General features: G+C 70.4%; 52 protein-coding genes (2 of these 52 running past the window's edge). 35 read left to right on the forward strand and 17 right to left on the reverse strand.

Going from position 1 to position 56783, the window contains the following annotated elements; genetic code table 11:
• Positions 1 to 483 carry the 5' portion of an IclR family transcriptional regulator gene (locus ACQP2T_RS11350; RefSeq protein WP_225291990.1) on the reverse strand. It extends 234 nt beyond the left edge of the window, so the window shows 483 of its 717 coding nt (coding positions 1-483); the start codon lies at positions 481 to 483; the stop codon falls past the left edge of the window.
• A gap of 97 nt (positions 484 to 580) precedes the next feature.
• Between ACQP2T_RS11350 and leuC the strand changes: the two genes are divergently transcribed.
• From leuC to ACQP2T_RS11370, 4 genes are all read left to right on the forward strand, one after another.
• Positions 581 to 1969, forward strand: coding sequence for a 3-isopropylmalate dehydratase large subunit (leuC, locus tag ACQP2T_RS11355; protein WP_433516108.1), 1389 nt, complete (start codon positions 581 to 583; stop codon positions 1967 to 1969).
• A gap of 10 nt (positions 1970 to 1979) precedes the next feature.
• Positions 1980 to 2567 carry a 3-isopropylmalate dehydratase small subunit gene (gene leuD, locus ACQP2T_RS11360; RefSeq protein WP_433516109.1) on the forward strand — a complete coding sequence of 196 codons (588 nt, stop codon included), beginning with the start codon at positions 1980 to 1982 and terminating at the stop codon, positions 2565 to 2567.
• Positions 2546 to 2785 (forward strand): hypothetical protein, encoded by a 240-nt coding sequence (locus tag ACQP2T_RS11365; RefSeq protein WP_358539578.1) that lies wholly within the window; start codon positions 2546 to 2548, stop codon positions 2783 to 2785. The genes leuD and ACQP2T_RS11365 overlap by 22 nt, the downstream gene beginning before the upstream one ends.
• Positions 2786 to 2883: 98 nt before the next feature.
• Positions 2884 to 3183, forward strand: a complete 300-nt coding sequence (locus ACQP2T_RS11370; RefSeq protein WP_357643719.1) for an HU family DNA-binding protein — start codon at positions 2884 to 2886, stop codon at positions 3181 to 3183.
• A gap of 83 nt (positions 3184 to 3266) precedes the next feature.
• Here ACQP2T_RS11370 and ACQP2T_RS11375 read toward each other — a convergent pair whose 3' ends face one another.
• Together ACQP2T_RS11375 and cofC are read right to left on the reverse strand one after the other, a co-directional pair.
• Positions 3267 to 3467 carry a hypothetical protein gene (locus ACQP2T_RS11375; RefSeq protein ID WP_357643721.1) on the reverse strand — a complete coding sequence of 67 codons (201 nt, stop codon included), beginning with the start codon at positions 3465 to 3467 and terminating at the stop codon, positions 3267 to 3269.
• A 75-nt stretch (positions 3468 to 3542) separates the two neighbouring features.
• Entirely contained in the window at positions 3543 to 4178 is a 636-nt protein-coding gene (gene cofC / locus ACQP2T_RS11380) for a 2-phospho-L-lactate guanylyltransferase (protein WP_433516110.1), read from the reverse strand.
• A gap of 74 nt (positions 4179 to 4252) precedes the next feature.
• On the opposite strand from cofC, the gene ACQP2T_RS11385 reads away from it, so the two are divergent.
• The 3 genes from ACQP2T_RS11385 (at position 4253) to ACQP2T_RS11395 (ending at position 7176) form a co-directional block, all read left to right on the forward strand.
• A complete protein-coding gene (locus tag ACQP2T_RS11385) occupies positions 4253 to 4963 on the forward strand; it encodes a lysophospholipid acyltransferase family protein (RefSeq protein ID WP_433516111.1) in 711 nt (236 codons plus the stop codon).
• Between the two features lie 4 nt (positions 4964 to 4967).
• A complete protein-coding gene (locus ACQP2T_RS11390; protein WP_433516112.1) occupies positions 4968 to 5978 on the forward strand; it encodes an NAD(P)H-dependent glycerol-3-phosphate dehydrogenase in 1011 nt (336 codons plus the stop codon).
• Positions 5979 to 6081: 103 nt separating this feature from the next.
• Complete coding sequence (locus ACQP2T_RS11395) at positions 6082 to 7176, forward strand: D-alanine--D-alanine ligase family protein (RefSeq protein WP_433516113.1); 1095 nt, start codon at positions 6082 to 6084, stop codon at positions 7174 to 7176.
• Between the two features lie 20 nt (positions 7177 to 7196).
• Here ACQP2T_RS11395 and ACQP2T_RS11400 read toward each other — a convergent pair whose 3' ends face one another.
• Both ACQP2T_RS11400 and ACQP2T_RS11405 read right to left on the reverse strand, forming a co-directional pair.
• Positions 7197 to 7637: a DUF3515 domain-containing protein gene (locus ACQP2T_RS11400; protein WP_433516114.1), complete on the reverse strand. Its 441-nt coding sequence runs from the start codon at positions 7635 to 7637 to the stop codon at positions 7197 to 7199.
• Positions 7638 to 7651: 14 nt separating this feature from the next.
• Entirely contained in the window at positions 7652 to 7885 is a 234-nt protein-coding gene (locus ACQP2T_RS11405; protein ID WP_225291979.1) for an Lrp/AsnC family transcriptional regulator, read from the reverse strand.
• A 68-nt stretch (positions 7886 to 7953) separates the two neighbouring features.
• Here ACQP2T_RS11405 and ACQP2T_RS11410 point away from each other — a divergent pair, with 68 nt between their 5' ends.
• The 3 genes from ACQP2T_RS11410 to thiD all read left to right on the forward strand — a co-directional run bounded on the left by ACQP2T_RS11410 (position 7954) and on the right by thiD (position 12174).
• Positions 7954 to 9009 (forward strand): thiamine-phosphate kinase, encoded by a 1056-nt coding sequence (locus ACQP2T_RS11410; RefSeq protein WP_433519756.1) that lies wholly within the window; start codon positions 7954 to 7956, stop codon positions 9007 to 9009.
• A gap of 127 nt (positions 9010 to 9136) precedes the next feature.
• The gene (locus ACQP2T_RS11415) at positions 9137 to 11041 is read left to right on the forward strand and encodes a hypothetical protein (RefSeq protein WP_433516115.1); all 1905 of its coding nucleotides are present in this window, start codon (positions 9137 to 9139) and stop codon (positions 11039 to 11041) included.
• A gap of 329 nt (positions 11042 to 11370) precedes the next feature.
• Positions 11371 to 12174, forward strand: coding sequence for a bifunctional hydroxymethylpyrimidine kinase/phosphomethylpyrimidine kinase (thiD, locus tag ACQP2T_RS11420; protein ID WP_433516116.1), 804 nt, complete (start codon positions 11371 to 11373; stop codon positions 12172 to 12174).
• A gap of 359 nt (positions 12175 to 12533) precedes the next feature.
• Here the strand turns inward: thiD and rpmB are convergent, their stop codons facing one another.
• Positions 12534 to 12719 carry a 50S ribosomal protein L28 gene (gene rpmB / locus ACQP2T_RS11425; protein ID WP_049556934.1) on the reverse strand — a complete coding sequence of 62 codons (186 nt, stop codon included), beginning with the start codon at positions 12717 to 12719 and terminating at the stop codon, positions 12534 to 12536.
• Positions 12720 to 12920: 201 nt separating this feature from the next.
• Between rpmB and ACQP2T_RS11430 the strand changes: the two genes are divergently transcribed.
• The 12 genes from ACQP2T_RS11430 to ftsY all read left to right on the forward strand — a co-directional run bounded on the left by ACQP2T_RS11430 (position 12921) and on the right by ftsY (position 27171).
• Positions 12921 to 14588: a DAK2 domain-containing protein gene (locus tag ACQP2T_RS11430; RefSeq protein WP_433516117.1), complete on the forward strand. Its 1668-nt coding sequence runs from the start codon at positions 12921 to 12923 to the stop codon at positions 14586 to 14588.
• A gap of 34 nt (positions 14589 to 14622) precedes the next feature.
• Positions 14623 to 16800: an ATP-dependent DNA helicase RecG gene (gene recG / locus ACQP2T_RS11435; RefSeq protein WP_433516118.1), complete on the forward strand. Its 2178-nt coding sequence runs from the start codon at positions 14623 to 14625 to the stop codon at positions 16798 to 16800.
• A 467-nt stretch (positions 16801 to 17267) separates the two neighbouring features.
• Positions 17268 to 17834, forward strand: a complete 567-nt coding sequence (gene rsmD, locus ACQP2T_RS11440; RefSeq protein WP_433516119.1) for a 16S rRNA (guanine(966)-N(2))-methyltransferase RsmD — start codon at positions 17268 to 17270, stop codon at positions 17832 to 17834.
• Positions 17835 to 17849: 15 nt separating this feature from the next.
• Entirely contained in the window at positions 17850 to 18326 is a 477-nt protein-coding gene (coaD, locus tag ACQP2T_RS11445) for a pantetheine-phosphate adenylyltransferase (RefSeq protein WP_433516120.1), read from the forward strand.
• Positions 18327 to 18500: 174 nt separating this feature from the next.
• The gene (locus ACQP2T_RS11450; RefSeq protein WP_433516121.1) at positions 18501 to 18947 is read left to right on the forward strand and encodes a YceD family protein; all 447 of its coding nucleotides are present in this window, start codon (positions 18501 to 18503) and stop codon (positions 18945 to 18947) included.
• Position 18948: 1 nt separating this feature from the next.
• Entirely contained in the window at positions 18949 to 19128 is a 180-nt protein-coding gene (gene rpmF / locus ACQP2T_RS11455) for a 50S ribosomal protein L32 (RefSeq protein WP_033409409.1), read from the forward strand.
• Positions 19129 to 19367: 239 nt separating this feature from the next.
• The gene (rnc, locus tag ACQP2T_RS11460; RefSeq protein ID WP_357950763.1) at positions 19368 to 20087 is read left to right on the forward strand and encodes a ribonuclease III; all 720 of its coding nucleotides are present in this window, start codon (positions 19368 to 19370) and stop codon (positions 20085 to 20087) included.
• Entirely contained in the window at positions 20088 to 20933 is an 846-nt protein-coding gene (gene mutM, locus ACQP2T_RS11465) for a bifunctional DNA-formamidopyrimidine glycosylase/DNA-(apurinic or apyrimidinic site) lyase (protein WP_433516122.1), read from the forward strand.
• Between the two features lie 76 nt (positions 20934 to 21009).
• On the forward strand, positions 21010 to 21279 hold the full coding sequence (locus ACQP2T_RS11470; RefSeq protein WP_363996912.1) for an acylphosphatase: 270 nt from the start codon (positions 21010 to 21012) through the stop codon (positions 21277 to 21279).
• A gap of 191 nt (positions 21280 to 21470) precedes the next feature.
• The gene (locus tag ACQP2T_RS11475; RefSeq protein ID WP_090938435.1) at positions 21471 to 21665 is read left to right on the forward strand and encodes a hypothetical protein; all 195 of its coding nucleotides are present in this window, start codon (positions 21471 to 21473) and stop codon (positions 21663 to 21665) included.
• Positions 21666 to 21848: 183 nt separating this feature from the next.
• Positions 21849 to 25643, forward strand: a complete 3795-nt coding sequence (locus ACQP2T_RS11480; RefSeq protein WP_433519757.1) for an AAA family ATPase — start codon at positions 21849 to 21851, stop codon at positions 25641 to 25643.
• Positions 25644 to 25983: 340 nt separating this feature from the next.
• On the forward strand, positions 25984 to 27171 hold the full coding sequence (gene ftsY, locus ACQP2T_RS11485) for a signal recognition particle-docking protein FtsY (protein WP_433516123.1): 1188 nt from the start codon (positions 25984 to 25986) through the stop codon (positions 27169 to 27171).
• Positions 27172 to 27346: 175 nt separating this feature from the next.
• Here the strand turns inward: ftsY and ACQP2T_RS11490 are convergent, their stop codons facing one another.
• From ACQP2T_RS11490 to ACQP2T_RS11500, 3 genes are read right to left on the reverse strand one after another with little or no spacing between them, the layout of a single operon-like run.
• Positions 27347 to 28129, reverse strand: a complete 783-nt coding sequence (locus tag ACQP2T_RS11490) for an ABC transporter ATP-binding protein (protein ID WP_357950460.1) — start codon at positions 28127 to 28129, stop codon at positions 27347 to 27349.
• Positions 28126 to 29172 carry a FecCD family ABC transporter permease gene (locus ACQP2T_RS11495; protein ID WP_433516124.1) on the reverse strand — a complete coding sequence of 349 codons (1047 nt, stop codon included), beginning with the start codon at positions 29170 to 29172 and terminating at the stop codon, positions 28126 to 28128. Before ACQP2T_RS11495 ends, ACQP2T_RS11490 begins: the two co-directional genes overlap by 4 nt.
• Positions 29169 to 30203 carry a FecCD family ABC transporter permease gene (locus ACQP2T_RS11500; RefSeq protein ID WP_433516125.1) on the reverse strand — a complete coding sequence of 345 codons (1035 nt, stop codon included), beginning with the start codon at positions 30201 to 30203 and terminating at the stop codon, positions 29169 to 29171. The genes ACQP2T_RS11495 and ACQP2T_RS11500 overlap by 4 nt, the downstream gene beginning before the upstream one ends.
• A 103-nt stretch (positions 30204 to 30306) precedes the next feature.
• On the opposite strand from ACQP2T_RS11500, the gene ACQP2T_RS11505 reads away from it, so the two are divergent.
• Entirely contained in the window at positions 30307 to 31272 is a 966-nt protein-coding gene (locus ACQP2T_RS11505) for an ABC transporter substrate-binding protein (protein ID WP_433516126.1), read from the forward strand.
• Positions 31273 to 31326: 54 nt separating this feature from the next.
• Here the strand turns inward: ACQP2T_RS11505 and ACQP2T_RS11510 are convergent, their stop codons facing one another.
• Positions 31327 to 32403 carry a PLP-dependent cysteine synthase family protein gene (locus ACQP2T_RS11510; RefSeq protein WP_433516127.1) on the reverse strand — a complete coding sequence of 359 codons (1077 nt, stop codon included), beginning with the start codon at positions 32401 to 32403 and terminating at the stop codon, positions 31327 to 31329.
• A gap of 243 nt (positions 32404 to 32646) precedes the next feature.
• On the opposite strand from ACQP2T_RS11510, the gene ACQP2T_RS11515 reads away from it, so the two are divergent.
• A complete protein-coding gene (locus ACQP2T_RS11515; protein ID WP_225291958.1) occupies positions 32647 to 33231 on the forward strand; it encodes a sigma-70 family RNA polymerase sigma factor in 585 nt (194 codons plus the stop codon).
• A gap of 23 nt (positions 33232 to 33254) precedes the next feature.
• Here ACQP2T_RS11515 and ACQP2T_RS11520 read toward each other — a convergent pair whose 3' ends face one another.
• A complete protein-coding gene (locus ACQP2T_RS11520) occupies positions 33255 to 34199 on the reverse strand; it encodes an anti-sigma factor RsbA family regulatory protein (RefSeq protein ID WP_433516128.1) in 945 nt (314 codons plus the stop codon).
• Between the two features lie 189 nt (positions 34200 to 34388).
• Entirely contained in the window at positions 34389 to 35222 is an 834-nt protein-coding gene (locus ACQP2T_RS11525; protein WP_433516129.1) for an EamA family transporter, read from the reverse strand.
• 89 nt (positions 35223 to 35311) lie between these two features.
• On the opposite strand from ACQP2T_RS11525, the gene ACQP2T_RS11530 reads away from it, so the two are divergent.
• The 5 genes from ACQP2T_RS11530 to ACQP2T_RS11550 all read left to right on the forward strand — a co-directional run bounded on the left by ACQP2T_RS11530 (position 35312) and on the right by ACQP2T_RS11550 (position 39524).
• Positions 35312 to 35887 (forward strand): helix-turn-helix domain-containing protein, encoded by a 576-nt coding sequence (locus ACQP2T_RS11530; protein ID WP_433516130.1) that lies wholly within the window; start codon positions 35312 to 35314, stop codon positions 35885 to 35887.
• Between the two features lie 190 nt (positions 35888 to 36077).
• Positions 36078 to 36383: a hypothetical protein gene (locus ACQP2T_RS11535; protein WP_433516131.1), complete on the forward strand. Its 306-nt coding sequence runs from the start codon at positions 36078 to 36080 to the stop codon at positions 36381 to 36383.
• 22 nt (positions 36384 to 36405) lie between these two features.
• A complete protein-coding gene (locus ACQP2T_RS11540) occupies positions 36406 to 37239 on the forward strand; it encodes a polysaccharide deacetylase family protein (protein ID WP_433516132.1) in 834 nt (277 codons plus the stop codon).
• A gap of 48 nt (positions 37240 to 37287) precedes the next feature.
• Complete coding sequence (locus ACQP2T_RS11545) at positions 37288 to 37938, forward strand: DUF2461 domain-containing protein (RefSeq protein WP_433516133.1); 651 nt, start codon at positions 37288 to 37290, stop codon at positions 37936 to 37938.
• Positions 37939 to 37958: 20 nt separating this feature from the next.
• Positions 37959 to 39524, forward strand: coding sequence for a DUF2079 domain-containing protein (locus ACQP2T_RS11550; protein WP_433516134.1), 1566 nt, complete (start codon positions 37959 to 37961; stop codon positions 39522 to 39524).
• On the opposite strand, the gene ACQP2T_RS11555 is transcribed toward ACQP2T_RS11550, so the two are convergent.
• The 3 genes from ACQP2T_RS11555 to ACQP2T_RS11565 form a co-directional block, all read right to left on the reverse strand.
• Positions 39487 to 42024 carry a hypothetical protein gene (locus ACQP2T_RS11555; protein ID WP_433516135.1) on the reverse strand — a complete coding sequence of 846 codons (2538 nt, stop codon included), beginning with the start codon at positions 42022 to 42024 and terminating at the stop codon, positions 39487 to 39489. The genes ACQP2T_RS11550 and ACQP2T_RS11555 overlap by 38 nt on opposite strands.
• Before the next feature lie 116 nt (positions 42025 to 42140).
• Complete coding sequence (gene typA, locus ACQP2T_RS11560; RefSeq protein ID WP_433516136.1) at positions 42141 to 43991, reverse strand: translational GTPase TypA; 1851 nt, start codon at positions 43989 to 43991, stop codon at positions 42141 to 42143.
• A gap of 58 nt (positions 43992 to 44049) precedes the next feature.
• Positions 44050 to 44622 carry a TetR/AcrR family transcriptional regulator gene (locus ACQP2T_RS11565; RefSeq protein WP_433516137.1) on the reverse strand — a complete coding sequence of 191 codons (573 nt, stop codon included), beginning with the start codon at positions 44620 to 44622 and terminating at the stop codon, positions 44050 to 44052.
• 100 nt (positions 44623 to 44722) lie between these two features.
• Here ACQP2T_RS11565 and ACQP2T_RS11570 point away from each other — a divergent pair, with 100 nt between their 5' ends.
• From ACQP2T_RS11570 to ACQP2T_RS11590, 5 genes are read left to right on the forward strand one after another with little or no spacing between them, the layout of a single operon-like run.
• The gene (locus tag ACQP2T_RS11570; protein ID WP_433516138.1) at positions 44723 to 45466 is read left to right on the forward strand and encodes an AMP-binding protein; all 744 of its coding nucleotides are present in this window, start codon (positions 44723 to 44725) and stop codon (positions 45464 to 45466) included.
• A gap of 53 nt (positions 45467 to 45519) precedes the next feature.
• A complete protein-coding gene (locus ACQP2T_RS11575) occupies positions 45520 to 47952 on the forward strand; it encodes an ATP-binding protein (RefSeq protein ID WP_433516139.1) in 2433 nt (810 codons plus the stop codon).
• A 56-nt stretch (positions 47953 to 48008) separates the two neighbouring features.
• On the forward strand, positions 48009 to 48440 hold the full coding sequence (locus tag ACQP2T_RS11580; protein ID WP_433516140.1) for an AMP-binding protein: 432 nt from the start codon (positions 48009 to 48011) through the stop codon (positions 48438 to 48440).
• A gap of 28 nt (positions 48441 to 48468) precedes the next feature.
• Positions 48469 to 50952 carry an ATP-binding protein gene (locus tag ACQP2T_RS11585; RefSeq protein ID WP_433516141.1) on the forward strand — a complete coding sequence of 828 codons (2484 nt, stop codon included), beginning with the start codon at positions 48469 to 48471 and terminating at the stop codon, positions 50950 to 50952.
• Between the two features lie 57 nt (positions 50953 to 51009).
• Positions 51010 to 51762 carry an alpha/beta hydrolase gene (locus tag ACQP2T_RS11590; RefSeq protein WP_433516142.1) on the forward strand — a complete coding sequence of 251 codons (753 nt, stop codon included), beginning with the start codon at positions 51010 to 51012 and terminating at the stop codon, positions 51760 to 51762.
• Between the two features lie 194 nt (positions 51763 to 51956).
• Here ACQP2T_RS11590 and ACQP2T_RS11595 read toward each other — a convergent pair whose 3' ends face one another.
• Both ACQP2T_RS11595 and ACQP2T_RS11600 read right to left on the reverse strand, forming a co-directional pair.
• Entirely contained in the window at positions 51957 to 53390 is a 1434-nt protein-coding gene (locus ACQP2T_RS11595) for an aldehyde dehydrogenase (RefSeq protein WP_433516143.1), read from the reverse strand.
• Positions 53391 to 53521: 131 nt separating this feature from the next.
• Complete coding sequence (locus tag ACQP2T_RS11600) at positions 53522 to 56539, reverse strand: M14 family zinc carboxypeptidase (RefSeq protein ID WP_433516144.1); 3018 nt, start codon at positions 56537 to 56539, stop codon at positions 53522 to 53524.
• A 201-nt stretch (positions 56540 to 56740) separates the two neighbouring features.
• On the opposite strand from ACQP2T_RS11600, the gene ACQP2T_RS11605 reads away from it, so the two are divergent.
• Positions 56741 to 56783, forward strand: partial view of a coiled-coil domain-containing protein gene (locus ACQP2T_RS11605; RefSeq protein WP_433516145.1) — the beginning only. The gene runs 848 nt beyond the window's last position; the window shows 43 of its 891 coding nt (coding positions 1-43); the start codon lies at positions 56741 to 56743; the stop codon falls past the right edge of the window.

Below are 56783 nucleotides of genomic sequence, written 5' to 3' on the forward strand. Positions count from 1 at the left end.
GGTGAATTTCGCGCCGCGCAGCCCCCGGTGCAGGCGGTCGGGCTCCTCCCACGCCAGCAATATCTGGGCGGCGGAACCCGCCGTCATCGGCAAGGCCGAGCCCACGGGCACGGTGTCGCGCAACCCGCTGGACCGTTCGGCCGCGGCCACGCACACACGCTCGTCACCCTGGCGCCGGTAGAGCTGCGCGCTCTCGCCGGTGAGGTCGCGCAACTGCATCAGCACGGGCGCGGCCACCGCGAGCAACCGGTCCTCACCCGCCGCCGTGGACAACTCGGAAAGCCGTGGGCCGAGCACGAACCTGCCCTGTGTGTCACGGGTCACGATGCGGTGGTGCTCGAGTGCGACGGCGAGCCGGTGGGCCGTGGGGCGGGCCAGGCCGGTGGCCTGGACCAGCTGTGCCAGCGAAGCGGGACCCGCTTCGAGGGCATTGAGTACCAGAACGGCCTTGTCCAGTACGCCGACTCCGCTAGAGTTGTCCATACACCGATACTGACGTCTCGACATATGAGAAGGCAAGTCGGAGGACTCTCCCGCGAGGGAGCGCGATGGGGAGCATCGCATCAACCAGGAGGAGATCATGGCCCGCACATTGGCGGAGAAGGTCTGGGAGCAGCATGTCGTGCGCCGCGCCGACGGCGAACCCGACCTCCTCTACATCGACCTGCACCTCATCCACGAGGTGACCAGCCCGCAGGCGTTCGACGGTCTCCGTCTCGCCGGGCGGACCGTGCGCAGGCCTGAGCTCACCATCGCCACCGAAGACCACAACGTGCCGACCGTGCTCGGCCCGATCGCCGACCCGGTGTCCAAGACCCAGGTCGAGACGCTGCGCAAGAACGCCGCCGAGTTCGGCATCCGGCTGCATCCCATGGGTGACGCCGGTCAGGGCGTGGTGCACATCATCGGCCCGCAGTTCGGCCTGACCCAGCCGGGCATGACGATCGTCTGCGGTGACTCCCACACCTCCACGCACGGCGCGTTCGGCGGCATCGCGTTCGGCATCGGCACCTCCGAGGTCGAGCACGTGCTGGCCACCCAGACGCTACCGGCCTACCGGCCGAAGACGATGGCCATCGAGGTCTCGGGCGAGCTGCCCGTCGGCGTCACGGCCAAGGACCTGATCCTGGCCATCATCGCCAAGATCGGCACCGGCGGCGGCCAGGGCTACATCGTCGAATACCGTGGCGAGGCCGTACGCAAGCTCTCCATGGAGGGCCGCATGACGGTCTGCAACATGTCGATCGAGGCCGGTGCCCGCGCGGGCCTGATCGCGCCCGACGAGACCACCTTCGACTACCTCAAGGGCCGTCAGCACGCGCCGACCGGCGAGGCGTGGGACCAGGCCGTCGAATACTGGAAGTCGCTGCGCACCGACGACGACGCCGTGTTCGACAAGGTGGTCGAGATCGACGCCTCGACGCTCACCCCGTACGTCACCTGGGGCACTAACCCGGGCCAGGGCCTGCCGCTGGGCGCGTCCGTGCCCAGCCCCGAGGACTTCGCCGACCCGATCGCGCGTTCGGCGGCCGAGCGGGCGCTGGAGTACATGGGCCTCACGGCCGGCACGCCGCTGCGCGAGATCCAGGTCGACACGGTCTTCGTCGGCTCGTGCACCAACGGCCGCATCGAGGACCTGCGCTCCGCCGCCGAGATCCTGCGCGGCCGCCAGGTCACCACCCGCACGCTGATCGTGCCCGGCTCGATGCTGGTCAAGCTCCAGGCCGAGCAGGAGGGCCTGCACGAGGTGTTCAAGGCCGCCGGCGCCGAATGGCGCGAGGCGGGCTGCTCGATGTGCCTCGGCATGAACCCCGACACGCTCCAGCCGGGCGAGCGCAGCGCCTCCACCTCCAACCGCAACTTCGAGGGCCGCCAGGGCAAGGGTGGCCGCACCCATCTGGTGTCGCCGCAGGTCGCCGCCGCGACCGCCGTCACCGGCCGCCTGACCGCCCCCGCCGACCTCGCTTAGGAGACTTCCGATGGACGCCTTCACCACCCACACCGGTACGGCGGTGCCGCTGCGCCGCAGCAACGTCGACACCGACCAGATCATCCCGGCCGTCTGGCTCAAGCAGGTCAGCAGGACCGGGTTCGAGAAGGGCCTGTTCGCCGCCTGGCGCGAGGACCCGGCGTTCGTGCTCAACGACCCGGCCTACAACGGCGCCTCGGTCCTCGTCTCGGGCCCCGACTTCGGCACCGGCTCCTCGCGTGAGCACGCCGTGTGGGCTCTGCAGCAGTACGGCTTCCGCGCCGTGATCGCCGCCCGCTTCGGCGACATCTTCCGCAACAACTCCACCAAGATGGGCCTGCTCCCGGTCGTCCTGCCGGGCGACAAGGTCGAGGCACTCCAGGCGGCCGTCGAGGCCGACCCGGGGCTGGAGGTGACCGTCGACCTCGTGGAGCGCCAGGTCCGCTGGGCCGGGGAGAGCGTCGGCTTCGAGATCGACGACTACACCCGCTGGCGCCTCATGGAGGGCCTCGACGACATCGGACTGACCCTGCGTCATGCCGACGATGTGGCGACGTACGAGAATGGTCGGCAGCCATGGCTGCCGACGACCGTCTAGAAGACGACGAACTGGCGCGGCGGCTGCGCGAAGCGCACCGCCGCGTCCGCATGCTGCCCGCCGCCGAGAAGGAACGGCTGGGCCGCCGTTACGTCGCGATCTGCGATCTCGCCAAGCGGGATCCGGAAAGGGCGGCGGCCCGCCTCGAAGCGTTTCTCGCCACACTCGACAGCGATTTCGACACGCCACGCGCACCCGAAAACACGCTCGGTGATTGAGTTCCCCCGCGATCCCGCCTACTTTCGAGCGCGTAAGGGGTTTCTACCGAGAACTCATGAGCTGGAACCCCGAGCCGTAACTGGGGGAGCAGACCTTTATGAACAAGCGGGAACTCGTCGACGCCATCGCAGACCGGGTGGGCGACAGGAGGACGGCCACGGAGGCCGTGAACGCGATCATCGACGCCATCCAGAAGGCGGTCGCCAGCGGAGACAAGGTCTCGATCACCGGCTTCGGCGCGTTCGAGATGGTCCACAAGGGGGCCAGGAGCGCCCGTAACCCGTCTACGGGTGCCGAAATCGCGGTCGCGGAGAGCTGGGGGCCCAAGTTCCGTCCGGGTTCGGACTTCAAGGAACTCGTGAACGTCGGCGGCAAGAAGCTTTCGAAGAAGAAGTAGTCGGAAGAGCTGGCCGGGCGCCCGGTCCCCTGTCGGGGGGCCGGGCGTTTCCTTATCCCTGGGATTCCCGGATTCCCGGAGAATCAGGGGAGCGGAAAGGTCGACAGCGTTATGTAGGTGATCTCGTCACCCGTCATCGCGAGACGGACCCGCTGCCCCGAGCGCAGGAGCCGCAGCGGCCCCGCGTCGAAGGCGGGCGTGCCGAACTCCAGCACGGTCCCGTCGTCGAGGAAGACCGAGCCGGAACGCGTCACCGGATCGAAACTGCGTACCGTCGCCTGCATGCGGCCCAGCGTAAACGGTGCGTCCGCGCCCAGCGAGACCCCGGCGCCTCACGAAGACGGCCACGGCCCGGCGCGTCACGAAGGCGGCCACAGCTCGGCGACCACCGCGGCGGTGTGCCGTCCCAGTCCCAGGGCGATGGCGGCCCGCAGGTCGTCGGGGGTGTCCACGTCGCGCCTGACCGAGTCGATGTCCTCCGTACACAGCTCCTTGGCGCCGCCCGCCAGGTGCTTGGCCCGCGACTCCCCGCCGAAGCGCGGCGTGAACGGGCGGCCCGGCCGTACCCCGTAGAAGGTGGTGCCGACGTCGAGCGCGTCGGGCACGAAGGACTGGTCGAACTCGGCGGCGCGGGTCAGCGCGGTGGCCAGCTCCGCCGGGCGCAGGGCGGGCAGGTCCGCCTGGAGGGCGCCGATCCCGTCGCCGGGCGCGATGCGTACGGCGTGCGCCGCGCCCGTGCGCAGGGCGGTGTTCAGGCCGCGGTCGGGGTCGTGCACCACCTCGGCCCCCAGCGCGGTCAGCGGCCCGGCGGCGGCCGGGTCGGCGGTCACCACGATTACCCGGGCCACCAGCGGGCAGGAGAGCGCCGCCGCGACGGTGTCGCAGGCGACGGCGACGGCCAGCCGGGTGCGGTGCGGACCCGTGGCGGCCGCCAGTCGTGTCTTGGCCGCGACCAGCGTCTTCACCGGAATGACCAGTGACCAGCGGATGCTCATAGGCTTAAGCATCGCGCCTCGACATCCCATGCGGCCAACCGGGAGACTTGGGGCGCAGACCGTAGGAGGAGATCATGAGCCGCCCCACGCGCCCATCGCGTTTCTGGGAGACCCTGGCCGTAGTGATCGTGAAACCACTGTCATGGCTCCTGATCAAGAAGGACTGGCGCGGGGGCGAGCGCATTCCCCGCACAGGCGGCATCATCATCGCGACGAATCACCTCTCCTGGACCGACCCCGTGCTGCTGGCGCACTTCCTCTACAACAACGGGCGGTGGCCGGTCATCCTGGCCAAGGCCACGCTGTTCAGGGTGCCGTTCCTGGGCAACGCCGTCCGCTCCCTGTGCGCCATTCCCGTCGAGCGGGGCAGCGACGAGGCGGCCAAGTCGCTGCACGAGTCGGCGGCGCGGCTGAAGGACGGCGCCGCGATCCTCTTCTATCCCGAGGGCACCTGCACCCGGGATCCCGACCTGTGGCCGATGGTCGGCAAGACGGGCGCGGCCAGGCTGGCGCTGGAGAGCGGCGCGCCGGTGATCCCGGTGGCTCACTGGGGCGCGCACGAGCTGCTGCCCTATGGAGAGAAAAGGCCAAGATTGTTCCCGCGCAAGACGTTCCGCGTGATGGTGGGGCCGCCGGTCGACCTGTCGGCGTACACAGGGCAGGAGCCGCAGGCCGACGTGCTGCGCGCGGCCACCCACGACATCGTGATGGCGATCACCGAGCAGCTCGCCGCGCTGCGCGGGCAGCAGGCACCCGCGGCCCCCTACGACCCGGCCGGACGGTGATGGCATGACGAAGGTCGCGGTGTTCGGCACCGGATCGTGGGGCACCACGTTCGCGATGATCCTGGCCGAGGCGGGCAACCACACTGTGCTGTGGGGCCGCCGGCCGGAGCTGGTCGCGGGGATCGAGCGCGGTCACGCCAACCTCGACTACCTGCCCGGCGTGGCGCTGCCCCCGTCGCTGCGCGCGACGACGGACCCGGCCGAAGCGCTCGACGGCGCCGACTTCGTGGTGCTCGCCGTGCCGTCGCAGTCCCTGCGGCCCAACCTGGCCGCCTGGCGTGAGCACATCCCGCGTGACGCGGTCCTGGTCAGCCTGATGAAGGGCATCGAGCTCGGCACGACCAAGCGGATGAGCGAGGTCATCCGCGAGGTGGCGGGGGTGCACGAGGATCGGGTCGCCGTCGTCTCGGGCCCCAACCTGGCCAAGGAGATCGCCCAGCGCCAGCCCGCCGCCACGGTCGTGGCCTGCGTGGACGAGGGGGTCGCCGCGCGCCTGCAGGCGGTCTGCCACCTGCCGCCGTGGTTCCGCCCCTACACCAACACCGACGTGGTCGGCGTCGAGCTCGGCGGCGCGGTCAAGAACGTGATCGCGCTGGCCGTCGGCGTGGCCGCGGGCATGGGGATGGGCGACAACGTCGGCGCCATGCTGATGACCAGAGGACTGGCCGAGATCTCCCGGCTGGGCGCGGCGCTCGGGGCCGACCCGCACACGTTCGCCGGTCTGGCCGGGATGGGCGACCTGGTGGCGACCTGCACCTCGCCGCTGTCGCGCAACCGTACGTTCGGCGAGAACCTGGGCCGCGGCATGACACTCGCCGAGGTCATCGCCGCCACCAGGCAGACCGCCGAGGGCGTCAAGTCGTGCGAGTCCGTGCTGGAGCTGGCCAGGAAGCACGACGTGGAGATGCCGATCACCGAGGTCGTGGTCGGCGTGGTGCACGACGGCATGTCGCCGAGCGAGGCCGGAATGCTGCTCATGTCCCGCTCGCCCAAGCCCGAGCGTTACGGCGTATGACGACGTCACCCGCCTGCTTGACCGGCTGTCCAGGGCGCGTATGGCGACGTCACCCGCGCGCTTGACTCGCTGTGCGGCGTACGCGCCGGTAGATTCGGACCTCATGAGCAAGCCACGCGTCGCCGTCGTTTTCGGAGGTCGCAATTCCGAGCACGCCGTGTCCCTGATGGGAGCCGGCAGTGTCCTGGAGGCGATCGACAGGAGCAAGTACGAGGTGATCCCCATCGGGATCGCCCAGGACGGCAGGTGGGTGCTGGCCGCGTCGGACCAGCGGTTCGCCATCGAGTCCGGCGAGCTGCCCGCCGTCGACACCACGGGCGCGGCCCTGGCGTTGCCCTCCGGCGGCGCCTCGCTGGTGGCCTACGACCCGGGCAGCATTCCCGTCGAGCTGGGCGGCGTCGACGTGGTCTTCCCCGTCATGCACGGCCCGTTCGCCGAGGACGGCACGATCCAGGGCCTGCTGGAGATGGCCGGCGTGCGCTACGTCGGCTCCGGCGTACTGGCCAGCGCGGTGGGCATGGACAAGGCCCACATGAAGACGGTCATGGCCGCCGCCGGACTGCCGATCGGACGCCACGTGGTGGTGCGCGAGCGCGACTGGCGGCTCTACCGGGAGCGGGTGCTGAAGGAGGCCGAGGAGCTCGGCTGGCCGGTGTTCGTCAAGCCCGCCAGGGCCGGGTCGTCGCAGGGCATCTCCAAGGCGCACGACCGGGCCTCGCTGGAGCGGGCCGTCGAGGTCGCCCGAGAGCACGATCCCAAGGTGCTCATCGAGGCCGCCATCGAGGGGCGCGAGATCGAGTGCGCGGTGCTCGAGTCGCTCGGCGACGAGCCGGCGGTCGCCTCGATGCCGGGCGAGGTCAAGGTCCAGGGCGGTCAGGAGTTCTTCGACTTCGAGGCCAAGTACTACCCCGACCAGATGTCGCTCACCGTGCCCGCCGACCTCCCGGAGGCGGTGGCCGAGGAGCTGCGGGAGATGGCCGTGCGCGCGTTCGAGGCGCTCGACTGCGAGGGGCTGTCGCGGGTCGACTTCTTCTACACGCCCGAGGGGAAGCTGATCTTCAACGAGATCAACACCATGCCCGGGTTCACGTCGTTGTCGGTGGCGCCGCAACTGTGGGCCGCCTCGGGGCTGCCGTACCCGGCGCTGGTCGACCGGCTCATCCAGCTCGCCCTGCACCGTTCACCCGGGCTGCGCTGACTGACTACGGGGCTGACTTACTACGGGGCCGGCTTCTGGGAGGCCGCCGCCTGGCTGATCGGCCCCGAGAGGTCCGCGAGAACCGAGGGGGCGACGTGGGTGCCCGCGATCGTGACCTCGACATAGGCGGGGTCCTCGATCGCGGTGTACAGGGTCGGCTTGTCGGGGTCGGCGAACCAGCCCACGCCGTCGATCTCCTGCAACGTGTCGGTCGGGGACATCCGCGCCGGGCGCGGCACACCGCAGCGGAGCGCGATCTCCGCCTCCCCCCAGACCGTGACGTACGGGGACGCGGGCGTCGACTCACCGCGTGGGGCGCCGTCAAGCATCTTGGGCAGCCGCCGGGCCAGGCTCTCGCAGGCCGCCGCCGCCTCCCCCTGAGGCTTGGGCGGCTCCACGCGAACGGCGCCGCCACACCCCGCGAGGATCAGCAGGGCGAGCAGGACAGTGGTGCGGCGCATGAACTAGATTTACCTCAAATATGGACGATCGGGCACGTCAGAGTACGTGTGATGCCCTCCACGGCCTGAATCTGGGCGACCACCAGCTTGCCCAGTTCGTCGACGTTGTTGGCCTCCGCGCGCACGATCACGTCGTAGGGGCCGGTGACGTCCTCCGCCTGCGTGACTCCGGGGATGCCGGAAATCTCGCGGGCCACGCTCGCGGCCTTGCCGACCTCGGTCTGAATAAGGATGTAGGCCTGCACCATTACGTCCTCCCGGGCGATTCGATCACGCCGAAGGGCCACCGTACCCTGTGTGCGTCAGGAGGTGCGTCATCACAGTCGGAGATCTCGGCGAATTCGGAGCGGTGTCTCGTATTTCCGGGCGCTTGCCGCAAGGTGCGACGGTCCTACTCGGGCCGGGCGACGACGCCGCAATGGTAAGGGCGCCCGACGGGCGCGTCGTGGTGTCTACGGACCTGCTACTCGAGGGTAGGCACTTTCGCCGCGATTGGTCCAGCGGCTATGACGTGGGTCGCAAAGCCGCGGCTCAGAACCTTGCCGACGTGGCCGCGATGGGGGCCGTGCCGACGTCCATCGTGGTCGGCCTGGGGATGCCCGCGGATCTGCCGGTGGAGTGGCTCGACGCGCTCGCCGACGGGTTCCGTGACGAGTGCGCGATCGTCGGGGCGAGCGTCGTGGGCGGCGACATCGCGCGCGGCGACCTGGTCGTCATCGGAGTAACGGCGCTGGGCGATCTGGGCGGCCGAGCGCCGGTGACCCGGTCGGGCGCGCGCCCCGGTCAGGTGGTGGCGGTGGCCGGACGTCTTGGGTACGCCGCCGCGGGGCTGGCGCTGCTGGAATCCGGCTGGCCGCCCAGCGACCCTTCGGAGCCGAGCCATGCGGAGGCCAGTCGCGCGGAGGCGAGTCCTGCGGGGCCGAGTCGTGCGGAGGGGGGCCGTGCGGAGGGGATACCCCTCTCTCCGCAGCGAGAGGCGCTCTGGGAGGCTGTGGCCGCGCATCGGCGGCCGTGTCCGCCGTACTCCTCGGGGCCCCAAGCCGCGGAGCTGGGGGCGAGCGCGATGCTCGACGTGAGCGACGGGCTGCTTCAGGACCTTGGGCACATCGCGGCGGCCAGTGGCGTACGCGTCGAGCTGGACCCGGCCGCGTTCGTGGTGGGGGAGCCGGTGGCGGCGGTGGCCGAGCGGCTGGGGGCCGATCCGCTGGACTGGGTGCTGTCGGGCGGCGAGGATCACGCGCTCGCGGCGGTGTTCCCCGCCGGAGTGGCGCTGCCGCCTCCGTGGCGGATCGTGGGGGACGTAGCGGCAGGTCAGGGAGTTCACGTCCGAGGGCGTGAAATTGGTCACGCCGGATGGGATCACTTTGCGTGACAAGCCGCCGCGATTTGTGTAAGGTTTGGCGGATTTGGGGTGTGACTACCGGGATTACTGGGACAAAGCCGTAGTAAAGGTGTTATGAAGATTGGCGGCCACTGTAACCTGCAGAAAGGGCAGCCATATGGGCCGCCACGGCACAGGTGGATCCGACGACGAGGATGAATGGGGGAACGAGGGCTCCGACGATTCGCAGGAGGACCCCAGGTTCACCACCGACCCCGCCGCGAGGTGGGCCGCCGTCCCGGATCCGACCGCCAAGAGCGCCTTCTGGGGCCCGGACGAGCCAGGAGCCGAGCCACCCGGCTGGCCCTCGCCGCCCGACCAGGTGGAGGTGACGGGCCAGTGGGCGCCGATGCCGAAACGGGAAGGCGGACCGGCCCCGACCGGCCCTGCTCCCGGCGTACGGCCTGACCCGTTCGAGACGACGGGCGCGTTCGCGCCGCCGCCGCGGTCGAAGACCGCCGGCCGGCCCCCGGAGTCTCCCGCCGAGCCCCCGAGCATGTTCAGCCGCCCAGAAGGACCCACGGGCGGTTTCACCCGCCCGGAGGGACCCGCAGGGGGCTTCGCCCATCCGGAAGGGCCCTCAGGCGGCTTCACCCGCCCCGAAGGGCCCTCGGGCGGCTTCGCCCACCCGGAAGGACCCGCGGACGGTTTCACCCGGCCCGAAGGGGCTTCGGTCCTTCCCTTCATGCGTCCCGAAGGGTCGGCCACGCGGCCCCAGGGGCGTCCTGAGGGCTCTGGGGCGTTCCCAGAGGGGCCTTCCGAGACCACGGGGGCGTTCATCATGCCCCCCGAAGGCGGGTTCAACCAGCCGCAGCAGCCGCCGGTGGGCGGTGCCGGACAGTCCGACCGCCCTGAGGGGCCGTTCGAGACGACCGGCGCCTTCACGCGTCCGGAGTGGGACACCCCCGGCCGGCCATCGGGACCCGCCGGCGAGCCCGGCTCGAACGAGACACGTGACTTCAACGAGCCCTTCGGCGCCACCCAGGTCTTCGGTTCCACCGAGGTGTTCGGGCCGCCGTCGAACGAGCCGCCCACGCCGGGCGACGTCAAGGTGTACGGCGCGCCGACCATGGTCGACGCGCCCACGCCCGCCTGGGCGGACAGCGCCGACAACGGCTTCCTCGGCTCGGGCTGGTCGTCGGACGAGCCGATCGACGAGCCGGAGCCGCGCCGCCGCCGTGGCCGCAAGAAGCCGCCCGCCGACCCCGACGTGCTCGCCGCGCCTCCCGGTGGCGGGCGGGGCAAGGTGGCGCTGCTCTCCGTCGCCGCCGTGGCGGTCGTCCTCGGCGGTACCGTCGCCGGCGTCAAGATGATGAGCTCCTCGAACGATCCGGCCAAGTGCGCCGGCGCCACCTGCGCCGCCGTACAGGTGACCAACCAGCCGGGTGCGAAGCCCAGCGAGTCCCCGGCGGATGAGGAGCCCACGGAGGAGCCCTCCGAGGAGCCGACCAAGAAGGAGACCAAGGCCGCCGACACCCCGAAGCCGTCGGCCACGGCCAACGTGCACACGCCGCACCGTAGCGCCTCCCCGACACCGAAGCCGACCAAGACGAAGACGAAGGAACCGGTCAAACCCACGAAGGAACCGGTCGACCCGACCCCGACGGAGAGCCTCACGGAGGAGCCGACCGAAGAGGCTACGGTGATCAACGACCCCGGCACCCCGAGCGGCGCTATCACGGCGGCCCCCGGACCCACCGACCCGGCCCAGGCCGCGGGCGGTCAGTCGGTGAGCCTGAACTTCGACGTGACCAACCAAGGGCTGGTCGGCTACACCGCGCAGCTGGACGTCGTCAACTCCTCCCTGGCGGCGCTGCCGTCGCTCACGGTCTCCCTGCCGATCCGCGGCCGGGTGCTGGACGTGAAGGGCGCCGGGTGGACGCAGGATGGGGATCAGCTGATCATCGACCTGACCGAGTCGCTCGCCGAGGGCGGCACCGCCCAGCTGACGATCTCGGCCACGGGCCGGGGCGCCGCGCCGGCGAACTGCGGCCTGGTGGGCGGGGACTGCGCCGTCAACTAACCAGCCATGCCAGTGGGGGAGGGGGCTGTAAGTTAATCGGCCCTCCCACTAGGGACGGGCCGTAGCTGACCCGCCATCCCACCAGGGACGGGCCGTAGCTGACCCGCCATCCCACCAGGGACGGGCCGTAGCTGACCCGCCATCCCACCAGGGACAGGCTGCAGCTGACCCGCCATCCCATCGGGTACCGCCGTAGCTGACCGGCCCTCCCAGCGAGGACGGGTCGTCAGCTCCGGCCCTCCCAGCGGGGGAGAGGCCGTTTGCCAACCGGCCACCCAAGCACGGGATACGCCGTCAGCTAGCCGGCCATTCCGGCGGGGGATGGTTGGATGGGGGATATGACGGTTACGACCCCTCCATGCGTGCTGACCGTCGCCGGGTCCGATTCCGGCGGCGGGGCGGGTATTCAGGCCGACCTCAAGACCATGCTCGCCTTGGGCGTCCACGGCATGAGCGTCATCGCCGCGGTCACCGCGCAGAACTCGCTCGGCGTCCAGGGCTACTGGGAACTGCCGCCCGAGGCCGTACGGGCGCAGCTCGACTCGGTGCTCGGCGACATCGGCGCGCGGTCGGTCAAGACCGGCATGCTGGCCTCACCCGGACTGGTCGAGGTCGTGGCGGCGGCGCTGGGCGCGTACTCGGCGCCGGTGGTGGTCGATCCGGTCGGCGTGTCGAAGCACGGCGACCCGCTGCTCGCGCCCGATGCCGTCGAGACGGTCAAGACGCGGCTGCTGCCGGTCGCCACCGTCGTCACGCCCAACCTGTGGGAGGTCGAGCAGCTCACCTCGGTCAAGGTCGAGGACGAGGACGGCCTGCGCCGCGCGGCCGACGCCATCCTGGAGCTGGGTCCCGCCTGGGCCCTGATCAAGGGTGGTCACCTGCCCGGCGAGCCCGTGGACCTGCTCACGGACGGCACGAGCGAATATCGCTTCTCCGCGCCGCGCCTGGACAACCGGCACACGCACGGCACCGGCTGCACGCTCGCCTCGGCCATCGCCTCCCACCTCGCGCTGGGGGATGACGTGCCGACGGCGGTGGGCAAGGCGAAGGAGTACGTCACGGGCGCCATCGCCAAGGGCTTCCCGCTCGGCGACGGCATCGGCCCGGTCGACCACGCCTGGCGCTGGCGCTGACCCGAGCCACCCCGGGGGCGCTGAGTCACCCCGCTGTCGGGGCATTCCGGACGCTGAGGCCACCCCGGACGCCGGGGCCACACCCCGGACACCCGGCCACCCCCGATGTCGGGAGACCCCCGGACGCCCCCAGACGCCGAGCCCCCGGTTGTGGCCGGGGTCTTTGGGTGGGATGCCCCCTGAGGGGGTGCGGAAGTGGACGGTCCGTTGCGGTCGGGGTTCCTGCGGTGGAGTCGGGAGAACCCCTAAACGTCGAGTCACCCCTGATACCGGGGGCCCCGACGTCGAGTCATCCCGGACACGGCGAAAGCCCGCCGCTCGGTGCCGAGCAGGCGGGCTTTGGCGAAAGTCGGAACCGGCTAGCGGGTGACCTTGCCGGCCTTGATGCACGAGGTGCACACGTTGAGCTTCTTCGGCGTGCCGCCGATGACCGCGCGGACCGTCTGGATGTTGGGGTTCCAGCGACGGCGGGTGCGGCGGTGCGAGTGGGACACGTTGTTGCCGAAGGTCGGCCCCTTGCGGCAGACATCGCAGACGGAAGCCACGGTATCGCTCCTTAAAACAGTCGATGTAGCCCTGTCCGCGTGATGCTTTCCGGGCGAAGGGCATGCCGGGACAACCGGCCAGCCACACGAGGATATCCGATCCGCGCCACTGGGCGCGAACCACGAGCACTAGACGGGCTCAAATGCGGAGATATCCTCCTGCATTAACGGTAGCGCATGCGGGGAGGTCGGAGCGCGCAGATGGAGGTTCTCGACCCGCCCGCGGTACGCCGCTGGGCCCGCCTGGCCGCCGACGCTCTGGGCGGCGCCAGGGCGGAGATCGACGCGCTCAACGTGTTCCCGGTCGCGGACGGCGATACCGGCACCAACCTGCACCTGACCGTGCTCTCCGCGGCCGAGGCCGTCGAGGCGCTGCCCGACGACGTGGACGCCGCGGTGATGTGGCAGACCCTCTCCTACGGCGCGCTGATCGGCGCCAGGGGCAACTCGGGGGTCATCGTCAGCCAGGCCCTGCGCGGGCTCGCGGAGGTGCTGAAGGACGGCGCCGACTTACGCGCCGGGCTGCTGCGGGCCGCCACCTTGGCCAGGGAGGCCGTGGCCAGGCCGGTCGAGGGCACCGTGCTGAGCGTGCTGGAGGCGGCGGCGCAGGCCGTACAGGAGATGCCCGTACAGGAAGCGCCCAGCCGGCAGGAGGTGCGCGCCCACGAGGTGCCCGGCCAGGAGGTGCGCGCCCACGAGGTGCCCGGCCAGGAGGTGCGCGCCCCTGAGGTGCCGGGCCAGGAGGTGACGGGTGATCTCGCGGCGGTCGCGCGGCGGGCGGCCGGTGCGGCGCGGGCGGCGCTGCGGCGTACGCCCGAGCAGCTGGACGTGCTGGCGCGCAGCGGCGTCGTGGACGCCGGCGGCGCCGGGCTGGCGATCATCCTGGAGTCGCTCGAACGGGTGATCACCGGCTCCCACAGCGACCGCTACGACGTGCCCGCGCCGACCTCGCGGATCTCGCCGATGAGCGAGGTGGGGGCCGGCTATGAGGTGATGTACCTGCTCGACGCGGACGACGCCGCGGTGGCCAAGCTGCGCGAGGAGCTCGACGCGATGGGCGACTCGCTCGTCGTGGTCGGCGGCGAGGGCCTGTGGAACGTCCACGTACATGTCGGCGAGGCGGGCCCCGCGGTCGAGGCGGCGCTGCGCGCGGGCCGGCCGTACCGGATCAGGATCACCTACCTGGCCGAGCGCACGCACACGGCCGGTGCGGGCCGGGGCGTGGTGGCGGTCGCGGCGGGCGACGGGATCGCGGCGCTGTTCGAGGAGTGCGGCGCCGTGGTGGTACGCCGCGCCCCCGGCACGCGGCCCACGCTGCCCGCGATGCTGGCCGCCATCCGGGAGGCGGGCGGCGAGGTGGCGGTGCTGCCGAACGACGAGGGCGCCGGGGCGGTGGCCACCGCGGCGGCCGAGATCGCCCGCGAGGACGGCGTCGTGGTCAGTGTGCTGCCCACCAGGGCCACCGTGCAGGGCCTGGCCGCGCTGGCCGTGCACGATCCGCTGCGCCGCTTCGACGACGACGTGGTGGCCATGACCGACGCGGCCGGGCACACGCGCCACGGGCACCTGGTGGTGGCCGACCGCGAGGCGGTGACGAGCGCGGGCGTGTGCCGTCCCGGCGACGTGCTCGGGCTGATCGACGGCGACGTGTCGGTGATCGGCGGCACGCTGGAGGAGGTGGCCACGCTCGTCGTGGACCGGATGGTGGCGGGCGGCGGCGAACTGGTCACCCTGGTCACGGGGGCCGACGCGCCGGTACGCCTGGCCGCGCACGTCGAAGCCCACCTCAGGGTCATCAGGCCCGACGTGGACCTGGTCGTCTACGACGGAGAGCAGGGCGGTTATCCACTGCTCATCGGTGTCGAATGATTCCTGTCGGCCGCAGGCGGTAGAACATAGTCCCGTGAGCCGTTTCGACGAGCCCCTGACGAAAGCGCTCGACCCCAAGACCGCCAAGCTGCTGCACAGCGTGCTCGGCCTGGAGACGGTCGGCGACCTGCTGCGCCACTACCCGCGCCGCTACGCCGAGCGCGGGGAGCTGACCTCGCTCGACGCGCTGGAGGTCGACGAGCACGTCACCGTGGTGGGCGAGGTCACGAGGCTGATGCGCAAGCCCATGCGCAACCGCGGCGGCACCTGGCTGGAGGTCGAGGTCGTCGACGGCGGGCGCAACAAGATCTACCTGTCGTTCTTCGGTAAGGGCTCCCACGTGGCCGAGTCGCGGCTCAAGCCGGGGCGGCGGGGGATGTTCGCCGGGAAGGTGGGCATGTTCGGGTCCAGGACGACGCCGCGGTGGCAGCTGTCGCACCCGGAGTTCGAGCTGTTCGAGGAGGGCGAGGCGAGCGCCGAGGACTTCGCGGCGGCGCCGGTCCCGATCTATCCGGCGGGCAAGGATCTGACGCCGTGGGCGATCAGGCGGGCGATCGGCGTGGTGCTCGACACGCTCGGGCCCCTCGACGATCCGCTGCCCGCCGAGCTGCGGGACCGGCGCGGGCTGGAGGGGCTGGGCGAGGCGCTGGTGTCCATCCATCGGCCGAAGGACTTCGCCGACATGCGGCGGGCGCGTGAGCGGCTGAAGTTCGACGAGGCGTTCGTCCTGCAGGCCGTGCTGCTGCAGCGCAGGCAGGCGGCGACCGCGTGGCCGGCCAGGTCCCGGCCCCGGCGGGCCGACGGCCTGCTGGCCGACTTCGACGGGCGGCTGCCGTTCTCGCTCACCGAGGGGCAGGCGCTCGTCGGCGAGGAGATCGCGGCCGACCTGGCGCTGGAGCATCCCATGCACCGGCTGCTGCAGGGCGAGGTGGGCGCGGGCAAGACCGTGGTGGCGCTGCGCGCGATGCTGCAGGTGGTCGACGCGGGTGGCCAGGCGGTGTTGCTGGCGCCCACCGAGGTGCTGGCCCAGCAGCACCACCGCTCGATCAGCGGCATGCTGGGCGACCTCGCGCAGGGCGGCATGTTCGGCGGCACGGCCGTCACCCTGCTCACCGGCTCCATGAACGCCGCCGGGCGCAGGTCCGCGCTGCTCGACGCCGCCTCCGGCACCGCGGGCATCGTCGTGGGCACGCACGCCCTGCTCCAGGAGCACGTCCAGTTCGCCGACCTGGGGCTGGTCGTGGTCGACGAGCAGCATCGGTTCGGTGTGGAGCAGCGTGACGCGCTGCGCGAGAAGGCCGGCGGCGGCCGTCCGCACGTGCTGGTCATGACCGCCACCCCGATCCCGCGTACGGTCGCCATGACGGTGTTCGGCGACCTGGAGGTCTCGACGCTGTCGCAGCTGCCCTCGGGCCGCGCGCCGATCACCACCCATGTGGTGCCCGCCGCCGAGAAGCCGCACTTCCTGGAGCGCACCTGGGAGCGGGTCCGCGAGGAGGTCGCCCTCGGCAGGCAGGCCTACATCGTCTGCCCGCGCATCGGCGACCTGGAGGGCGACGAGGGGGATCTGCAGGCGCCGCCGTCCGACGACGAGCGGCGCCCGCCGCTGGCCGTCCTCGACGTGGCCGAGCTGCTCTCCAGCGGCCCCTTCCGCGACCTCCGGCTGGGCGTCCTGCACGGCAAGCTCCCGCCGGAGGAGAAGGACGCGATCATGCGCGCGTTCACCCGTGGCGAGCTCGACGTCCTCGTCGCCACCACGGTCATCGAGGTCGGCGTCGACGTGCCCAACTCGTCAGTCATGATCATCATGGACGCCGACCGCTTCGGCGTCTCCCAGCTCCACCAGCTCCGCGGCCGGGTCGGCCGGGGCGGCCTGCCCGGCCTCTGCCTCCTGATCTCCGACTTCCCCGAGGGCACCCCCGCCCGAGCCCGCCTGTCGGCCGTGGCGGCGACCCTCGACGGCTTCGAGCTGTCCCGCGTGGACCTCGAACAACGCCGCGAAGGCGACGTCCTGGGCGCGGCCCAGTCAGGCAAACGCTCGTCCTTGAAGCTGCTCCAGCTCCTGCGCGACGAGGACGTCATAGAGGCGGCCAGAGACGAGGCCGCGGCCTTGCTGGCCGCCGACCCGGACCTGAAGTCCAACGACGGTCTGCGCGCGGAGATAGACCGCCTGCTGGCGGACGAGCGGGCCGAATATTTGGAGAAGACCTGATCCCGGGCACTGGGGAAGGCCTGATCCCGGTGCTTGGAGAAGACCTGATCCCTGGGCATGAGATGCCACGGAATCGAGTAAGAATCGCACGTAACGGCGCCCGGCCCTGTGCGGGCTCAGCGGCCGTATTCCTGGAGGCCCTCAGCCACGTATGGCGGGTGGCGGCCAACCAGGCCGTGCCGTAAAACCAAAAAAAGCCCTTGATCTTGATGTTGACAGAGTCCCAGCCGCGGGGACGGCCTCCCCCCGAATGCCGTCCCCGGCTGGGCCCACCCTCGGGTCAGGTGCCGAGGGAACCGGCGTGCGGAAGGGCTCACGATCACGCCGGTCGGCCTCCAACTGGGTCACCTTGAAGGCCGCAGGACCCATCATGCGAGACCCTCCCCGCGATGGGAATCACCCTTGCGTACTCGAGGCCGACACTTGTCCACTCTTGACCTGCGTCGACATGCGGAACAATGGCCCTCATGACTCGGATCATCGCGGGGAGCGCGGGTGGCAGGCGGCTGGCCGTGCCGCCGGGGCGCGGGACGAGACCGACCAGTGACAGGGCGCGAGAAGGGATCTTCTTGACCCTCGACTCGCTGCACGGGCTGGCGGGCGCCCGGGTGATCGATCTGTACGCGGGGTCGGGGGCCGTCGGGCTGGAGGCGCTGTCCCGGGGGGCGGCCCACGCGGTGCTCGTCGAGTCCGACCCGAAGGCCGTCCGCACGATCAGGGCGAACGTCGAGACGCTGGCGCTCGACGGCGCGCGGGTGGTGGCCGACAAGGTCGAGCGGTTCCTGGCGAAGCCCGAAGAGGAGGGCTACGACATAGTTTTCGCGGATCCGCCCTATGCCGTCACCGACGACGAGGTCACACGCGTACTGGAGTCGCTGCGCGACAACGGCTGGCTGACGGATGGGGCTTTGGTGGCGTTCGAGCGGGAAAGCAGGGGAAAAGCCCTGGTGTGGCCCGAAGGCTACGCAGAGGAGAGGGTCCGTCGCTACGGCGAAGCATCCGTTTGGTACGGTCGCGCCGCCGGGAACCCGTAGACCTGGGGAGGCGTTTTGCGCCGCGTTGTCTGCCCGGGGTCATTCGACCCCATCACCAACGGCCACCTCGACATCATCGGCCGGGCTGCCCGGCTGTACGACGAGGTGACCGTGGCAGTGCTCATCAACCTCGAGAAGAGTGGCCTGTTCACGGTCGACGAGCGGATCGAGATCCTGCACACCGTGACCAAGGAGTACGCGAACGTCAAGGTGCAGAAATTCCATGGCCTGCTCGTGGACTTCTGCAAGCAGAACGACATCCCCGCGATCGTCAAGGGGATCAGGGTGGTCAGTGACTTCGACTACGAGCTGCAGATGGCACAGCTCAACTACCGGTTGTCGGGGGTCGAGACGCTGTTCATGCCGACCAACCCCGAATACTCCTTCCTGTCCTCCAGCAGGGTCAAGGAGATCGCCCGATACGGTGGTGACGTGTCCGGACTGGTGCCTGACCTGGTGCACGAGCTCCTCATCGAGCGGCTCAGGAGCTGACACCGACCTGCTATCCTTTGATTTCGGCCTTGTACGACGGCGACATTTCGCCATGCCTAGCGAGAGCAGATGACTCAGCACCTCGACCCCCGCTCCCCTTGGGTGATCTCCACTCACGACCTGGGTAGGCGACCGGGCTCGATGAAGCGGATGACTCTGTCCCTCCCGGCACCGGTGGATCTCGGCGTCGACATGATCGGTGTCCCCAAGGACGCCGAAGTCGAGCTGGATCTCCGGCTCGAAGCAGTGATGGAAGGCGTGCTCGTCTCGGGCGTGGCGCGCGCCCCGCTCGCCGGGGAGTGCGCGCGGTGCCTCGACCCGGTCACCTCGGAGATCGAGGTCGACCTGCAGGAGCTGTTCTTCTACTCCGACGAGGACGCCTCGGAGGAGGATTCACTGCTCGACGGCGAGCTGCTCGACCTCGAGCCGACGTTCCGCGACGCGGCGGTGCTCGCACTGCCGCTGAGCCCCGTCTGCGGTGAAGACTGCGCGGGTCTCTGCACGGAATGCGGGATCAAGCTGGCCGAGGCCGGCGACGATCACCGGCACGAGAAGATCGACGCTCGCTGGGCGTCGTTGCAAGGTCTGGTTACCGAGAACGATAACGATCAGGAGAAGTGACGTGGCCGTCCCGAAGCGAAAGATGTCGCGGAGCAACACCCGCGCCCGTCGCTCCCAGTGGAAGACGACTGCTGTCGCCCTGGTGAGCTGCCCGCAGTGCCGTTCGCCGAAGCAGCCGCACATCGCGTGCCCCACCTGCGGCACCTACAACCGCCGCCAGGTGATCGAGCCGTCCGCCTGATCGCACCACCTGGTGAGCGGACCATGACCGCTCGAAGGGTTGACGCACTGCCGACCGGGTGCCATTGTGCCCCGGTCGGCGTTACCGTCTGACGCGTGCGGTGGCGGTTCGCCCGCGGCCGTGGTGGACGCCGGGGTTTGGTCCCCCCGACGCCCACCACGTTTTCGGGCATCTTCCGCAGCCGTCGCGCCATGTGAAGATGTCCGAGGAGGAAGCACGTGGGCGCAGGTCCTAAGCCGGTGGCCGTCGAGGTCGCCCGAGAAGAGCTGGAGCGGGTGCTGCTGGTCGGCCTCGGCTCCGACATCCTGGAGCGGGCGCTGACCCACCGCTCCTACGCGTACGAGAACGGTGGCCTGCCCACCAACGAGCGCCTGGAGTTCCTCGGCGACTCGGTGCTCGGCCTCGTCGTGACCGACACCCTCTACCGCAACCACCCCGACCTGCCCGAAGGCCAGCTGGCCAAGCTGCGGGCCGCGGTGGTCAACATGCGTGCCCTGGCCGATGTGGCCCGCACGCTCGGCCTGGGCCGGTTCCTGCGGCTCGGCAGGGGCGAAGAGGGCACCGGCGGCCGTGACAAGTCCTCGATCCTGGCCGACACGCTGGAGGCGCTGATCGGCGCCGTCTACGTCGACAAGGGCCTCGACGAGGCGTTCCGGGTCGTGCACCTGCTGTTCGACCCGCTGATCGTCCGCTCGGCCTCGCTGGGCGCCGGCCTCGACTGGAAGACCTCGCTGCAGGAGCTCACCGCCTCAGAGGCGCTCGGCGTGCCCGAGTACCACGTCGAGGAGAGCGGCCCCGACCACGCCAAGTCGTTCACCGCCGAAGTGCGGGTGGGCGGCGAGTCCTACGGCGCGGGCACCGGACGCAGCAAGAAGGAGGCCGAGCAGCAGGCGGCCGAGGCGGCGTGGACCCGCATCAGGGCCCGCCGCGAGCAGCGCGAGAGCCAGCCGGCGGGCTAGGTGCCAGAGCTGCCGGAGGTCGAGGTCGTCCGCCGCGGCCTCGCCGAATGGGTCACCGGCCGGGAGATCGCCTCAGCCGAGGTGCTCCATCCCCGCGCCACCAGGCGGCACGTGCCGGGCGTCGAGGAGTTCTGCGCGCGCCTGAGAGGCCGTACGGTGCTCTCCGCGGAGCGCCGCGGCAAATACCTGTGGCTGCCGCTCTCGGGCGACGACGAGGCGCTCCTGGCGCACCTGGGCATGAGCGGCCAGCTGCTCATCGTGCCGCCCGACTCGCCGCTGGAGAAGCATCTACGCGTACGCCTCGGCTTCGTCGACGGCGGCTCCGACCTCCGCTTCGTGGACCAGCGGACCTTCGGCCACGTCATGCTCACCCCTCTGGTCGAGGGCATCCCCGCGCCGATCGCGCACATAGCCCCCGACCCGTTCGAGAAGGCGTTCGACGAGGCCGCCTTCGCCACGAACCTGCGCAAGAAGAAGACCGAGATCAAACGGGCCCTGCTCGACCAGTCCTTGATCAGCGGAGTCGGCAACATCTACGCCGACGAGGCGCTCTGGCTGGCGAGACTCCACTGGGCCCGGCCCACCCAGACCCTCACCCGCCCCAAGATCGCCGAGCTCCTGGCCGCGGTCCGCCAGGTCATGGGCGCCGCCCTCCTGCAGGGCGGGACGTCTTTCGACAGCCTGTACGTCAACGTCAACGGCGAGAGCGGCTACTTCGAGCGCTCCCTGGAGGTCTACGGCCGGCGCGACCAGCCCTGCTCCCGCTGCGGCAGCCCGATCAGGCGCGACCCGTTCATGAACCGCTCGTCCTACAGCTGCCCGACCTGCCAGCGCAAGCCTCGCTGAGCGAGCCCTCCCGCCCGCGCTCCGATGGGACCCTTGACATGGAGTCCGGCTTGCGTAAAGGAAAAAGGGGGATCTCATGGTGAGGTTGACGGTCTGGGTGCGGGGGCGAGTGCAGGGTGTGGGCTTCCGATGGTGGACGCGGGCACGGGCTCTGGAGCTCGGACTCACGGGCTGGGCGAGGAATGCGGCCGACGGCCGGGTGGAGATAGTGGCGGAAGGCACACAAGAGTCCTGCGTCAAGCTGCTGGAGCTGCTCAGAGGTTGCGACACGCCGGGCAGAGTCGATGGAGTGGTGGAACGATGGAGCGAAGCCCGAGGTAGTTTGGGGGGGTTTGTGGAGAGGTAAGGGGTTTCGTTAAACGCCCCAAATAGGGTATAGTTGTATGTCGGGAGTGCCCGAGGGTGGGTCTATGCGGTTCGTTCGACTTGACCGCCCACACTGCCGGTGCGACTCTTGTTAGGTACCACGCGCACCCCTCCCGCGGAATAAGAAGTGCGCGAACCAGTCTGGTCACTCAGCGTGGAGGACCCTTTACCATGGCGAAGGCTCTACTCGGCCACGTCGGCGGTCCTGACCCTCGAATGGTCTCGGAGATGCGCCGTCTGCAACAGCGGATCCGGGATTTGGAGGCAGAACTCATCCGACTCCAGGCCACGAATGACGCTCTTGCGGCGCAAACCCGCGACGAGGCGCTCAGCCGTATGCAAGAGCGCGAGCCGGCACTCACCTAAGAGTGTCCGGAGCGCACGACACCCCAGGGACGTCTCGAAGAGGCGTCCCTTGTTATTTGGTTATTCCCTAGAGCTTGGTGCCTCCTTTACCAAACCGACGCGGCCTCGACTGCACACGCCCTCGTGGGGCAGTGAAGACCAGTAGGCTTTTCGAAGTCGGTTCTCGGAGAAGGGGGCGTGGTCTTGCACCTGAAGACCCTCACCCTGCGCGGCTTCAAGTCGTTCGCCTCCGCGACCGCCCTCCGCTTCGAGCCCGGCATCACCTGCGTGGTGGGCCCCAACGGCTCGGGCAAGTCCAACGTCGTCGACGCCCTGGCCTGGGTCATGGGCGAGCACAGCGCCAAGTCGCTGCGCGGCGGCAAGATGGAAGACGTCATCTTCGCCGGCACCTCCTCCAGGCCGCCGCTCGGCCGGGCCGAGGTGACGCTGACCATCGACAACTCCGACGGCGCGCTGTCGATCGACTACACCGAGGTCACGATCAGCCGCCTGATGTTCAGGTCGGGCCAGAGTGAATACGCGATCAACGGCGACACCTGCCGCCTGCTCGACATCCAGGAGCTGCTGTCCGACTCGGGCATCGGCCGTGAGATGCACGTCATCGTGGGGCAGGGCCAGCTCGACGCCGTGCTCCACGCGGGTCCCGAAGACCGGCGCGCGTTCATCGAAGAGGCCGCGGGCGTGCTCAAGCACCGCAAGCGCAAGGAGAAGGCGCTCCGCAAGCTCGACGCCATGCAGGCCAACCTCACCCGCGTCCAGGACCTCGCCACCGAGCTGCGCCGCCAGCTCAAGCCGCTCGGCCGCCAGGCGGAGATCGCCCGCAAGGCCGCCGTCATCCAGGCGGACCTGCGCGACGCGCGGCTGCGCCTGCTGGCCGACGACGTGTGCGTGCTGCGCGAGACGCTGGAGCGCGAGGCGGCCGACGAGGCGGCGATCCTGGCCCGGCGCACCAGGGTGGAGTCCGAGCTGGCCGAGGGCCAGCAGCGGGAGGCCGCCCTGGAGAGCGCCGAGGCCGAGGCCCAGCCCCGGCTGAGCGCCGCCCAGGAGACCTACTTCCGGCTCTCCTCCCTGCGCGAACGCATCACCGGCCTCGAACAACTGGCCGCCGAACGGCACCGCCACGCGCTCGACGCGGCCGCCATCGAGCGGCGCGGGCGCGACCCGGAGGAGCTCGAACGCGAGGCGGCCGAGGTACGCGAGCACGAGCTGATCCTCCGGGCGGAGCTGGAGCAGGCCCAGGACCTGCTGGAAGAGGCGGTCCAGCGGCGCGCCGAGTCCGAGGCCGAGCTGAGCGCCGAGGAGCAGCGGCTCGCGATGGCCTCACGGGCCGCCGCCGACCGGCGCGAGGGCCTGGCCAAACTGCGCGGCCAGGTCGATTCCGTACGCAGCAGGGCCCGTGCCGCCGAAGACGAGATCGGCCGCCTCACCCGCGCCGTGACCGAGGCCGCCGGACGTGAGCGCCAGGCCCGTGAGGACCTGGAGGCGCGGCGACTGGAGGAGCCCGCCGTCGACCCGGCGCTCGCTGCGGAGCTGGTCACCGCGCAGTCGTTGGTCGACGAGGCCAAGGCGGCGGCCGACGAGGCTCGCGCGGCGGTCGAGCAGGCCAAGTCCGCGCTCGACGCGCCGCGAGCGGCTCTTCAGTCCGCCCGGTCGGGCATCGGCACGGCCCGCGCCACCGACCAGGAGGCCCAGCGGTCCGTGGCGGCCCTCCGGGCCCGCTGCGAGGCCCTGGAGCTCGGCCTGGCCAAGGGCGACGGCGGTGCGGCCCTCCTTGAGACCGACCTGGCCGGGGTGCTCGGCCCGCTGGCGGCCTCGATGCAGGTCACGCCGGGCGCCGAGCCGGCGGTCGCGGCCGTGCTCGGGCCGATCGCCGACGCGATCGCCGTCAAGACGGTGGACACCGCGATCGGCGCCCTCGAACTGCTTCGCGTCAAGGAAGCGGGCCAGGCGACCCTCCTGGTGGCGGGTGCCGACGGACGGGGCGGTGACCGGCATGGCGTGGCGCGTCTCGATGGGTCGGCTGCCGATCTCGTCGCGGGTTCTGATGGGCGGGCCGCCGATCAGGTCCACGTCGCGGGTTCCGGCGGACAGGTCGCCGACCAGGTACGCGCGGCCGCGCCTCAGGGGAGTCGCTGGGTCGCCGCGTTGGTGACGGTGCCCGGGCACCTCAGGGCCGCCCTCGACCATGTGCTGGCCGGTGTCGTCGTCGTGGACGACCTCGAGGCCGCCCGCGCGATCGTGGCCGCCCATCCCGAGCTGCGGGCCGTGACCAAAGGCGGCGACCTCGTCGGCGCCCATCTGGCCAGCGGCGGCTCCGAGGGCGGCACCTCCGTGCTGCAGGTGCGAGCGGCGCTCGACGACGCCGTCGCGGACCTGGAGGAGGCCGAGGGCAGGGCCGAGGAGACCGCCGCCGCCCTGGAGGAGGCCGCGGCCGCCGAGCAGGCCGCGCAGCTGGCCCTGGAGTCGGCGCAGAGCCAGGTCAACGAGGCGCAGACCGCCGCGGGCACCGCCCAGGCCGGGGTCAACGCCGCCCAGGGCGCGCTCGACCAGGTCAGAGCCAGGCAGCGGGAGGCCGACCAGCGCAACGCCGCGGCGGCCAAGCGACTGGCCCAGCTCGAAGCCGCCGCCGACGCCGCGCGCGCCGAGGCCCAGCGCCTCGCCAAGAGCGTCACGACGGCTGAGGAGTCCCGCGCCGAGGGGCTGGAGGAGCTGGCCGAGCTGGAGATCCGCCTGGCCGAGGCCGAATACGCACAGGAGCTGGAGACCGAGCCGACCACCGAGGTCCGCGACGAGCTGGCCGCCACCTGCCAGGTCGCCAGGCAGCGCGAGATGGAGACCCGCCTGCAGGTCCGCACCGCGGAGGAGCGGGTCAAGGGCATTGAAGGCCGGGCCGACGGCCTGATCAGGGCGGCCCAGCGCGAACGCCACGAACGTGCCGAGGCCGCCGCCCAGCGGGCCAGGCGCAGACGGCAGGCCGCGGTGGCCGAGGCCGTGAGCAGCGGTGCCAAGCAGGTGCTCAAGGTCCTGGCGACGTCCATCCAGCTCGCCGCCCGCGAACGCGACGAGGCCGACCTGGCCCGCGTCGCGATCGACGCCGAGCTCAAGCAGGTCCGCCTGCACGTACGCGAGCTGGGCCAGGAGCTCGACAAGCTGGTCAACCGGGTCCACGGCAGCGCGGTCGCCCGCACCGAGCAGCGGCTCCGCCTCGAACAACTCCAGCAGCGCGCCCTGGAGGAGTTCGGCGTCGAGCCCGAGTCACTGATCTCCGAGTACGGCCCGGAGGCGCCGGTCCCCGGCGACCCGCCCGTCCCCTACGTACGCGAGGAGCAGGAGAAGCGGGCCAAGATCGCCGAGAAGCAGATGAACCAGCTCGGCAAGGTCAACCCGCTGGCCCTGGAGGAGTTCGCGGCGCTGGAGGAGCGGCACGCCTTCCTCAACTCGCAGCTCGAAGACCTCAAGAAGACCCGGCGCGACCTGCTGCTGGTGGTCAAGGAGGTCGACGACCGGGTGGAGCAGATGTTCTCCTCCGCCTACGAGGACGTGGCGCGGGAGTTCGAGCAGATCTTCACCAGGGTGTTCCCCGGCGGCGACGGCCGCCTGGTGCTGACCGAGCCCGGCGACATGCTGACCACCGGCATCGAGGTCGAGGCCCGGCCGCCCGGCAAGAAGGTCAAGCGGCTGTCGCTGCTGTCGGGTGGGGAGCGGTCGCTGACCGCGGTGGCGTTCCTGATCTCCATCTTCAAGGCGCGGCCCTCCCCGTTCTACGTGATGGACGAGGTGGAGGCGGCCCTCGACGACACCAACACGCAGCGGCTGCTGCGGCTCTTCGAGGAGCTGCGGCAGAGTTCCCAGCTGATCGTCATCACCCACAACAAGCGGACGATGGAGATCGCCGACGCCCTCTACGGCGTGTCGATGCGCGGCGACGGCGTCACCCAGGTGGTGAGCCAGCGACTCCGGGAGCGCGAGTCCGCCTGACATCGTCCCGGTCGTTCGGTCGCCGGTTTCCGGTCATCCGACCTCGGTCGTCCCCGTGTCGGTCATCCGACCTCGGTCGTCCCCGTGTCGGTCATCCGACCTCGGTCGTCCCCGTGTCGGTCATCCGACCTCGGTCGTCCCCGTGTCGGTCATCCGACCTCGGTCGTCCCCGTGTCGGTCATCCGACCTCGGTCGTCCCTGTGTCGGTCGCCCGGTCCTGATGGTCCGGCTCGGGTGGTCCGGTCCTGATGGTCCGGTACTGATCGTCTGGGTCCCGATCGGGCCGGTCCGCGCGGCGCGGGTCATCAGCATGCCGGTCCATCTGGAAAACTGACCTGTTGTGGATGGTTACCTCGGCGTCATCGTGATCGTGGTCGTCGTCGCCCTGCTGGCGGCCGGCGGCCTTTTCCTGCTCTTCAGGCCCGGTGGCAAGGGCGCGCCGCCGGTCGAACCGCCCAAGACGCCCCAGGCACCCACGCTCCCCGAGCAGCGTCCCGCGCCCGGCGCGGAGGAGGGTGAGGGGGGAGGGGCGACCACCACGCTCCCGCCGCCCGCGCAACCCGCTGTCGTCACGCCCGAGATCGAGGTGCCGCCGCCGTCCGCCGGCCGGATGGTGCGGCTGCGCTCCCGGCTGGCCCGCTCGCAGAGCACGCTCGGGCGCGGCCTGCTGGAGCTGCTGTCCCGCGACCGCCTCGACGACGAGGTCTGGGACGAGATCGAGGAGAGCCTGATCACCGCCGACGTCGGCGTGGCGCCGACGCGCGCCATGGTCGAGGAGCTGCGCACGAAGGTCAAGGTGCTCGGCAGCCGCACCCCCGAGGAGGTGCGCAAGCTGCTCCGGGAGCAGCTGCTCGCCCAGATCAACCCCGATCTGGACCGTACGCTGCACGTCCAGAAGCACGGCGAGCGGCCCGCTGTCGTGCTCGTCGTCGGCGTCAACGGCACCGGCAAGACCACCACCACGGGCAAGCTGGCTCGCGCGCTGATCGGCGACGGCAAGAAGGTCGTGCTCGGCGCGGCGGACACGTTCCGGGCCGCCGCCACCGACCAGCTCCAGACCTGGGGCGACCGGGTCGGCGCCGACGTCGTACGCGGGCCGGAGGGCGGCGACCCCGCCTCCGTCGCCTTCGACGCCACGGCCAAGGGCATCGAGGAGAAGGCCGACGTCGTCATCGTCGACACCGCCGGCCGCCTGCACACCAAGACCGGCCTCATGGACGAGCTGGGCAAGGTCAAGCGGGTCATCGAGAAGAAGGCCACGGTCGACGAGGTGCTCCTCGTCCTCGACGCCACCACCGGCCAGAACGGGATGCGGCAGGCTCAGGTGTTCGCCGAGGTCGTCAACATCACCGGCATCGCGCTGACCAAGCTCGACGGCACGGCCAAGGGCGGCATCGTCATCTCGGTCCAGCGGGAGCTGGGGGTTCCGGTCAAGCTGGCGGGGCTCGGCGAGGGTCCCGACGACCTGGCGCCCTTTGATCCCGAGGTGTTCGTGGACGCCATTCTCGGCGACGACAATTCCAAGTAAATCGGGATATGAGGATGTGCGGCGGGCGCTGGGCGCGCTCGGCTGAACCGTTGCCGCGCCGCCAGGGGCTGTGCCGCCGGGCCGTCAGGAGGGCATGCTGACGCGGGTTGAGCGGTGTGTGCTGACGGGCTGTCAGGGATGCGTGCCGCCAGGGGATTGGGCGTGAGTGCCGCCCTCAGCGGTGTGTGCCGATGGGGATGACGAGTGGCGTGCCTGCCACCGGGTCGGCGATGATCTTGGCGTCCAGTTCGAACACCTCCCGCAGCAGGTCCTCCGTCAGCACCTCGTGCGGGTCGCCCGCGGCCACCACCCGGCCCTCCCGCATGGCCACCAGCCGGTCGGTGTAGCGGGCCGCCAGGTTGAGGTCGTGCAGGACCATGACGATGGTCCGGCCCGCTGCCCCGTGCAGGTGCCGTACCAGCTCCAGGACCTCCACCTGGTGCGCCAGGTCCAGGAACGTGGTCGGCTCGTCGAGCAGTAGCAGGTCGGTGCCCTGAGCCAGCGCCATGGAGATCCAGGCCCGCTGACGCTGCCCTCCCGAGAGTTCGTCCAGGGGGCGTTCGGCGAGGTCCGCCAGGCCGGTCATGGCCAGCGCCTCGTCCACGGCCGACTCGTCGTCCGACGACCACTGCCGGTACCAGGTCTGGTGCGGGTGCCTGCCCCTGGCGACCAGGTCGGCGACCGTCAGCCCTTCCGGCGCCGTGGGCGCCTGGGGCAGTACGCCGAGGATCTTGGCCACCTCGCGGGTGGGGGTCCGGTCGATGCGCTTGCCGTCGAGCAGCACCTCACCGCCCTGCGGCCGGAGCAGCCGGCCGAGCGCGCGCAGCAGGGTGGATTTGCCGCAGCCGTTGGGGCCGATGATCGTGGTGACCGTGCCCGCCTCGATGCCGAGGTCGAGCCCATCGACGATGGTGCGATCGCCGTACCCGAGCTTGACGTCGACGGCCTGGAGCCTCATTTGCGCGCCTTCCAGATCAAGTGGATCAGGTACGGGGCGCCGAGGACCGCGGTCACGACGCCGACGGGCAGTTCGATCGGGGAGAAGACGGTACGCGCGATCAGGTCGGCGGCGGCGGTCAGCACGGCGCCGACCACCGCCGATGACAACAGCGGTGGCTGGCCGTAGCGGGTCAGCCGGAGCGCGACCTGCGGCGCGGCCAGCGCGACGAACGCGATCGGGCCCGCCGAGGCCGTGGCGACGGCGGCGAGGAGCACCGCGGCGAGGATCATCAGCGCGCGCGCCGGGTTCATCCGCAGGCCGAGCGCGGTGACCGTGTCGTCGCCGAAGCGCAGCGCGTCGAGCGAGCGGGTGCCGAGCAGCGTCAGCGGCACGAGTACGGCCAGCGCGAGCGCCACGGGCAGCACATGCTCCCAGCCCCGGCCGTTGAGCGAGCCGCTGATCCAGACCATGGCCCGGCCGGTGTCGTTCACGTCGCCGACGGTCAGCAGCCAGTATTTGACGTTGGTGAACACCGCGGCCACGCCGATGCCGACCAGGACCAGCCGGTAGCCGTCGAGCCCGCGCCGCCAGGCCAGCGCGTACACGATCACGGCTCCAGCCAGGCCGCCGACCAGGGCCAGCAGGGGGATGCCGAGGGTCGAGAGCAGCCCGCTGACCCCGCCGTACGCGCTGCCGCTGGCCACCACCCCGGCCACGACCGTGACGGACGCGCCGGTGGTGACGCCGAGGATCTCGGGGCTGGCCAGCGGGTTGCGCGCGATGGACTGGATGATCGCGCCGGACAGCGCCAGCGCCGCGCCCACCAGGGCGCCGGTCAGGGCGCGCGGCAGACGGAGCTCCATGATCACGAAATGTTCGGCGCTGTTGACGTCGAAGGTGCCGCCCAGCACCTGGGACAGGCTCATCGGGATGTCGCCGATGCGCATGTTCAGGGCCATGAGCAGGCCGAGGAGCGCCAGGCCGCCGAGCGTTACGGCGACGGCGCGCGGCCGTACCCGCCAGGACAGGCCCGCCACCCGCAGCGGGATCGTCGTCGTCACAGCCGCACCGGCTTCCTGCGGCGGACCAGGACGACGAAGAAGGGGGCGCCGAGCAGCGCGAGCACCACGCCGACCTCCAGCTCGCCCGGCGGGGCGACCACGCGGCCGATCACGTCGGCGAGCAGCAGCAGCGCCGCGCCGACCAGCCCGGAGTACGGCAGCAGCCACCGATGGTCGGTGCCGGACAGCGGGCGGACCAGGTGCGGCACGATCAGCCCGACGAACGCCAGCGACCCGCAGGCGGCGACCGAGGCGCCGGTGAGCAGGGTGACGGCGGCGACGCCGACGGTGCGGGTGAGGGCGATGTTCTGGCCGAGGCCACGGGCGACGTCCTCGCCGAGGGCCAGCGCGTTCAGCCCCGGCGCGTTGACCATCGCCAGCACCAGGCCGACCAGAATGAACGGCAGCACCTGCCAGACCACCTCGGAGCCCCTGGAGGCGATGGAGCCGGCCTGCCAGAACCTGAACACGTCCATCGCCTGCTCGTCCAGGAGCACGATGGCCGAGGTCAGCGCGTACAGGAAGGCGCTCACGGCGGTGCCCGCCAGGGCGAGCGTCACCGGCGTCGGGCCGCCGCGCCCGCCGACCATGCCGAGCGCGAACACGCCGACGCTGGCGATCAGCGCGCCGGCCAGGCCGAACCAGATGTAGGCGAGCAGGCTGGAGGCGCCCAGCAGGATGATGGAGGCGACCATGGCGAACGCCGCCCCCTGCGTCACGCCGAGGAGCCCTGGGTCGGCGAGCGGGTTGCGGGTGTGGCCCTGCATGAGCGCGCCCGCGACGCCCAGCGCTAACCCGGCCAGTACGCCGAGCACGGTCCTGGGGACGCGTAGCGAGCGGATGACGATGTCGTTCTCGGTGCCGGTCGGGGCGGTGAGCGCGTGCCAGGCGTCGGCCGGCGGTACGGACTTGGCGCCGATCGTGATGCTCAACACCACACCGATCACGACGGCCCCGAGCAGGACCAGGAGAACGGTGAGCCGCCGATGCTGAACGCCGTGCGGGCGCGGCGTCACAGCGGTTGCGGTCACGCCGTTCCTCCTCTGCTTATTTGCCCGAGCTTGGTGAAGTATGCCAGGTTAGGCAGGGCTAACCTTAATTAGGGTTGCCTAATCTTTGCTGGGAAGGGATCAGATGAGACCGTTGCGCGCTCTGGTGGGGGCCGTACTCGTGGCGGCGCTCGCCGCCTGTGGTTCTTCGACTCCGGCTGAGCGGAAGCCGGCGGAACCGTTCCGTACCGTCAAGCACGCGATGGGTGAGACCAAGATCCCGGTGCGGCCCAAGCGGGTGGTGGCTCTGGACCAGAGCTTCGTGGACGCGGTGCTGACGCTGCGGACGCCGGTGGTCGGCTACACCACATATCGGTCCATCGACACGAAGCTACCCGATTACCTTGGCTCCGTCGCCGCCGAGTACGGCAAGGAGGCCACCCCGGTCGGCACCCTGGAGCAGCCCAGCCTGGAGAAGATCATCGCGCTCAAGCCCGACCTGATCGTCTCGGCCAAGGTCCGCCACGAGGCCCTCTACGAGAAGCTGTCCAAGATCGCCCCGACCGTCTTCAGCGAGACCACCGGCGCCATCTGGAAGGACAACCTCCGGCTCATGGGACAGGCCCTGGGCCAGGAGCAGCTCGCCGACACGACGATCAAGTCGTACGAGGAGCGGGCCGCGAAGATCGGCACCGCGATCAAGGAGAAGGACGGGAAGCTGCCGACCATCTCCATCGTCAGGTTCGCCGGTGAGCCGACGACGCGGCTGTACGTCGAGAACTCCTACTCGGGTGTCGTGATGAAGGACGTCGGCTTCCCGCGCCCGGAGGGCCAGCCCACCAAGCAGGACGCGATCGTGGTGGACGTGAGCCAGGAGCGCATCGGGGACCTGGACGCGGACCACCTCTTTGTCGCGACATATCCGGACCCGTCGTCTGAGGGGCCCAAGGAGAAGTTCGTGGGCAACCCGCTGTGGGGGAAGCTCAAGGGGGAGAAGCACGAGGTCAGTGACCTGACCTGGATGAGCGCGGTCGGCATCCAGGGCGCCCATGCGATCCTCGACGACGTGGCGAAGCTCTTCGCCGTCGATCCCGCCAGAACCACTTCCTGACCGGCTCAGAAAGCGGTTCCGGCTGGAGCCGCTTTCTGGCCGGCTGTGATCAGGTCAGCCCGCCGACAGGAACGTACGCAGGTCTGCCAGGTGGGGTGTGAGGTCCAGGCCCTGGGCGGCGAGCCAGTCCTGGTCGCAGTAAGTGCCCCGGTAGCGCTCGCCCCCGTCGCAGATCAGGGTGACGATGCTGCCCTGGACGCCGGTCTGGCGCATCTCGCGGATCAGGTCCACGCAGGCGGCCACGTTCGTTCCGGTGGAGCCGCCCACGTCGCGGCCCGTCACCTCGTGGACCCAGTGCATCGCGGCGATCGACCGGGCGTCCGGGACGGTGATCATGCGGTCGATGACCATCGGCTGGAACGAGGGCTCCACCCTCGGCCGGCCGATGCCCTCGATGCGGGAGCCCCGCGCGGTGACGGACGTGTCGCTCGACACCCAGCTCGGATAGAAGGCGGAGCCCTCCGGGTCGGCCACCGCGAGACGCGTGGGGTGGCGGCGGTAGCGGATGTAGCGGCCGATCGTCGAGGAGGTGCCGCCGGTGCCCGCGCCCACCACGATCCAGGTGGGCTCCGGGTGGGGCTCCATGGACATCTGCGAGTAGATCGACTCGGCGATGTTGTTGTTGCCCCGCCAGTCCGTGGCCCGCTCGGCGTAGGTGAACTGGTCCATGAAGTGGCCGTTCGTCTCGGCCGCCAGGCGGTAGGACTCGTCATAGATGGTGCCGGGGTCGTCGACCAGGTGACACTTGCCGCCGTAGAACTCGATCAGCGCGATCTTCTCCGGTGACGTGGACGCGGGCATCACCGCGATGAAGGCCAGACCGAGGAGCCGGGCGAAATATGCCTCGCTGACCGCCGTCGAGCCGCTCGACGCCTCCACGACCGTGGTGGCCGGCCCGATCCAGCCGTTGGCCAGGCCGTACAGGAAGAGAGATCGAGCAAGTCGGTGTTTGAGTGAACCAGTGGGGTGGACTGACTCGTCTTTCAAGTAGAGGTTTATGCCCCAGTGCGAGGGAAGCGGGAAGACGTGGAGGTGCGTATCACAGCTCCGGTTGGCGTCGGCTTCGACTTTACGGATCGCCTCCGTCACCCACAGTCGCGTCTCTATGTCATGCCGATCCACGAACTCCATGTTCATACGCTATCTCATGTGACTCTGACCACATTAAGTGCGGAATTGGGAGTATAGTGTTATGCTAATGAGACTGGTCCCGCCGTGGACGTGATGACGCACGCCGCGAGCAGGTGGACCTTTAACCTCTCTGACCTGGCGGAACCGTTAACGCGGCCCTTACGTGCCGATTGCGAAACTGGTACCGAGGCCAGCGGCTTGGCCGAGATGGGGGATAGCGCAAGGGGGAATGATTTGATCACTATGACCGATGAACAGCGACAAGACTGGTTCGAGCGCGACGTCGTGCCCGTGACGTCGCAGCTGTTCGCCTCCGCCATGCGCCTGACCCGCAACTCCGCCGACGCAGAGGACCTGGTCCAGGAGACCGTGGCCAAGGCATATACCTCGTACCACCAGTTCCGTGAGGGCACCAACCTGAAGGCCTGGCTGCACCGGATCCTCACCAACAACTTCATCAACGACTACCGCAAGAAGCAGCGCTCGCCCAAGCTGGCCGCCGCCGAGGAGATCGAGGACTGGCAGCTGCACGCCGCCGAGTCGCACAGCTCCACCGGCCTGAAGTCGGCCGAGACCGAGGCGATCGAACGGCTGCCCGACAACGTCGTGATGAACGCGCTGCGCTCCCTGCCGGAGGACTTCCGCGTCGCCGTCTACCTGGCCGACGTCGAGGGGTTCGCCTACAAGGAGATCGCCGAGCGCATGGGCACGCCGATCGGCACGGTCATGTCCCGGCTGCACCGGGGCCGCCGCCAGCTGCGCGGCATGCTGGAGGGCTACGCCCGCGAAGAGGGCGCCCTGCGTGTGCCGGCCCAGAGCGCCGCATAGCCACCCAATCCCCACCCCAATACCTAGCCGTCCAACCCCATATGGAGCCGTACGCGGAGTGTTCCGTTCTCGGCGCGCAGGTCGACGTGGTCACAGAGCTGTCGGCTGATCCAGAGCCCGTATCCCCTAGGGGATTCGGGCTCAGGTGGTATATAGCCCGGTAAAGGGTCATCGAGTGCGCCGCCCGGGTCGGCGATCTCGCAGATCATCTCCCTTCCGCTCACCCACATCTTGATCATGCCGTGGCCGGCGCCGTGCTCGACGCTGTTCGCGGCGATCTCGGAGACGCTGAGCACCAGGGAGCCGATGAGGTTCACGTCCATCCCCGCGGCGCTGGCGTAGTCACGTACCGTGTGCCGGAGCCCTTTGATCTCCCGCGCGGTGAAACTGACCGTCGCCACCCGCCCGCTCGGTGCGGGCAGCGGCTCCAGGTCGCCGTTCAGTACGAGCTCGTGCGGCCGGACGAAGCCCGTGCTGACCGCCTCACCGGTGGCCTCCAGCAGCAGGGGATGGATCACCGGCTGATGCTCCAGCACCGCCGCCGGGGTGGTTCGCGGGTTGTAGAGGCACAGCGCGACGGCCCTGGAGTCCTCCAGGGCGGCGTTCAGCACCGACTCGTACCGGATCCACTCGCGGGTCTCGCGCTCGCCGCGTCCGGGCCAGGGGATCTCGCCGATGACGAGCGTGCGCCGCCCCCGGGTGTACTCGTGGTAGGCGGCCAGCGTCCGGGGCGGGTGGATGTACCAGGTGCGGGAGTCTCTGCGGTCGATCTGCCGGGCTTCGTCGCCCAGTGCCTCGTCGAGCAGCCGGAGCTTGTCCGCCGAGGTCGCCACGATGACCCGCCTGTCGTGGGCGAGGGCCGCGCGCACGCGCGGCACGGTCAGCCTCAGGAAGGCGTCATTCGAGTCGTACGACACCGCAACGTGCTTGAACGACTCGTGGTCTGGACGAGCCCGATCAGGGCGCACGGCCGAAACGTAGCAAGCGCTTGCAATCTGCGCAACGGCTGCGGTCGGCACCGCGCCGGACGGCCGAATTGACGCGCCAAGTGACCGCAACTGTCGCGCGGAGACCTCACGCGGGCCCTGCGAAGCGACCGGAGAGACCTCACGCGGGCCGCGCCAAGTGGCCGCGGAGACCCCATGCGAAGCGCCGCGTCAGGCGACCGCGATGAGCGCCACCGCGCCGAGCGCGCACGCGACGCCCGCCACCTGGATCGCGTGCAGCCGCTCGCCCAGCACCCGCCGGGCCAGCAGCAGCGTGCTCGCCGGGTAGAGGGACACCAGCACCGCCACCAGGCTCAGCAGGCCCTGCTGCTTGGCCTCCAGGTACAGCACGTTGGCCAGCATGTCGAGCACGCCCGCCGCGACGATGATGTGCAGCGACCCACCGGCCGGCTTCAGCGTGCGCCGCGTCGCCACCGCGAGGGCCACCACCAGCGCCACCGAGGACAGTCTGGCCCCCACCAGGGGCCACAGCCCGCCGTCGGCGGGAGCCAGCGCGAGCAGGATGAAGAAGCCGCCGAACCCGGCGCCCGCGGCCAGCGCGACGAGTACCGAGCCGATCGAGCCGCTCTTGGCGGCGGAGCGGTCCTGGCTGACCAGGAGTACGGAGCCGAGGGCCAGCACCACCCCGACCAGCGCCACGGGCTCGGGGCGCTCGCCGGTCGCCAGGCCGTACATGACGGGGAGCGCCGCCGACGTGACCGCGGTCGTGGGCGCCACCACCGACATGACGCCGACGGCGAGCGCCCGGTAGAAGAGCACCAGCCCGGCGGCGCCCGCCACACCCGCCCCCAGCCCCCAGAGCAGCGCCGCGTCGCTGAACGCGCCGGGAAGCAGTGGCAGCAGGACGAGGATCACCGCCAGGCCGGAGAGCTGCGAGAGCGTCACGACCGAGAACACCTGCGAGCGGCGGGTGGCCAGGCCGCCGAAGAAGTCGGCCGTGCCATAGACCACCGCGCAGGTCGTCGCGAGGACCACCGCGAGCATGCTCCACCGTCCAGTCCATCAGAGTGCACTGCTAGTACAACTCATTAGAGTACAACACAGTGCAAATCACCTTCACTACACTGCACTGCATGGAGGATCCGGAGACGATCACACAGGCCATCGCCAACAACGTGCGCGCCCAGCGCGCGCACCGCGGGCTGACCCTCGACGCGCTGGCCGCCAGATCGGGAGTGAGCAGAGGCATGCTGGTCCAGGTCGAGCAGGCCCGGACGAACCCCAGCGTGTCCACACTCACCCGGATCGCCTCCGCGCTGGGCGTGACCGTGGCCAGGCTGGTGGAGGTCTCCGACGTGCCGGTGGTGCGGATCGTCGAGAAGGCCGACGTGGTCACGTTCGACCAGGGCGAGGTGCAGGCGAAGCTGCTGGTCGGGGCCGATACGCCGATGATCCTCGAGCTGTGGGACTGGCGGCTGGCGCCCGGCCGGCACCACGACGGCGACGCCCACCCGCCGGGCACCCGCGAGATGCTGACAGTCCTGGAAGGCGAGCTGACGCTCACGGTGTACGGCAGGAGTCACGTGGTCACGGCCGACTCCGCCGTGCTCTTCACCGCCGACAGACCCCATCGCTATGCCAACCTGGGATCGGAGGAGCTCCGGCTCGTGATGGTGGTCGCCGAGCCCAGAGAGGCGCCTGACCAATGAGGGCGGCTGACCAATTGAGGTCGGCTGACCAAGGGAGGGCGGCTGACCAATTGAGGCGCCTTACCAATAACGTCGAACAGCCTCCGGATCACCTTCTGGAGTTTGATGATTACAGCATGTCCTTGACGGCTGATGCCGGATGGTGGGTACATCCCGGTGTGTGCGACGTAACGTCAGCTGGGGGTGGCGCGTGACCGAAGGGCGCACGGCGACGGAGAAGCTCCACGCGGAGCTGCACGGCCTCGGTGTCACCAGCGCCTATGAGGTGGGCGACGACGCCACCGTCTCGGTGTGGATCGGCCTGGTCGTGCATTACAGGGACGGGTTTTACCGCTGGCAGGAAGGGCCCGTGAAACGTCGGCATTTGGGTACGGATCCGGTTGGATGTGCCATACGCGTGGCGCGTCGATACACCGATCTGCAGGCCGATATCCCACTCTGGTGGGAGGACCTGGCCAAGGAGCTGCGGGGTAACCCGGTACAGGAATATCCGTAAACCCCGCTCTCAGGGGGGCGGCATGCGGGGCTGGGCGGCATCTCTGGCACTGCTCGTCTTCGTGGAGCTCGTCTTCGTGGAGCTCGTCGTCGTGGCGGGATGCGGGACCCAGCCGATGACCCGACCGATGATCCAACCCCAGCTGACCCGCCCACAGGCGCCCATCGACCCGAAGAAGCTGGCCAGGCGGCTCGAAGCCATGCAGCCCGGCTGGCCGGCGGCCCGCAGGATCAACTGCAGGCGCATGAAGTGCGTCGCGCTCACCTTCGACGACGGGCCCGGCGACTACACCGCCAGGCTGCTGGATCTGCTGAGCGCCCGGAAGGTCAGGGCCACGTTCTTCGTCGTGGGGCAGATGGTCGCCGCGCACGGGGGCGCCCAGCTCGTACGCCGCATCGTGGCCGAGGGGCACGAGCTCGGCAACCACACGTGGAACCATCCACCGCTCACCGGGTTGACGGACCGAGGGCTGCGCTTCCAGCTGAAGCACACGAACGACCTGGTGGAGCACGTGACCGGGGTCCGGATGCGGGTGATGCGCCCGCCGTACGGGGCGACGAACCGTCGGGTGGCCGCCGAGGCGCGGCGCCTGGGGCTGGCGCAGGTCCTGTGGAGCGTCGACACCCTGGACTGGCAGGACCGGGTGCCCGCCCTCGTGGCCAGGCGGGCGGGCAAGGCGGCGGTGGGGTCGATCGTGCTGATGCACGACATCCACCGCAGCACCGTCCAGGCGGTCCCCGCGCTGCTCGACCTGCTGGCGAAGAAGGGCTGCACGCCGGTGACCATCTCGGAGCTGTACGGCGGGACGCCGGTGCCGGGCCGGATGTACTCGGCCCGGATATACAAATCCCGATGAGCCGTGCGGCGCGTCAAACCGTCGGCCGGCCGTGGCACTCTTGACCACATGGGTTTCACCGGTTTCCCCGACGAGGCGTTCGTGTTCTACGAGGGCCTTGAGGCGGACAACAGCAAGACATATTTCACCCGGCACAAGCACTTCTACGAGGACGCGGTGCGTGCGCCGATGCTCGCCCTCACCGAGGAGCTGGCGGCGGAGTTCGGCCAGGCCCAGCTGTTCCGCCCCTACCGTGACGTTCGCTTCGCCAAGGACAAGTCACCGTACAAGACCCATCAGGGCGCCTTCGTGGACCTCACGCCCGGCATCGGGTTCTACGTCCAGATCGGCGCCGACGGGCTCTTCACGGCGGGCGGCTGCTACACCCAGGCGTCCGACCAGGTGGCCCGCTACCGCGCCGCGGCCGACGAGGACCTGACGGGCAAACCGCTGGCGGACATGGTGACGGCCTTGCGGGCCGAGGGCTACGTCATCGGCGGCGACCGGCTCAAGACCCGTCCCCGTGGCATCGCGGAGGACCATCCCCGCCTCGACCTGCTGCGCCACAGGTCCCTGCACGCGGGCCGCCGGTGGGAGCCCGAGCCGTGGGTCCACACCGCCGAGGTCCTCGATCGGGTCCGCGCCACCTGGCGGGCCTTCGGGCCGCTGGTGGACTGGATGTGCGCCCACGTACGCGCCAGCGAGCTGCCGCGCCGCTGACCATGGGAGGTCAACCGAGCGTGACGGCGCGCGGGGACGACGCGGCGACGGTCATCGCCGAGACGGGGGATCGGACGCGCCGCGACCGCGTCACACTGGCGGCGATCACCGCCACGGCGGCCGCCCTCTACACCACCCTTTCCCTCACCAAGCTGGCGAACTTCAAGGCCGGCGCCTACGACCTGGTGATCTTCGACCAGGCCGTACGCTCCTACTCCCAGTTCCGCCTGCCCATAGCCATCGTCAAGGGCGTCCACAACGGCTTCGGCCCGGACTTCTCCACCCTCGGCGATCACTGGTCGCCCATCCTCGCCGTCCTGGCCCCGCTCTACTGGCTGTTCGACGGCCCGGTGACGCTGCTGGTCGCCCAAGCGGTGCTGCTGGCCGCCGCGGCGGTCCCGCTGTGGGTGTTCACGCGGCGGGCGCTGGGGCAGGGCGCCGCGCATCTCGTCGCCGTGGCCTACACGCTCTCGTGGCCCGTGGTGGAGACCGTGGCGTTCGACTTCCACGAGGCGGCGTTCGCACCACTGCTCACCGCGGTGCTGCTCGAACGCCATCAGGCCGGTAAACGGGTCGGCGTGGTGGCGGCCGCCCTGGCGCTGCTGTGCGTCAAGGAGGACATGGGGCTGCTGGTGGCCGGGTTCGGGCTGGTCCTGCTCACCCAGCGGGGGTGGCGGGTCCTGGGCGGCGCGTTCGTGGCCGGTGGGGCGGCCTACACGTGGCTGGCGTCGCAGGTGCTCATCCCGCTGTTCGGGGGGCGGGCCGACTACTACTGGGCGTACGGCGCGCTGGGGCCGGACATGCGGGGCGTCGCGCGCACCGTCCTGACCGATCCGCTCGCGGTGCTCGCCCAGCTCGGCAGCCCACCGGTCAAGCTCGTCACGCTGGCCCTGCTGCTCGGCATCACGCTGCTGACGGCGCCGCTGTCGCCGCTGCTGATCATGGCGGTGCCGCTGCTGGCCGAGCGGATGCTGGCCAGCTCGTTCCCCAACTGGTGGGTGGCCGGCTACCACTACAACGCCTTCGTCGTGGTGGTGGTCTTCGCGGCCGGCGTGGACGGCGTCCGGCGCCTGCGCGCCCGCCACGCGCCCAGCGGGGACCCGGTGACGCGGGTCGGGGTCCTGGGGGCGGCAGGCGGAAAGCTGATGGCGCGGATCCCGGCTCTCGGGGACCGGGTTACGCGGGTCTGGGCTTTGGGGGTGGTCGGGTTCGCGCTGGTCTCCGTGCCGTTCTTCTCCCTGGCCGGTCTGGCCGACCTCGACTCCTACCGGCACGACGCCCGCGAGCGGGCCGCGGCCGCCGCCGTCGCCGTGGTCCCCGACGGGGTGCTCGTCGAGGCGGCCAACAACCTGGCGCCGGCCCTGTCAGAGCGGAGCAGGGTGCTGCTGTGGGACCGCACGCGGCGCGACGCGCCGTGGGTCGTGGCCGACGTGGGGCGCAAGACCTTCCCGTTCGTGAACGTGGCCGAACAGCGGGAACGCGTACGGCTCCTGGTCGGCAGCGGCTATGAGGTCCGGTTCTCCCAGGACGGCTACGTGGTCCTGGCGGCTACGGCCCGGACGACGAGGACACCTGGTCCCCCTTGAGGATGCGGTCCACGGTCTGGCCCGCCGCCGACGTCGCCGCCGTGGTGCCCGCTGCGATGACGACGGCCAGCAGCGGCGTGGCCAGGCTGCGTACGCTGCGTACGTTGCGCACCCGCGCCCACGGCTCCCCGGCCAGATGCATGACGCGCCACTCCCAGTACAGTCCGAGCCCGATGCAGACCAGCGCCACCTCGCCCACCACGATGGCCACCACCTGCACCTTGACCGCCACCCCGATGTCCGGCTCGAACAGCGTGGGCAGATACGCCGACAGCTCCGTGACCAGCGCCGCCGCCATCAGGTGGAGCGCCTTGGTCATCGGCTGGGTGCCCCGGACGCGCGGATAGAAGTAGCCGAACACGAAGCCGAAGGCGGGCAGCGTCAGCAGATACCGGGAGTCGAAGACGAAGCTGCTCAGGTCGGCCCCCGTCGGCCAGCCGAACACGAGCACGAAGGGCAGGCTGAGCAGCAGGCTGATCACGAACGCGTACACGCCGTTGTGCCAGGGCGTGCAGCCGGCGGCGGTGGCCAGGGCCGTCTCGGGGTGCCGCCCGTGCTCCTCCAGCGCGGCCTCCAGCTCGTGGCGCCGCGTGTCGAACTCGGTCATCGTCAGCTCGCCGGCGCCCAGCTTGCCCCGGCCGATGCGATAGAGCTCCTGCTCGGAGATGAGCAGGAGCCGCTTGTGCAGGGCGGCCCTGACCAGCTGGCGGTGTTCCTCGGCGGTGGTGGGCTCGACGACGGCGGGGTGAGGGCGTACGAGCAGCCAGCGGGCCGTCACCCAGGCGGCGATCGAGGTGATCGTCAGCTGCGGCAGCGCCACATTGGCGTCGGTGAGCGTGGTGCTGCCCCGAGGGGTGAGGTAGAGCACCATCAGGCAGGCGATCACCGTGGGGTGCGTCGCCGGATGGTCGAGCGCGGCCAGCGAGCCGCCGAGGCGCCGGAGCCGGAGCACCAGCAGCGCGAACGCCAGCAACAGCAACCCGAGCACTCCGCGTACGAGCGGGTCGAGCGGCAGGATGCCGATCTTCGGCATGTTCGACATGTCCGTGCCGCCGAAGGGCAGGTTCCACGACCCGCTGTCCAGCCACTCGGTCGGCCAGCCCTGCACCAGCAGGCTCACCAGCACGGCACCCACGACCGCGGTGCGGGTCCACATCTTGGTGGCCACGGCGATGGCGGCGACCGGGATCACCGCCCAGCCGAGGGCCAGCACCAGCCGGATGCTGTCCGGCGGGTACACCCCGGTCAGCAGCGCCCGGCCCCACAGGGCGAGCGCCAGCAGGCCGATCGCCGCCTCGGCCGCCAGCACCGCCAGCCGTACGATCACCACGCGGACCCCCAGATCCACGCTGAACACCACCGCCGCCGCGGCGGCCGTCACGGCCGCGACCACGGAGCCGATCAGCAGCGTCTGGGCGGGTAACTGCTCGTGCAGCCAGGACCAGGACAGCATGCCGATGCCGACGAGGCAGGCGAGCCCGGTGACCACGAGCATGTCGCGGGTGGTCCACGGCGGGCTGGTCGGCAGGGCCCGGCTCGCGTGCCGCGCCGTGAGCGCCGGCAGCGCGAGGAACAGGGCCACGTACGCCACGGGCCGCCAGTCCGGCGCCAGGAGCGGGAGCAGCACGAGGGGTGTGATCAGGGCGATCCCCAGGAGGAGCTCGCGATTGGGCTGCCGGTTCCACCAGGCCAGGCCGAGCGAGCGCGCCAGGAAGGCGGCCAGCGCGATCGCGGTGAGCACGCCGAGCCCGGCCGTCCACGAGAAGTCGTCGGCCTCCTCCGCGTCCGGGAACCCGTAGGAGTCCTGGGCCAGCGTCACCTTCACCAGGTACGACCCGACGGTGAACCGCAGGAGCTCCGACTCCTCCAGCTCGGGATCGAGCCCTTGGGCCTGCAGTACGGTCCAGTCGCCCGGCAGCAGGCTGATCGTCCGCTGGCTCACGATGAGCGGCTTGGCGCTGGGGGCGGTGAAGTCGAGCGTCATCAGATCGCTGGGCTTGAACTGCCGCAGCAACGTCACCCGGAACTCGGCCGTGGTCAGCCCGCCGGTCGTGGTGAGGATCGGCGCCGGCCGCGTGGTCGGGGCCAGCCAGTCGCCACCCACCTTGATGGCCCCGAACCCGTCGTCGGTGAACCGCTGGATGCCGCCGGGGAAGCTGCCACCCTGCCGCAGCGTCTCGACCAGCGGGTCGGCCCGGTTCATGCGCAGCCGGTGCGTGACGGTCACCTTCACCTGGCGCTGCCGCTCGTCGAGCCGCCCCTGGGGCACGGCGCTCAGGTCACCCGGGCCGGCCCTGGTCACCTTGACCTCGGTCGTCGCCTGCCGGGCGAGCTTCACCTGTGGGTCGCCCCGGTCCTCCAGCTCCCATGGTTCGGGCACGGCGGGACTGTCGGACCGCGTGGACAGCGGCACGGGCCTGGCCGCCACCGTGCACCAGACGATCGCTCCCGCCGAGACCATCGCGAGCCCGAACGCGATGAACATCCGGAGCTTCCCCACAAGTGGATGATTCACTCGCGGAGGGAGTTGTTCTCGCCACTCCGGTCACGGTGTGGTCACACCTGACTTCTACCGAATGTCAGGAAGAAGTCAGGTGCGGCCAGTGACAGCCTGAATCAGGCGCGCTTGGCGCGAGCCGCGGAGCGGCCACGCGTGGAGGCGTCCAGGACCACCTTGCGGATGCGCACGTGGTCAGGGGTGATCTCCACGCACTCGTCCTCGCGGATGAACTCCAGCGCCTGCTCCAGCGACAGGTTGCGCGGCGGGATCACCTTCTCGGTCTCCTCGCTGGTGGAGGAGCGCATGTTGGTGAGCTTCTTCTCCTTGGTGATGTTGACGTCCATGTCGTCGGACCGGGAGTTCTCGCCGATGATCATGCCCTCGTAGACCTCGGTGGTCGGCGACACGAACAGCGTGCCGCGCTCCTGGAGGTTGAGCATGGCGAAGGCGGTCACGGGACCGGAGCGGTCGGCCACCAGGGAGCCGTTGTTGCGGGTGCGCAGCTCGCCGAACCACGGCTCGTAGGAGTCGAAGACGTGGTGCACCAGGCCGGTGCCGCGCGTCTCGGTGAGGAACTCCGTGCGGAAGCCGATCAGGCCACGCGCCGGCACCACGAACTCCATCCGGATCCAGCCGGTGCCGTGGTTGGTCATGTGCTCCATGCGGCCCTTGCGGACGGCGAGCAGTTGCGTGATCGCGCCCAGGTATTCCTCCGGGCAGTCGACCGTGAGGCGCTCGACCGGCTCGTGCACCTTGCCGTCGATGGTCTTGGTGACCACCTGCGGCTTGCCGACGGTCAGCTCGTAGCCCTCGCGGCGCATCTGCTCGACCAGGATGGCCAGCGCCAGCTCACCGCGGCCCTGCACCTCCCAGGAGTCGGGCCGGTCGGTGGGGAGCACGCGCAGCGACACGTTGCCGACGAGCTCCTTCTCCAGACGGTCCTTGACCATGCGGGCGGTGACCTTCGAGCCCTTGGACTTGCCGACCAGCGGCGAGGTGTTGGTGCCGATGGTCATCGAGATGGCGGGCTCGTCGACCGTGATGAGGGGCAGCGGGCGCGGGTCCTCGGGGTCGGCCAGCGTCTCGCCGATCATGATCTCGGGGATGCCGGCGATCGCGATGATGTCGCCGGGACCCGCCTCCTCGGCCGGCTTGCGCTCCAGGGCCTCGGTCATGAGCAGCTCGGTGATCTTGACCCGCTGGATCGTGCCGTCGGTGCGGCACCAGGCCACCTGCTGGCCCTTGCGCAGCACGCCCTGGTGGATCCGGCAGAGCGCGATGCGGCCCAGGTAGGAGGAGGCGTCGAGGTTGGTGACGTGGGCCTGCAGCGGGGCATTGGGGTCGTAGGTGGGCGCCGGGATCGTCGACTTGATGATGTCGAACAGCGGCTCCAGGTCCTCGTTGTCCGGCATGCCGCCGTCCTCGGGACGGTTCATGGAGGCGCGGCCGGCCTTGGCGGAGGCGTAGACGATCGGGAAGTCGATCTGCTCCTCGGTGGCGTCGAGGTCCATGAAGAGCTCGTAGACCTCGTCCACGACCTCCTTGATGCGCGCGTCGGGCCGGTCGACCTTGTTGATGCAGAGGATGACCGGCATCTTGGCGCCGAACGCCTTGCGCAGCACGAAGCGGGTCTGCGGCAGCGGCCCCTCCGACGCGTCGACCAGCAGCACGACACCATCGACCATCGACAGGCCGCGCTCGACCTCGCCGCCGAAGTCGGCGTGGCCCGGGGTGTCGATGATGTTGAGGGTCATGCCGCCGTGACTCACGGCGGTGTTCTTCGCGAGAATGGTGATGCCCTTCTCGCGCTCGAGGTCGTTGGAGTCCATGACACGGTCGTCGACGTCCTGGTTGGCGCGGAACGCCCCGGACTGCCAGAGCATGGCGTCGACCAACGTGGTCTTGCCATGGTCGACGTGCGCGATGATCGCGATGTTCCGCAGGTCGTCGCGGCTGTTCAAAGGCATGATGACGTCTCGCTCTGTGATCGTGGGGTCGGCCACGCGAAGTCGCGGCCTTATAAGTCTAGTTGATCCCCTCTGATGGCAGGAGCGGGACGAGATGCCGCCTGGCGTAGGCACGGGCTTCGTCGTCGCTGTCCAGCGGTATCGCGCTGTCCGGAGTGAGCACGAACGACAGCGCGATGCGGATGAACATCTCGGCCACGGCCTCGGCGTCCGGGGTGTCAAGGTGCTCGGCGAGATACGTCCTGGCGACCGCGAGGTACGCGCCCGCCTCCAGAGTGAGGTGCGGCAGGATCATGTCGGGCTCGGTCGCCAGCAGTCTGCTCAGCAGCGGATGCCCCCGCACCAGGCGCAGCGTGACCGCGAACCCCTCCGTCACCCGGTCGGCCATGGTCGGCAGCGGCCCGACCGCCTGCTCGAACGCCCGCAGGAACCGGTGGAGCTCGCGCAGCATCACGCCCTGGATCAGGTCGCTCCTGCGGGCGAAGCGCCGATAGACGGTGATCCGCGACAGGCCCGCCTGCCGGGCGACGTCGTCGACGGTCAGGCGGCGCAGGCCGTGCTCCAGCATCCGCGCGTAGGCCGCGTCGAGGATGCGCCCAGCCGTGGTCGGCTCGCCGGAATCGTCCTGCATGGAGCAAGACTATGGGGGGCTCATTGGGCACCGGACGTACATAGCGGGTTGCACATTTCTACGCATGTCCCGGCCGGTGCCGGATGCCTACATTGGCGGCATGACCTGGACAGAGCTGGTGCTGGGCGCCTCTCCCGTACAGGGCGACCAGCCCGCGGTCAGTGACGTCAGAACCGGCGAGGTGCTGTCGTACAACGCGTTCGCGCGGAAGGTCACGCACGCGGCGGCGGGGCTGCGCCGTCACGGTCTGCGCTACGGCGACCGCGTGATCGTCGACATGCCGCTCGGGGTGGGGTTCGCCATCGCCGTCCACTCCGTCGCCTGGTCCGGGGGAGTGGCGGTGCTCGGAGACTCCGGGACCGCCCGCATGATGATCGCCCAGCGCGGCTACGACCCGCTCGCGGTGGATGTTCAGAAGGTCTTCACCTTCGAGCCGACGCCGGGGGAGCTGCCGTTCAGCGACCTGCTGGGTGAGCGTTCGGTCCAGTTCGGGCCGCTGGCCGGCCCCGCGCTGAGCGTCGGCGGCGAATACGTCTACGACCATGACGAGCTGGCGTCGGACCTGCGCAGCCTGTCGTCGCGGCTGCTGGTCAGCGAGGACGACGTCGTACTCGCCGCGGTCAGCGATCCGCTCAAAGGGCTGCGGGTGCTCGATCTGGCGTTGATGTCGGGCGCCCACGTGGTCATCGCGCACGAGCCGAGCCTGATCGGCTGCCGCGTGCTCGCGCACGTGCACGCGGCCACCCTGGTCATCGCGCCGAACGAGGTGGTCAGACGCCTGCTCGGCGATCCGACGTTGCGCGTTGTGGACGAAAGGGCCGTCGTCAGCTCGCTCAGCCGGTGAAAAGTGCGACACTGTGGGAGAGTGTGATCCTTCCGCGACGCAGGGTGACCACAATGTCCGAGCCCCCCAGGCACAATCTTCCGGCCGAGCCCAACAGGTTCGTCGGTCGCGAGCGCGACGTCGACGACCTGTGCGGGCTGCTGGGTGAGACGCGCGTGGTCACGTTGTGCGGGGTCGGCGGCATCGGCAAGACCCGCCTGGCGCTGCGGGTCGCCGCGCGTCTGGTGCCCTCCTATCCGGGTGGCGTGTGGCTGGTCGAGCTGGCCAGGCTCACCCGGGGCGAGCTGATCCTTCAGGAGATCGGCCGGGCCGTCGGCATCCACGAGGAAGGCACCCGCCCGCTGCTCGACACGGTGGCGGCCCGGCTGCGTGACACGCCCGCCCTGCTGCTGCTGGACAACTGCGAGCACCTGGTCGACCAGTGCGCGGAGGTGGCCGCCGAGCTCGTCGCGGCGTGCCGGGGCCTCGGCATCCTGGCCACCAGCCGCGAGCCGCTGCGCATCGCCAGTGAGCTGGTCTGGCGGGTGCCGCCGCTCGACCTGCCCGACGAGCGGCATCCCGACGCCGAGTCGGTGCTGCTCTTCGTCGACCGCGCCACCGCCGCGGGCACCAGGCTGAGCCCGGCCAGCCTGGACGACGTCGCACGGCTGTGCCGGGCGCTCGACGGGCTGCCGCTCGCGCTGGAGCTGGCCGCGGCCCGCACCAGCCTGCTCAGTCCCGGGCAGATCGTCGATCGGATCGACGGCCGTTTCTCGCTGCTGACCACCGGCGGCCGCACCGCTCCGCCCAGGCAGCGCACGCTGCTGGCCGCGGTCGAATGGAGCTACGACCTGCTGTCGGCCAAGGAGCAGGTGCTTCTGCGCAGGCTGTCGGTGTTCGCCGGGTCCTTCGACCTCGAACTCGCCGAGCAGATCTGCGCCGACCGGCCCATCTCCGAGGCGGAGATCGTCGACCTGCTCGGCGCCCTGGTCGACAAGTCCCTCGTGCTGTGCGACGAGGAGCGCAGGCGCTACCGGCTGCTTGAGACGATCAAGCACTACGCGGCCGAGCGGCTGGCGGAGGCGGCCGAGCGCGAGGTGCTGCGTGATCGGCACCTGGAGGTGCTGTGTGAGCTCCAGCTGCGCCACTTCGGCACGGAGATGGTCGAGCCCGACCTGCCGTGGCCGGTGCGGCTGGCCGCGCTGGAGGCCAGCCGGAGCCTGGTGGACGACCAGCGGGCCGCGCTCGACTGGGCGATCGAGTCCGGCAACGCGCCGCTGGGCCTGCGCCTGTGCGCCTACAGCACCAGCCTGCTCCCGGTCAGCAGCGCCAATCCGGCCGAGATCGTCGGCTGGGTGGAGCGGCTGCTGGCCCTCGACCTGACCCAGGTGTCCGACGAGCAGATCGCGCATGCCCACGCGTACCTGGCCTATGGGCTGGAGGGCCGCGACGAGCTGGCCCGCTCGCTGGAGTACGCCAGGGCGAGCCTGGCGGGCCTGGGCGCCGACAACGTCTTCCCCAGCTGCGTGATGCACAGCCTGACGGTCGTGGTGCTGCTGCGCATGGGACGCGGCGACGAGGCGCTGCACCACGCCGAGACCGGCCTGGCCCTGGCCATCGCCTCCGGCGACCAGTGGAACCAGGCGGCCGGGCTGGCCGGGCTGTCGGCGGTCGCGCTCACCCGCGGCCGGCTGCGCGAGGCCCAGTGTCACGGCGAGGAGGCCCTGGCCAAGGCCCGCCAGCACGGGCACCGCTGGTTGCTGGCCAGGGCGGCGATGCAGCTCGGCGGGGTCGCCGAGGCGCGCGGCGACCTGGTGAAGGCGATGGCCCAGTACGAACTGGCGGTCCCGTGGCTGGAGGAGCTCGACGGCACCATCGAGCTGGCCCGCTGCCTGGCCAGGATCGGCCGGGTCGCGGCGCTGCTGCACGAGTTCGAGGTGGCCAGGGAACGGCTGGCCGCCAGCCTGGAGCTGAGCAGGCTGACCGGGCAGCGCCAGAGCGTGGCCCGCTGCCTGGTGAGCCTGTCGGTGCTGGCGGAGGCCGAAGGGGACCTGGAGAGCTCCGTACTCGCCGCCGCCTCGGCCACCGCGCTGCGCGAGTCGATGGGCCAGCACTCCGCCACGATCCGCATCGAGGAGCTGCTCACCCGCGCCCGCGCCAAGCTCGGCGAGAGCCGCACCGCGACGCTCTGGTCGCGGGGCAGGACGATGAGCCCCGACGACGCCGCCTGCCAGGTCCTCGCGGGCGAGCGGCCGGTCCCGGCCGATCCGGTCCCAGGCGGTCCGGTGGCGGCCGAGCCCGTCAGGCACTCGCTGCTGACCGCCCGCGAACAGGAGATCGCGGCCCTGCTGACCAGGGGCCTGTCCAACCGGGCCATCGCCGAGGAGCTCGTCATCAGCCCCGCGACCGTGGCCAGGCACATCGCCAACATCATGGAGAAGCTCGGCTACACCTCGCGCGCTCAGATCGCGGTGTGGGCGGCCGAGCAGCCGCGCGGTTCTGCATAGCGATCTGCATATTCCGCCCCATGTGTGCATGAGATGCCCTCCATAGCGTGGGCGCCATGGAGGAGCGCATCGTGATGGTGGACTCTGGCACCGGCCTGTGTCTCACCGAGGGGCAGCTGGACGAGAGGTCGGCCGCCGCGACCGTCCAGCTGCGACGCCGGGGCGTGCGCGCGGGCGACACGGTGCTCATCTGCCTGACCGTCGGTCCCGACCTGCTGGTGGCCACGGACGCGGTGATAGCCGTCGGCGGGATCGTCTGGCCTGTCCCGGCGGAGCTGGACGAGGGCAGGCTACGGGATCGGATCATGGCCAGCCGGGCCCGCCTGATGATCTCCGACCTGCCGCGGGCGATGAACGCGGCGAGAGAGTCACGCGTACGCATGGTGGTGAGCGTCGCGGAGCTACATTCGTATCCGGTCAGTCGCGAACTCTGCACGGAAAGTGATCCCACCGGGCGGCGAACCAAGGGAGACTGTGAGGGAGTGTGATCCTCCCGCCAACACTTGGACCTTTTCCATGACTGCGCAAGTCCAGCACAACCTCCCCGCCGAACCCAACCGTTTCGTCGGACGTGCGCGCGACGTGGCCGAGCTGTGCGCGCTGGTCCGCGGCGAGCGCGTGGTCACCCTCAGCGGAGTGGGCGGCATCGGCAAGACCCGCCTGTCGCTGCGGGTGGCGGCCAGCGCCATGCCCGGCTTCGCCGACGGCGTGTGGCTGGTCCAGCTCGCCCGCGTCAGCGACCCCGAGCTGATCGTGAAGGAGATGGCCGACGTGCTCGGCGTCCGCGAGGAAGGCTCCGAGCGGCTGCTCGACGGGCTGCGGATCCGGCTGCGCGGCACCAGGACGCTGCTCCTGCTCGACAACTGCGAGCACCTCGTCGAGCCGTGCGCCGAGCTGGTCGCCGGCCTGCTCGCCGACTGCCCCGAGCTGAGATTCCTGCTCACCAGCCGCGAGCCGCTGCGCATCCCGGGCGAGCTGATCTGGCGGGTGCCGCCGCTCGACCTGCCCGACGATCGCCATCCCGACGCCGAGTCCGTGCTGTTCTTCGTCGAGCGGGCGGCCGCGGCCGGGGCCCGCGCCGTGACCGACAGCATGCCCGACGTCATACGGCTGTGCCGGGCGCTCGACGGGCTGCCGCTCGCCCTTGAGCTGGCCGCGGCCCGCAGCAGCCTGCTCAGCCCGGGGCGCATCGCCGACCGGATCGGCGACCGGTTCAAGCTGCTGACCACCGGCGACCGCACCGCCCACGCCCGCCAGCGCACGCTGCTGGCCACGGTCGAGTGGAGTCACGACCTGCTCGCCCGCAAGGAGCGGGTGCTGCTGCGGCGGCTGTCGGTGTTCGCCGGGCGCTTCGACCTCGACCTGGCCGAGCAGGTGTGCGCCGACGGCGACCTGCTGCGCCGCGGCGAGGTGCTCGACGTGCTCAGCGGCCTGGTCGACAAGTCGCTGGTGCTCCACCACGGCGACGGCGGCCGCTACCACCTGCTGGACACCATCAGGCACTACGCCGCCGAGCGATTGTGCGAGGCGGGCGAGGAGGCGAGGCTGCGCGGCGGCCACCTCAAGGTGATCTGTGCCGAGATGGAGCGCTGCAACGAGGCCGGTTCGCTCCACCGCCGGCTGTCGTGGCCGGCCCGCGCCGTCCACTTCGCCAGGGGGCGCCGCCTGCTCGACGACTGCCGGGCGGCGATCGACTGGGCCGTCGAGTCCGGCGGCGCCGAGCTGGGGCTGCGCCTGGCCCACGCGGCGCTGACCATCCTCGCGGTGCGTGGCGATCTGCGGGAGGGCGTCGGCTGGTACGAGCGGCTGCTCGGCCTCGACCTGTCAGGCGTGCCCGACCAGCTGATCGGCGTGGCCAAGGGCGGCCTCGCCTACGGGCTCGAAACGCGTGACGAACTCGACCGGGCCGCGACGCTCATCGAGGAGAGCATCGAGGAGCAGCGGCGTCACCCCTATACGCACTGGCTCGGCGTCACCTACGGCGTGGCCCTGACCGTCTTCTTCCGCACCGGCCAGACCGGCACGGCCCTGCGCTACCTGCGCGAGCTCGAAGTGGCGGCCGCCGAGCACGACGACCTGTTCAACCTGACGACCGCCCGCATCGCCCGGCTCAACCTGGCGCTCTTCCAGGGGCAGCCGCGTCAGGCGCAGCGGTTCGGCGAGGAGGCGCTGGCCCTGGCCATGGAGACCGGCCACCACTGGACCCTGGCCAGGGCCCTGACCCACCTGGGCGCGGTGGCCGAGGCCAGGGGCGACCTGGCGGCCGCCATGCGGCACCACACGGCGGCGCTGCCCATCCTCGAAGAGCTCGACAACCGGGTCGAGCTGGCCCGCTGCCAGGCCAAGGTCGGCAGGGTGGCGGCCAGGCTGCACGACTTCCCCGCCGCCCGGCGCAGCCTGGCCGCCAGCCTGGTGCTGAGCACGCAGACCGGCCGGCGCAGCGGCGTCGTCCGCGCGCTGGTCGCCCTGTCCGTCCTGGCGCAGGCCGAGGGCGATCTCGACGGGGCGGTCGTCGCGGCCGCGGCGGCGAGCGCGTTGCGCGAGTCGATCGGCCAGCACGACGCCCCGGCCCGCACCCAGGAGCTGCTCTCGCTCGCCCGCGACAAGCTCGGCGAGGGCCGGGTGGCGCTGCTCTGGGCCAGTGGCATCGCACAGGATCCCGGCGCGGTGGCCCGGCGGATCCTCGACCAGAAGGCCGACGCCGGAGACGTTCATGAGCCCGCCGCCCTGCTTCCTGCCCTGCCCGCCACGCTCTTCGTGTCCTCGTCGGGCCCGGCCGCCCGCGAGCCGCGCTACGCGACGCTGACGGCGCGCGAGCGGGAGATCGCCGGGCTGCTCACCGAGGGCCTGAGCAACCGGGCCGTCGCGGCGCAGCTGGTGATCAGTCCGGCCACGGTGGCCAGGCACGTGGCCAACATCATGGAGAAGCTCGGCTTCGGCTCGCGCGCCCAGATCGCGGTGTGGGCGGCCGAGTACGGTCTCGACCACCGGCGACCGTAAGCGCGGTGTGGGCGGCCGAACATGGCCTCGACAACCGGTGACCATAAGCTCGGAAACATGCCGCTCGCTCCGAACTTCCCGGTCATGCTCCGCACCGAGGACGGCGTCCGCATCGACGCCGCGCACACCTTGTCGACCCGCTCCGGCCTCGGCATCGTGGTGGCGCACGGGTTCACCGGGTCGTGGCGCGATCCGGCCACGCGGCGCATCGCGCACGTGCTGAGCGGTTACGGCGGTGTGATCGCGTTCGACTTCCGGGGGCACGGCCGTTCCGGTGGCGAGTCGACTGTGGGTGACAAGGAGATCCTCGACGTCGACGCCGCCGTACGGCACGCGCGGGTGATCGGCTATTCCAAGGTCGCGGTGGTCGGCTTCTCCATGGGCGCCGCCGTGGCCGTACGCCACGCGGGACTGCTCGGCGGCATCGACGCGGTGGTGTCGGTGAGCGGCCCGGCCCGCTGGCACTACCGCGGCACCAAGCCGATGCGCCAGGTGCACTGGGCCATCGAGCGGCCGATCGGCAGGTGGGCGGCCAGGGTCGCCAAGCGCACCAGGATCGCCCGCGGCGAGTGGGACCCGATCCCGGTGCCGCCCCACGAGGCCGCCGCGCTCATCTCCCCGACGCCGCTGCTGATCGTCCACGGCGACGCCGACGCGTTCTTTCCGCTGGAGCACGCGCACCAGCTCTACGAGGGCGCCCGCGAGCCCAAGAAGCTCTGGATCGAGCGCGGCTACGGCCACGCGGAGTCCGCCGCGACCCCGGAACTCATCCGCCGAATCGGAAAGTGGATCGGTACGAACCTTTTCTGAGTAATAGACGTCTATCTAGGGCGTAAGGAAGAAATCCGCCGGGAGAAAGTCCTATGGGAAGGAAACCGTCGAGGCGGTGGACGTAGGACATACTTCGTGGAGTAGCGGAGACCACACCAAGCGTTGCGGGGGCGCGCTGGGTGCGGGGCGCCGTGAGAAGGGCTCCGGTACGGCCGTACCGGAGCCCTGTTCTCTCAGCCCAGGCGGGCGATCGTCTTGTACTCCAGGAAGCTGCTGAGGCCCTCGGGACCCAGCTCGCGGCCCACGCCGCTGGCCTTGTAGCCGCCGAAGGGCGCGTTCGACTCCAGCATGAAGCAGTTGATCCCGTAGGTGCCCGTGCGGACCTGGCGGGCCACTTCCATGCCGTGGTCGGCGTCGGCCGTCCAGACCGTACCGGCCAGGCCGTAGTCGCTGTCGTTGGCGATGCGGATCGCGTCCGCCTCGTCCTCGTACGGGATCACCGACAGCACCGGGCCGAAGATCTCCTCGCGGGCGATGCGCATCTCGTTGGTGACGCCCGCGAAGACGGTCGGGGCGACGTACCAGCCGTGGTCCATCGGCCGGTCCAGGCCGCCGACGACGACCTTGGCGCCCTCGTCCATGCCGGCCTGGATGTAGCCCTCGACGCGGTCCTGCTGCCGCTTGGCGACCAGCGGGCCGATGCCGGTGCCCGGGTCGGCAGGGTCGCCGACGGGCTGGGAGGTGACCATGTTCGCGACCGCGTCCACGACCTCGTCGTAGCGGGTCCGCGAGGCCAGGATGCGGGTCTGGGCGACGCACGCCTGACCGTTGTTCATCAGCGAGGCGATGGCCAGCATGCCCATGCTGGAGGGCAGGTCCGCGTCGTCGAGGATGATCGCCGCCGACTTGCCGCCGAGCTCCAGGCTCACCCGCTTGAGCTGCTCGCCGCAGATGGCGGCGATGCGGCGGCCCGCGGCGGTCGAGCCGGTGAAGGCCACCTTGTCCACGCCCGGGTGGGAGACCAGGTGCTCGCCGGCCTCGCGGCCCGCGGGCACGATGTTGAGCACGCCGGCCGGGATCCCGGCCTCGATGACCATCTCGGCAAGCAGGTACGCGTCGAGCGGCGTCTCCGGCGCGGGCTTGAGCACGATCGCGCAGCCGGCCAGCAGCGCGGGCGCGATCTTGGTCATGGCGACGAACTGCGGGACGTTCCACGGCACGATGGCCGCCACCACGCCCACCGGCTCCCGCCGCACGGTCGTCGGCCCGAACAGGCCGGGCCGCTGCTCCTCCTGGGCGAAGGTCTTGCCGTAGTCGGCGTAGTACTGCAGCATGCCGAGCGGCTGCGGCGCCTGCGCCAGGTTGGAGAAGGTGATCGGCGAGCCCATCTCCTCGGTGATGAGCGCGGCCATCTCGCCCTGCCGGGCGGCGTAGATCTCGGCCAGCCTGCCGATCACCTCGGCCCGCTCGGCGAACGTCATGCGCGGCCACGGCCCGTGGTCGAACGCCTGCCGCGCCGCGGCCACCGCGCGCTCCATGTCCTCGGGGGTGCCGTCGGGCACGCGGCCCACGACCTCTTCGGTGTGGGGGGAGATGACGTCGATGGTGCCGGTCCCGGCCGGGGCCACCCATTCGCCCCCGATGAACAGCGTGTCGTGCTGGCGCATGTCGTGAGCCTCCTGCTTGACCAAATGCTCGCTTGGTTGTCGTGCTCCTCAAGGTGACCGAACCATGTTCTGTCCACGCGCGCAAGAGGGGCCCGGCACGCGCGTACGCGTGCCGGACCCCTCCGGGCCGATCAGCCGAGCAGGTGCCGCAAGGACCGCTTGACCAGGTCCGTACGCATGGCCTGGGTCGTCAGGCTCTCCACGCCGAAGCCGAGGTAGACGGTGTCCTTGGTGGCGATGCCGCCACCCTCCTCGAACACCTGGTCCGTGCGGGCCCAGCTGTTGATCGAAGGCGAGGTGCCCTCAGGAGGCGCCGCCGCGCTCCAGCCGCCCAGGTCGCTCTCGAACGAGGTCTGCTCCGCCGTCGCGCCGTTCAGCGTGACGGTGAAGTCGTCGAGGAAGACGCCCGCGCCCTGGGTGCTCCAGTCGCTGATGTACGAAACGGACAGCTCCACCTTCTTACCCGCGTACGGGGTCAGGTCGACCTTCCACTGCTGCCAGCCGGCCGAGTTGCCCGAGGCCGCGTTCCACGAGCCGGAAGTGCCGGTCGGCTCGCAGTTGGCGCCCTGGTAGCGCTGGGTGAACGGATGGAGCGCGCGCCAGCCCTCGCCGCCGCTGGGCGGGTCACAGCTGCTGCCCGTGCTCTGTGAGGTGTGACCGTTGACGTCCGGCAGGGTCGTCCAGTCGTCGCCGCCCACGGTGTGCGCCTCGACGGTCAGGAAGTCCCAGTCGGCCTCGGTGTCGTACGAGGTCCAGAACGACAGGTCACCGCCGGTCTTCCCGGTCAGGTCGACGGTCTTGGTCAGCCGCTTCCAGGAGGCGTCGGCGATGCCGCTGTAGACGTCCCAGGAACCGGTGTGCGGGTCGAACGGTCCGCCAGGCCGAGCCCACTTGACCGGCGCGGAGCTGGCGAACTGCGGGAACTGGGCGGCCGGCAGGATCGCCGAGGTCGCCACGAACGAGTTGGTGTGGCTCGGCTCCAGCGTGCCGTTGAAACCCTTGAACCGGCCGCTCACGCCCTGCAGCGCGTACGGGAGGCCCGTGCCGGGGTTGATGCCCGAGTCGTCGAAGAAGACGTAGGCGCCCAGCCAGTACTGCTGGAAGTCGTTGAACACCTGGATGCACGGCGGGTCGTTGGGGGTCGCGCATTCGGGCTGGGCCGGTTGGTCGGGCTGGTAGTAGTAGGCGCCATTGTTGTTGGCCGCGTACGACGGGTATTTGCCCGAGTGCAGGAGCTTGCCGCCCTCGTTCAGGTAGTCGCGCACGGCCAGCTCGGTGTCGACGCCGCCCTTGGAGGTGGTGCCGGCCACCTGGCCGACCGATCTCGGGATGATGTCGTCGCCCGTCTCCCAGACCACCGCCTTGTAGTGGCTGAGCACGCCGAGCGCGTGCGGAGCCTTGCGGCCCATCTTGTCCATGTCATAGACGTCGGAGCTGTAACCGGCCTCGTCGAGCGCCTTGACGTAGTCGTCGGCGTACTTGGCCTCGGTCACGCCCTGGACGGGGCTGAGGCCCGTGACGTCCTCGGTGGCCAGCACCAGCACCTTGCCGCCGATGTCACCGGCGACCTGGTAGGTGAAGTCCCCGCTCTTCCTGCCGATCGAGCTGAACCAGACCTTGACCTTGTCCCCGGGTCTGGTGCCGGTGATCTTGCCGCGCATCCAGTGGTAGTAGGTGTCGTAGCCCTTGCCGTAGCGCTCGCCACCCCACCACTCGCCGGTCAGTACGGTCTTGGTCCGGCCGCCGTTGACCTGGTAGTTCAGGAAGATCGGGCCGAGCTTGCGCTTGGCGTCGACCTGGACCACCTGGTCCCGGCCGTAGCTGACCTCGAACGGGTCCAGCACGAAGTCGGCGGTGGAATTGCCGAGGTGGTTGACCGGCTCGGACCAGTTCGTGGCCGACTTTGCCACGTCCAGGGCGAACGGGATGTTCTTCTCGAACTCCGCTTGGACCAGCGCCTCGTCGTCGGGGAAGACGAACCCGCAGCCCTCACAGCCCTCGTCGAGCTCCGGCGTCCAGGCCAGCGTGCCGTACGAGGCGTGGGCGTGGTCGGTCGTCTCGCCGTTGGTGGTGTAGAGCTCCGCCGACAGGTCCGGGTCGAAGCCCGGGATCGCCGGCTTGGCGTCGTTCCCGGAGATGGCCTCGTAGATCGGGTTGTCCGCGGTCTTGGTGGCGACCTGCCAGCCGATCGGGTAGAGCAGCAGGGGGCCGAAGGAGTGGTAGTTCACCTGGCCCTTGAACCTGATCCGCTTCAGCAGCCCGTCGAGTGCCCTGGTCTCGGGCTCGCTGGCGGGCGCCGCGCCACGGTAGGTCTCGCTGCTCGGGATCGACGAGGAGCCCTCCTCGTCGTAGTGGAAGTTGGTGGGGTAGTTGCGGTTCGGGTCGACGCCGTCGCCGGTGGTGATCCGCCCGTCGCCGTCGTTGTCACGCAGGTTCTTGCGCCACAGACGGTTGCCCTCGGTGAAGGTGAAGTCGTAGCCGTCGGGGTTGGCGACCGGCACGAACCAGAGCTCGGTCCTGTTCAGCAGGTCCTTGAGCGCGGCCCGGTTGGCGATCACGTGCTTCAGCAGCCGCATGTCGACCTCAGTGGAGATCCACTCGCGGGCGTGCTGCGTGGCCGAGTACAGCGTCGCCGGCTTGACGCCGTCGGGCAGCACCCTGGCCAGGGCGGTGACCTTGACGGCGAGGATGTCCTGGCCCTTCAGCGTCTTGCCGAGGGACTCGATCTTCACTATGTCCCTGTTCGCGTTGGCGATGGCCTTGAGCTGGTCGGCGATGCCGCCCGGCTCGGAGTAGGACTTCCAGACGGTGTAGCCGCCGGCGGCCTGCGCCTTGGCGGCCTCCAACTGGGTCTGGCCCTGCGGGTTGCGTACGGGCTCCGGCTGGTAGCCGAGTTTGCGCAGGCCGTCGAGGTCGGTCTGGGCGGCGGTCACCTCGACGTGCTCCTTGCCGCCCTTGGTGTCCTGCTGAACGACGTCGAAGCCCTTCTCCTTGAGGGCCTGCCCGGTGCCGGGCGTGCTCTCCAGCTGGTAGAGCTCGATCCTGTCGCGGGGTGGTAAGGGGTCCACCGACGCCTGGGCCTCCAGGGCGACGAGGGACGTGCCGAGGCCGAGGACGACGGCGGTGGACAGGGTCAGTAATCGAGACACGAGGTCTGCCCCTTCGCAGAGACGAGTTTCGTCGCCATCTCAGACCGATACGTCGCGCTCGGCAAGACCCAATCTTTATGTCTGCCTTAGATCGGACAATCCTCAGATAATTCGCCAAAGGGGCGCGACTTGCCGCGTTCAGATGACAATATTCAAGATCATCTTCTATAGTTTCGGTCCGTCGATGAGGGGAGGACGGACGTGAAAATCAGTCGCTTCGCCCTATTCGCCATCGTCCTGGCGG

This window comes from Nonomuraea sp. CA-143628, from assembly GCF_050942315.1.
In the GTDB taxonomy this organism is placed as follows: Bacteria; Actinomycetota; Actinomycetes; order Streptosporangiales; family Streptosporangiaceae; genus Nonomuraea.

Bases quoted from the DNA above. Each gene is read 5' to 3' on its own strand.
- ACQP2T_RS11370 (WP_357643719.1), top strand. From the start codon at position 2,884: ATGAACAAGCGGGAACTCGTCGACGCCATCGCAGACCGGGTGGGCGAC.
- ACQP2T_RS11400 (WP_433516114.1), bottom strand. From the start codon at position 7,637: ATGCGCCGCACCACTGTCCTGCTCGCCCTGCTGATCCTCGCGGGGTGT.
- ACQP2T_RS11510 (WP_433516127.1), bottom strand. From the start codon at position 32,403: ATGGAGTTCGTGGATCGGCATGACATAGAGACGCGACTGTGGGTGACG.
- rsmD (WP_433516119.1), top strand. From the start codon at position 17,268: ATGACTCGGATCATCGCGGGGAGCGCGGGTGGCAGGCGGCTGGCCGTG.
- ACQP2T_RS11415 (WP_433516115.1), top strand. From the start codon at position 9,137: ATGGGCCGCCACGGCACAGGTGGATCCGACGACGAGGATGAATGGGGG.
- leuD (WP_433516109.1), top strand. From the start codon at position 1,980: ATGGACGCCTTCACCACCCACACCGGTACGGCGGTGCCGCTGCGCCGC.
- ACQP2T_RS11405 (WP_225291979.1), bottom strand. From the start codon at position 7,885: ATGGTGCAGGCCTACATCCTTATTCAGACCGAGGTCGGCAAGGCCGCG.
- ACQP2T_RS11565 (WP_433516137.1), bottom strand. From the start codon at position 44,622: ATGCAGGACGATTCCGGCGAGCCGACCACGGCTGGGCGCATCCTCGAC.
- typA (WP_433516136.1), bottom strand. From the start codon at position 43,991: ATGCCTTTGAACAGCCGCGACGACCTGCGGAACATCGCGATCATCGCG.
- ACQP2T_RS11590 (WP_433516142.1), top strand. From the start codon at position 51,010: ATGCCGCTCGCTCCGAACTTCCCGGTCATGCTCCGCACCGAGGACGGC.
- leuC (WP_433516108.1), top strand. From the start codon at position 581: ATGGCCCGCACATTGGCGGAGAAGGTCTGGGAGCAGCATGTCGTGCGC.
- ACQP2T_RS11395 (WP_433516113.1), top strand. From the start codon at position 6,082: ATGAGCAAGCCACGCGTCGCCGTCGTTTTCGGAGGTCGCAATTCCGAG.
- ACQP2T_RS11475 (WP_090938435.1), top strand. From the start codon at position 21,471: ATGGCGAAGGCTCTACTCGGCCACGTCGGCGGTCCTGACCCTCGAATG.
- ACQP2T_RS11375 (WP_357643721.1), bottom strand. From the start codon at position 3,467: ATGCAGGCGACGGTACGCAGTTTCGATCCGGTGACGCGTTCCGGCTCG.
- ACQP2T_RS11540 (WP_433516132.1), top strand. From the start codon at position 36,406: ATGCGGGGCTGGGCGGCATCTCTGGCACTGCTCGTCTTCGTGGAGCTC.
- ACQP2T_RS11530 (WP_433516130.1), top strand. From the start codon at position 35,312: ATGGAGGATCCGGAGACGATCACACAGGCCATCGCCAACAACGTGCGC.
- ACQP2T_RS11390 (WP_433516112.1), top strand. From the start codon at position 4,968: ATGACGAAGGTCGCGGTGTTCGGCACCGGATCGTGGGGCACCACGTTC.
- ACQP2T_RS11525 (WP_433516129.1), bottom strand. From the start codon at position 35,222: ATGCTCGCGGTGGTCCTCGCGACGACCTGCGCGGTGGTCTATGGCACG.
- ACQP2T_RS11365 (WP_358539578.1), top strand. From the start codon at position 2,546: ATGGCTGCCGACGACCGTCTAGAAGACGACGAACTGGCGCGGCGGCTG.
- ACQP2T_RS11585 (WP_433516141.1), top strand. From the start codon at position 48,469: ATGACTGCGCAAGTCCAGCACAACCTCCCCGCCGAACCCAACCGTTTC.
- ACQP2T_RS11505 (WP_433516126.1), top strand. From the start codon at position 30,307: ATGAGACCGTTGCGCGCTCTGGTGGGGGCCGTACTCGTGGCGGCGCTC.
- ACQP2T_RS11575 (WP_433516139.1), top strand. From the start codon at position 45,520: ATGTCCGAGCCCCCCAGGCACAATCTTCCGGCCGAGCCCAACAGGTTC.
- ACQP2T_RS11430 (WP_433516117.1), top strand. From the start codon at position 12,921: ATGGAGGTTCTCGACCCGCCCGCGGTACGCCGCTGGGCCCGCCTGGCC.
- ACQP2T_RS11570 (WP_433516138.1), top strand. From the start codon at position 44,723: ATGACCTGGACAGAGCTGGTGCTGGGCGCCTCTCCCGTACAGGGCGAC.
- thiD (WP_433516116.1), top strand. From the start codon at position 11,371: ATGGGGGATATGACGGTTACGACCCCTCCATGCGTGCTGACCGTCGCC.
- ACQP2T_RS11545 (WP_433516133.1), top strand. From the start codon at position 37,288: ATGGGTTTCACCGGTTTCCCCGACGAGGCGTTCGTGTTCTACGAGGGC.
- ACQP2T_RS11385 (WP_433516111.1), top strand. From the start codon at position 4,253: ATGAGCCGCCCCACGCGCCCATCGCGTTTCTGGGAGACCCTGGCCGTA.
- ACQP2T_RS11470 (WP_363996912.1), top strand. From the start codon at position 21,010: ATGGTGAGGTTGACGGTCTGGGTGCGGGGGCGAGTGCAGGGTGTGGGC.
- ACQP2T_RS11595 (WP_433516143.1), bottom strand. From the start codon at position 53,390: ATGCGCCAGCACGACACGCTGTTCATCGGGGGCGAATGGGTGGCCCCG.
- ACQP2T_RS11490 (WP_357950460.1), bottom strand. From the start codon at position 28,129: ATGAGGCTCCAGGCCGTCGACGTCAAGCTCGGGTACGGCGATCGCACC.
- ACQP2T_RS11515 (WP_225291958.1), top strand. From the start codon at position 32,647: ATGACCGATGAACAGCGACAAGACTGGTTCGAGCGCGACGTCGTGCCC.
- cofC (WP_433516110.1), bottom strand. From the start codon at position 4,178: ATGAGCATCCGCTGGTCACTGGTCATTCCGGTGAAGACGCTGGTCGCG.
- ACQP2T_RS11580 (WP_433516140.1), top strand. From the start codon at position 48,009: ATGGAGGAGCGCATCGTGATGGTGGACTCTGGCACCGGCCTGTGTCTC.